The sequence below is a fragment of the Kitasatospora sp. NPDC050463 genome, assembly GCF_040655255.1.
Lineage (GTDB): Bacteria > Actinomycetota > Actinomycetes > Streptomycetales > Streptomycetaceae > Kitasatospora.
On sequence record NZ_JBFAJO010000068.1, the window covers coordinates 1 to 46,114 of the forward strand.

Annotated in this window: 49 protein-coding genes and 5 pseudogenes; 33 read left to right on the plus strand and 21 right to left on the minus strand. The window is 70.8% G+C overall.

Annotation, left to right across the window (positions count from 1 at the left end; translation table 11 throughout):
• Positions 1-121 precede the first annotated feature (121 nt).
• Entirely contained in the window at positions 122-1,027 is a 906-nt protein-coding gene (locus AB0J08_RS31770; protein ID WP_360641313.1) for an aminoglycoside phosphotransferase family protein, read from the minus strand.
• A gap of 258 nt (positions 1,028-1,285) precedes the next feature.
• Here AB0J08_RS31770 and AB0J08_RS31775 point away from each other — a divergent pair, with 258 nt between their 5' ends.
• From AB0J08_RS31775 to AB0J08_RS31795, 5 genes are all read left to right on the plus strand, one after another.
• On the plus strand, positions 1,286-1,492 hold the full coding sequence (locus AB0J08_RS31775) for a hypothetical protein (RefSeq protein WP_360641314.1): 207 nt from the start codon (positions 1,286-1,288) through the stop codon (positions 1,490-1,492).
• A 542-nt stretch (positions 1,493-2,034) separates the two neighbouring features.
• Entirely contained in the window at positions 2,035-3,009 is a 975-nt protein-coding gene (locus AB0J08_RS31780) for a hypothetical protein (RefSeq protein ID WP_360641315.1), read from the plus strand.
• Positions 2,931-3,425, plus strand: a complete 495-nt coding sequence (locus AB0J08_RS31785; RefSeq protein ID WP_360641316.1) for a hypothetical protein — start codon at positions 2,931-2,933, stop codon at positions 3,423-3,425. Before AB0J08_RS31780 ends, AB0J08_RS31785 begins: the two co-directional genes overlap by 79 nt.
• 24 nt (positions 3,426-3,449) lie before the next feature.
• On the plus strand, positions 3,450-3,977 hold the full coding sequence (locus tag AB0J08_RS31790; protein ID WP_360641317.1) for an NUDIX hydrolase: 528 nt from the start codon (positions 3,450-3,452) through the stop codon (positions 3,975-3,977).
• Between the two features lie 111 nt (positions 3,978-4,088).
• Positions 4,089-4,484, plus strand: coding sequence for an ASCH domain-containing protein (locus AB0J08_RS31795; protein ID WP_360641318.1), 396 nt, complete (start codon positions 4,089-4,091; stop codon positions 4,482-4,484).
• A 16-nt stretch (positions 4,485-4,500) separates the two neighbouring features.
• Here AB0J08_RS31795 and AB0J08_RS31800 read toward each other — a convergent pair whose 3' ends face one another.
• Both AB0J08_RS31800 and AB0J08_RS31805 read right to left on the minus strand, forming a co-directional pair.
• Positions 4,501-5,691 carry a cupin domain-containing protein gene (locus tag AB0J08_RS31800; RefSeq protein WP_360641319.1) on the minus strand — a complete coding sequence of 397 codons (1,191 nt, stop codon included), beginning with the start codon at positions 5,689-5,691 and terminating at the stop codon, positions 4,501-4,503.
• Positions 5,688-6,815 carry a ThiF family adenylyltransferase gene (locus tag AB0J08_RS31805; RefSeq protein ID WP_360641320.1) on the minus strand — a complete coding sequence of 376 codons (1,128 nt, stop codon included), beginning with the start codon at positions 6,813-6,815 and terminating at the stop codon, positions 5,688-5,690. The genes AB0J08_RS31800 and AB0J08_RS31805 overlap by 4 nt, the downstream gene beginning before the upstream one ends.
• Positions 6,816-7,203: 388 nt before the next feature.
• On the opposite strand from AB0J08_RS31805, the gene AB0J08_RS31810 reads away from it, so the two are divergent.
• A complete protein-coding gene (locus tag AB0J08_RS31810; protein ID WP_360641321.1) occupies positions 7,204-8,526 on the plus strand; it encodes a M14 family zinc carboxypeptidase in 1,323 nt (440 codons plus the stop codon).
• A 167-nt stretch (positions 8,527-8,693) separates the two neighbouring features.
• On the opposite strand, the gene AB0J08_RS31815 is transcribed toward AB0J08_RS31810, so the two are convergent.
• Positions 8,694-9,326, minus strand: coding sequence for an HAD-IA family hydrolase (locus tag AB0J08_RS31815; RefSeq protein ID WP_360641322.1), 633 nt, complete (start codon positions 9,324-9,326; stop codon positions 8,694-8,696).
• Between the two features lie 34 nt (positions 9,327-9,360).
• Positions 9,361-10,566 (minus strand): helix-turn-helix transcriptional regulator, encoded by a 1,206-nt coding sequence (locus AB0J08_RS31820; RefSeq protein ID WP_360641323.1) that lies wholly within the window; start codon positions 10,564-10,566, stop codon positions 9,361-9,363.
• Positions 10,567-10,938: 372 nt separating this feature from the next.
• Between AB0J08_RS31820 and AB0J08_RS31825 the strand changes: the two genes are divergently transcribed.
• Together AB0J08_RS31825 and AB0J08_RS31830 are read left to right on the plus strand one after the other, a co-directional pair.
• On the plus strand, positions 10,939-11,274 hold the full coding sequence (locus tag AB0J08_RS31825; protein WP_360641324.1) for a hypothetical protein: 336 nt from the start codon (positions 10,939-10,941) through the stop codon (positions 11,272-11,274).
• A gap of 86 nt (positions 11,275-11,360) precedes the next feature.
• A complete protein-coding gene (locus AB0J08_RS31830) occupies positions 11,361-11,900 on the plus strand; it encodes an ATP-binding protein (protein ID WP_360641325.1) in 540 nt (179 codons plus the stop codon).
• 493 nt (positions 11,901-12,393) lie between these two features.
• Here the strand turns inward: AB0J08_RS31830 and AB0J08_RS31835 are convergent, their stop codons facing one another.
• Both AB0J08_RS31835 and AB0J08_RS31840 read right to left on the minus strand, forming a co-directional pair.
• Positions 12,394-12,882: an SAM-dependent methyltransferase gene (locus tag AB0J08_RS31835; protein ID WP_360641326.1), complete on the minus strand. Its 489-nt coding sequence runs from the start codon at positions 12,880-12,882 to the stop codon at positions 12,394-12,396.
• Between the two features lie 78 nt (positions 12,883-12,960).
• Positions 12,961-14,016, minus strand: a complete 1,056-nt coding sequence (locus AB0J08_RS31840) for a Tat pathway signal protein (RefSeq protein ID WP_360641327.1) — start codon at positions 14,014-14,016, stop codon at positions 12,961-12,963.
• Between the two features lie 797 nt (positions 14,017-14,813).
• Between AB0J08_RS31840 and AB0J08_RS31845 the strand changes: the two genes are divergently transcribed.
• From AB0J08_RS31845 to AB0J08_RS31915, 15 genes and pseudogenes are all read left to right on the plus strand, one after another.
• Entirely contained in the window at positions 14,814-16,124 is a 1,311-nt protein-coding gene (locus AB0J08_RS31845; protein WP_360641328.1) for a hypothetical protein, read from the plus strand.
• Positions 16,121-16,546 (plus strand): roadblock/LC7 domain-containing protein, encoded by a 426-nt coding sequence (locus AB0J08_RS31850; RefSeq protein WP_360641329.1) that lies wholly within the window; start codon positions 16,121-16,123, stop codon positions 16,544-16,546. The genes AB0J08_RS31845 and AB0J08_RS31850 overlap by 4 nt, the downstream gene beginning before the upstream one ends.
• Positions 16,543-16,887 carry a DUF742 domain-containing protein gene (locus tag AB0J08_RS31855; RefSeq protein ID WP_360641330.1) on the plus strand — a complete coding sequence of 115 codons (345 nt, stop codon included), beginning with the start codon at positions 16,543-16,545 and terminating at the stop codon, positions 16,885-16,887. Before AB0J08_RS31850 ends, AB0J08_RS31855 begins: the two co-directional genes overlap by 4 nt.
• Entirely contained in the window at positions 16,862-17,461 is a 600-nt protein-coding gene (locus tag AB0J08_RS31860; RefSeq protein WP_360641331.1) for an ATP/GTP-binding protein, read from the plus strand. The genes AB0J08_RS31855 and AB0J08_RS31860 overlap by 26 nt, the downstream gene beginning before the upstream one ends.
• A 29-nt stretch (positions 17,462-17,490) precedes the next feature.
• A pseudogene (locus AB0J08_RS31865) lies at positions 17,491-17,862 on the plus strand (cytochrome P450); the annotation flags it as partial.
• Between the two features lie 515 nt (positions 17,863-18,377).
• A complete protein-coding gene (locus AB0J08_RS31870) occupies positions 18,378-19,808 on the plus strand; it encodes an NUDIX domain-containing protein (RefSeq protein WP_360641332.1) in 1,431 nt (476 codons plus the stop codon).
• 157 nt (positions 19,809-19,965) lie between these two features.
• A complete protein-coding gene (locus tag AB0J08_RS31875; RefSeq protein ID WP_360641333.1) occupies positions 19,966-21,939 on the plus strand; it encodes an ABC transporter ATP-binding protein in 1,974 nt (657 codons plus the stop codon).
• 272 nt (positions 21,940-22,211) lie between these two features.
• A pseudogene (locus AB0J08_RS31880) lies at positions 22,212-22,385 on the plus strand (NUDIX domain-containing protein); the annotation flags it as partial.
• 29 nt (positions 22,386-22,414) lie between these two features.
• Complete coding sequence (locus AB0J08_RS31885) at positions 22,415-22,648, plus strand: hypothetical protein (RefSeq protein WP_360641360.1); 234 nt, start codon at positions 22,415-22,417, stop codon at positions 22,646-22,648.
• A gap of 558 nt (positions 22,649-23,206) precedes the next feature.
• Positions 23,207-24,577, plus strand: a complete 1,371-nt coding sequence (locus tag AB0J08_RS31890) for an NUDIX domain-containing protein (RefSeq protein ID WP_360641334.1) — start codon at positions 23,207-23,209, stop codon at positions 24,575-24,577.
• A complete protein-coding gene (locus tag AB0J08_RS31895) occupies positions 24,574-25,155 on the plus strand; it encodes an NUDIX hydrolase (protein WP_360641335.1) in 582 nt (193 codons plus the stop codon). Before AB0J08_RS31890 ends, AB0J08_RS31895 begins: the two co-directional genes overlap by 4 nt.
• On the plus strand, positions 25,152-25,934 hold the full coding sequence (locus AB0J08_RS31900) for a cysteine hydrolase family protein (protein WP_360641336.1): 783 nt from the start codon (positions 25,152-25,154) through the stop codon (positions 25,932-25,934). The genes AB0J08_RS31895 and AB0J08_RS31900 overlap by 4 nt, the downstream gene beginning before the upstream one ends.
• Positions 25,912-26,400, plus strand: a complete 489-nt coding sequence (locus tag AB0J08_RS31905; protein ID WP_360641337.1) for a hypothetical protein — start codon at positions 25,912-25,914, stop codon at positions 26,398-26,400. Before AB0J08_RS31900 ends, AB0J08_RS31905 begins: the two co-directional genes overlap by 23 nt.
• A gap of 113 nt (positions 26,401-26,513) precedes the next feature.
• Positions 26,514-26,927: a hypothetical protein gene (locus AB0J08_RS31910; protein WP_360641338.1), complete on the plus strand. Its 414-nt coding sequence runs from the start codon at positions 26,514-26,516 to the stop codon at positions 26,925-26,927.
• Entirely contained in the window at positions 26,927-27,979 is a 1,053-nt protein-coding gene (locus AB0J08_RS31915) for a hypothetical protein (protein ID WP_360641339.1), read from the plus strand. The genes AB0J08_RS31910 and AB0J08_RS31915 overlap by 1 nt, the downstream gene beginning before the upstream one ends.
• Positions 27,980-28,078: 99 nt before the next feature.
• Here the strand turns inward: AB0J08_RS31915 and AB0J08_RS31920 are convergent, their stop codons facing one another.
• On the minus strand, positions 28,079-28,249 hold the full coding sequence (locus AB0J08_RS31920) for a hypothetical protein (protein WP_360641340.1): 171 nt from the start codon (positions 28,247-28,249) through the stop codon (positions 28,079-28,081).
• Positions 28,250-28,886: 637 nt separating this feature from the next.
• Between AB0J08_RS31920 and AB0J08_RS31925 the strand changes: the two genes are divergently transcribed.
• Positions 28,887-29,348: a hypothetical protein gene (locus AB0J08_RS31925; protein WP_360641341.1), complete on the plus strand. Its 462-nt coding sequence runs from the start codon at positions 28,887-28,889 to the stop codon at positions 29,346-29,348.
• Positions 29,349-29,776: 428 nt separating this feature from the next.
• Here AB0J08_RS31925 and AB0J08_RS31930 read toward each other — a convergent pair whose 3' ends face one another.
• Complete coding sequence (locus AB0J08_RS31930; RefSeq protein ID WP_360641342.1) at positions 29,777-30,586, minus strand: ATP-binding protein; 810 nt, start codon at positions 30,584-30,586, stop codon at positions 29,777-29,779.
• Between the two features lie 161 nt (positions 30,587-30,747).
• Here AB0J08_RS31930 and AB0J08_RS31935 point away from each other — a divergent pair, with 161 nt between their 5' ends.
• Positions 30,748-31,794 carry an IS630 family transposase gene (locus AB0J08_RS31935; RefSeq protein WP_360641343.1) on the plus strand — a complete coding sequence of 349 codons (1,047 nt, stop codon included), beginning with the start codon at positions 30,748-30,750 and terminating at the stop codon, positions 31,792-31,794.
• On the opposite strand, the gene AB0J08_RS31940 is transcribed toward AB0J08_RS31935, so the two are convergent.
• Positions 31,795-32,097 carry a hypothetical protein gene (locus AB0J08_RS31940; protein WP_360641344.1) on the minus strand — a complete coding sequence of 101 codons (303 nt, stop codon included), beginning with the start codon at positions 32,095-32,097 and terminating at the stop codon, positions 31,795-31,797.
• A 29-nt stretch (positions 32,098-32,126) separates the two neighbouring features.
• Between AB0J08_RS31940 and AB0J08_RS31945 the strand changes: the two genes are divergently transcribed.
• Positions 32,127-34,184: a hypothetical protein gene (locus tag AB0J08_RS31945; protein ID WP_360641345.1), complete on the plus strand. Its 2,058-nt coding sequence runs from the start codon at positions 32,127-32,129 to the stop codon at positions 34,182-34,184.
• A 272-nt stretch (positions 34,185-34,456) separates the two neighbouring features.
• Here the strand turns inward: AB0J08_RS31945 and AB0J08_RS31950 are convergent, their stop codons facing one another.
• Positions 34,457-35,446 carry an aldo/keto reductase gene (locus AB0J08_RS31950; protein ID WP_360641346.1) on the minus strand — a complete coding sequence of 330 codons (990 nt, stop codon included), beginning with the start codon at positions 35,444-35,446 and terminating at the stop codon, positions 34,457-34,459.
• A 593-nt stretch (positions 35,447-36,039) separates the two neighbouring features.
• On the opposite strand from AB0J08_RS31950, the gene AB0J08_RS31955 reads away from it, so the two are divergent.
• The 3 genes from AB0J08_RS31955 (at position 36,040) to AB0J08_RS31965 (ending at position 37,300) form a co-directional block, all read left to right on the plus strand.
• Entirely contained in the window at positions 36,040-36,399 is a 360-nt protein-coding gene (locus AB0J08_RS31955) for a helix-turn-helix transcriptional regulator (protein ID WP_360641347.1), read from the plus strand.
• A gap of 110 nt (positions 36,400-36,509) precedes the next feature.
• Positions 36,510-37,121 carry a hypothetical protein gene (locus AB0J08_RS31960; protein ID WP_360641348.1) on the plus strand — a complete coding sequence of 204 codons (612 nt, stop codon included), beginning with the start codon at positions 36,510-36,512 and terminating at the stop codon, positions 37,119-37,121.
• The gene (locus AB0J08_RS31965; RefSeq protein WP_360641349.1) at positions 37,118-37,300 is read left to right on the plus strand and encodes a hypothetical protein; all 183 of its coding nucleotides are present in this window, start codon (positions 37,118-37,120) and stop codon (positions 37,298-37,300) included. The genes AB0J08_RS31960 and AB0J08_RS31965 overlap by 4 nt, the downstream gene beginning before the upstream one ends.
• Positions 37,301-37,783: 483 nt before the next feature.
• Here AB0J08_RS31965 and AB0J08_RS31970 read toward each other — a convergent pair whose 3' ends face one another.
• From AB0J08_RS31970 to AB0J08_RS31980, 3 genes are all read right to left on the minus strand, one after another.
• A complete protein-coding gene (locus tag AB0J08_RS31970) occupies positions 37,784-38,014 on the minus strand; it encodes a hypothetical protein (protein WP_360641350.1) in 231 nt (76 codons plus the stop codon).
• A 70-nt stretch (positions 38,015-38,084) separates the two neighbouring features.
• Positions 38,085-38,864 (minus strand): GNAT family N-acetyltransferase, encoded by a 780-nt coding sequence (locus tag AB0J08_RS31975; RefSeq protein WP_360641351.1) that lies wholly within the window; start codon positions 38,862-38,864, stop codon positions 38,085-38,087.
• Positions 38,865-38,875: 11 nt separating this feature from the next.
• The gene (locus tag AB0J08_RS31980; RefSeq protein ID WP_360641352.1) at positions 38,876-39,268 is read right to left on the minus strand and encodes a hypothetical protein; all 393 of its coding nucleotides are present in this window, start codon (positions 39,266-39,268) and stop codon (positions 38,876-38,878) included.
• On the opposite strand from AB0J08_RS31980, the gene AB0J08_RS31985 reads away from it, so the two are divergent.
• A complete protein-coding gene (locus AB0J08_RS31985) occupies positions 39,234-39,536 on the plus strand; it encodes a hypothetical protein (protein WP_360641353.1) in 303 nt (100 codons plus the stop codon). The genes AB0J08_RS31980 and AB0J08_RS31985 overlap by 35 nt on opposite strands.
• Positions 39,537-39,665: 129 nt before the next feature.
• On the opposite strand, the gene AB0J08_RS31990 is transcribed toward AB0J08_RS31985, so the two are convergent.
• A complete protein-coding gene (locus tag AB0J08_RS31990; protein ID WP_360641354.1) occupies positions 39,666-40,439 on the minus strand; it encodes a glycosyltransferase family 2 protein in 774 nt (257 codons plus the stop codon).
• A gap of 31 nt (positions 40,440-40,470) precedes the next feature.
• Between AB0J08_RS31990 and AB0J08_RS31995 the strand changes: the two are divergent.
• Positions 40,471-40,713, plus strand: a pseudogene (locus AB0J08_RS31995) (nucleotide sugar dehydrogenase); the annotation flags it as partial.
• A 172-nt stretch (positions 40,714-40,885) separates the two neighbouring features.
• Here AB0J08_RS31995 and AB0J08_RS32000 read toward each other — a convergent pair.
• The 4 genes and pseudogenes from AB0J08_RS32000 to AB0J08_RS32015 all read right to left on the minus strand — a co-directional run bounded on the left by AB0J08_RS32000 (position 40,886) and on the right by AB0J08_RS32015 (position 43,130).
• Entirely contained in the window at positions 40,886-41,767 is an 882-nt protein-coding gene (locus tag AB0J08_RS32000) for an NADP-dependent oxidoreductase (RefSeq protein ID WP_360641355.1), read from the minus strand.
• A gap of 148 nt (positions 41,768-41,915) precedes the next feature.
• On the minus strand, positions 41,916-42,311 hold the full coding sequence (locus AB0J08_RS32005) for a MerR family transcriptional regulator (RefSeq protein WP_360641356.1): 396 nt from the start codon (positions 42,309-42,311) through the stop codon (positions 41,916-41,918).
• A gap of 145 nt (positions 42,312-42,456) precedes the next feature.
• Positions 42,457-42,632 (minus strand): annotated as a pseudogene (locus tag AB0J08_RS32010) (ISL3 family transposase); the annotation flags it as partial.
• A gap of 330 nt (positions 42,633-42,962) precedes the next feature.
• Positions 42,963-43,130, minus strand: a complete 168-nt coding sequence (locus tag AB0J08_RS32015) for a hypothetical protein (RefSeq protein WP_360641357.1) — start codon at positions 43,128-43,130, stop codon at positions 42,963-42,965.
• Positions 43,131-43,207: 77 nt separating this feature from the next.
• Between AB0J08_RS32015 and AB0J08_RS32020 the strand changes: the two are divergent.
• A pseudogene (locus AB0J08_RS32020) lies at positions 43,208-43,411 on the plus strand (transposase); the annotation flags it as partial.
• Between the two features lie 77 nt (positions 43,412-43,488).
• Here the strand turns inward: AB0J08_RS32020 and AB0J08_RS32025 are convergent.
• Both AB0J08_RS32025 and AB0J08_RS32030 read right to left on the minus strand, forming a co-directional pair.
• A complete protein-coding gene (locus tag AB0J08_RS32025) occupies positions 43,489-43,752 on the minus strand; it encodes a hypothetical protein (protein ID WP_360641361.1) in 264 nt (87 codons plus the stop codon).
• Positions 43,753-44,048: 296 nt separating this feature from the next.
• Positions 44,049-44,642 carry a TetR-like C-terminal domain-containing protein gene (locus AB0J08_RS32030; protein WP_360641358.1) on the minus strand — a complete coding sequence of 198 codons (594 nt, stop codon included), beginning with the start codon at positions 44,640-44,642 and terminating at the stop codon, positions 44,049-44,051.
• A 103-nt stretch (positions 44,643-44,745) separates the two neighbouring features.
• On the opposite strand from AB0J08_RS32030, the gene AB0J08_RS32035 reads away from it, so the two are divergent.
• Positions 44,746-45,969 (plus strand): alpha/beta fold hydrolase, encoded by a 1,224-nt coding sequence (locus tag AB0J08_RS32035; protein ID WP_360641359.1) that lies wholly within the window; start codon positions 44,746-44,748, stop codon positions 45,967-45,969.
• Positions 45,970-46,114: the final 145 nt, after the last annotated feature.

Genomic DNA, 46,114 nt, shown 5'->3' on the forward strand with positions numbered 1-46,114 from the left:
TGCGCGGGGGGGGGCGCCACAGTTCCTGGGACTACGAAAAAAACCTACTCGCGGGGGTCCCCAGCCCACCCCCCCGCGGAGTAACAGCGGGGGGGGGCGCGGCCCCCCCCACGGGCGTGGGCTATGGCTGATGGGCGGCCATCCGGTCGAGGACGAGGTGGCCGCGCTTGATGAGGTCCTCGCGCTGCTTGGTCAGGCCGGTGCGCAGGTAGGACGCGCCGAGGCGGACGGTCAGCAGCTGCAGCAGCCGGTCCTCGTCACCCGTCAGCAGGCGGCCATAGCCGGTGAAGTACGCGTCGCGCAGGTCCGGCCGGTTCGGCCAGACGGCGCCGAACAGCCACACAAACTCGGCAGCGGCGACGCCGTGCGCGGCCGTGGAGAAGTCGATCAGGCCATGCCGACCGGTGTCCTGGTCGTACAGCCAGTTCCGGGTCTCGTAGTCGCCGTGCCGGTAGACCAGCGGCAGCTGCTCGGCCAGGCCGGCCAGATCGGTCGACGCGGCCTCGACCAGGGCGAGGCGGTCGTCGGCCAGGCGCGGGGCGAGGGGCTCCAGGCAGTCGGCGGCTTCCTGGGCCTGGTCCTCCAGGTCGGAGCGCACCGCGGCCCGGTCAGCTTCGGTGCCGGGCGCGGAGGCGTCGTGCCAGCAGCGCAGCAGGCGTCCGGCGTCCTCGTAGAGGGACAGTTCGGTGCTGGTCGCCAGGGGCAGGTCGCGCACGACGCGGCCGGGCAGCGGCGAGATGAGGATCGCCAGCAGGTCCGGGGCGGCGGCCAGCAGGCGCGGCGCCTGGGTGTCGTCCAGGTGCGCGGCGGCGTAGGCATACCCGGCGACCTCGCGCTCGAACTCGCCGGTGCTGGGGCTGATCTTCACGTAGGCGTCGCGCTCCCCGTCCTTCGTGCGGACGTGCCACACGCGGGAGGTGCTGCGCGGCCAGGAGCGGTCCTCGCTCGAGCTCAGGCCGGGCAGGTGGCCGGCGACCCAGTCGCGCAGCTCGGGCGGGAACGGCTTGTCGGGCGTGGTGAGCGTCATGGTGGTGAGTCTCCGAGTGGTGGTGGGTGCGGGGGGCGGGCAGGGTTCTGGCCGCCGAGGGGTCAGAAGTAGTCGGCGAGCCAGGGCTCGCGTTCGGCGGTGGCGGCCAGCAGGCGTGTCAGTGCCGGGCGGTCCCCGTGCACGCCGGCGAGTGCGGCGGCGGGGCTGCGGTAGCCGCCCGCGTACCAGACGGCGAACTGCGCCGAGGTCAGGGTGATGTACGCGTCGCGGCCGACCCGGGGGCCGGGGACGAAGGCCGTGTTTCAGCTCTCCCAGGCCCGCGGACTGCTGGGCACCCGCGACGTCGAGCAGGCGCTGCACACCACGACTGCTGCGGTGGAGACGGCGACCCGGATCGGCGCTCAGCGCTGCGTCGCACAGGCCAAGGAACTCGCTCCGGCCTTCAAGCCGTACGCGCGGGTCCACGGTGTCCCCGCGCTGCTGTCGCGACTGGCAACCGCGTGAGCTCCGGCAGCCCACGAACGCACCGACGGCCTCCGCACGGAACCCGGCCGAGCCGGTGCGCCTGAGCCCGAGGAACGGAGCACACTTCCCCACACGCACAACCGCCTATGGTCGGAGTTCAACCGCGGGCCCCGGGCGGAGCCGTCGCCGCCCATGCGCCGAGAGGCGATCCCGTCCGCATCAGGCGCACCGTCTCCGTGCCCTTCACTACCCAGGCCCAAGGCATCCGCTGACACATGGCGTGCCCGCGTGCCCGGGCATCGGGTCGACCCCGGCATGTCCATCCCTCCCAATCCGTAGTGCGCAGCACGTCAACGAGTGTGGGACGTCGACCTGAACCGACTGCTGGTCCGTCCTGCCGGTCGGCGGGGCGGGCTTGCGCTACGAGTAGGGAACCGGGTCCCGGCGGGGGGAGGGATGCTCACACGGGGGGCTCACACATCACGCACCGGCTTCGTTCCGGCAGACAGGCCGGCGCCCTAGGATCGAACACCGCGTCAACGTTTCATCACTGAAGGTGATCACTCGAAGGAGGTGTGCGGGTGACGCAGGCCGGCCGGCGGCACAGGCTGCCCAACGATGCCCTGGCCCGGGTCTTCGAGGAGTCCAGGGCGTCCAAGAACTCGCTGGCGCCCAGCCTCAACCGGCTCTGTGAGCAGGCCGGACAGTCCCGCAGCTACACGAACACCAGTCTTTCCAACTGGATCGCACGCGGGATGGTCCCCGAGGCCCCCGCTCCCGCGCTGCTCGCCCGACTGTTCACCGAGCGGCTCGGGCGCCGCGTGAGTCTCGCCGACATCGGAATGACAGCCCCCGCAGCGGCGCATGCTGATACCGGGCTCACCTTCCCCCGGGACACCGGCGACGCGGTTCGCGCCGCCACCGAGTACTGGAGCACCTTGAACCGCCGCACCCTGGTGACCGGATCCGCCGGCTTCGCCGTCTCCGCGTTCACCACCCCCACCATCCGATGGCTCAGTGAGCCGGCCGACCGGCACCGGTCCGAGCACGGCGGCCGCAGGGTCGGCCAGGGCGACATCGACGAGCTCCGCGAGACGGCCGAGGAGGCCCGCCGCTGGGACGCCAAGTACGGCGGCGGGAACTGGAAGCTGTCCTCCACCAACGACTGCCTCGACCGGCGCGCGTCGCCGCTGCTGCACGGCTCCTACACCGAGGACGTCGGCCGCCAGCTGTTCGCGGTGACCGCCGAGCTCGCCCGCCTGGTCGGCTGGTCCGCCTTCGACATGGGCCGCCACGGCGTGGCGCAGCGCCAGTTCGTCCAGGCCCTGCGGATGGCGAAGGCCGGTGGGGACGTGGAGATCGGCTGCTACGTGCTCACCACGATGGCACTCGCCGCCCTGATCAAGGGTGCCGCCACCGAGGCGGTGGACATGGCCGAGGGGCCCACAACCGGGCGAAGGACATCGCGTCGCCGCGCGTGTTGTCGTTCGCCAAGCTGGCCGAGGCCAGGGCCCATGCGAAGGCCGGCAACGGCCCGGCTGCGGCCCGTGCCCTGAGCCGGGCCGAGGACCTGCTGGCAGCCGTACGCGACGACGGCCGTCATCCGCAGTGGTTGGACTACTACACCCGAGCCAGGCTCGCTTCGGACGCGACCGAGAGCCATCTGGACCTGGTGAACCCGCGCTCCGCGCTCGCCTGGAGCGCGGAGGCGGACGCGATGCCCTCCGGCCGGTACACGCGGGCCACCGGAATCCGGCTCGCGGTCACCGCGAGCGCGCACCTGCAGCACCGGGACCTCGACCAGGGGCTGGCGGTCGGCCGGCGGCCACTGGGGATCCTCGGCAGCGTCGAGTCGTCCCGCGCCCGGGACTACCTGCGCCAGTTCGCCCGGGGCCTGGAGCCCTGGGAGAAGGACCCCCGCGTACGCGCCTTCCTGAGGGAAGGCCGGCCGGCCCTCCACCGCGCCGCATAACCCCAGCCCAAGAGAGAAGGCACCATGACCGACCGCTGGACCGAGACCGGCCGCAGCACCGTGTTCCAGGTAATGGGCAGGACCCTCGACAAGGTCACTTACCGGCTGCCGGACGGCACCAGCAGGGACAAGCTCCTGCGCAACGAACCGTCGGCCGCCGCGGTGCTCGCCCTGACGCCCGACAACAAGGTGATCATCGCCCGGCAGTACCGGCCCGGCCCGGACGCGATCCTCCTCGAACTGCCCGGTGGTTTCATCGAACCGGGCGAGGACCCCGCCACCGCCGCCGGGCGTGAGCTCCTGGAGGAGACCGGCTACAAGGGCGACCTCGAGCTCGCGGGATCCTGCTGGGACGACGCCGGCTCGACAGCCCGGCGCTGGGCGTTCGTCGCCCGCAACTGCGTGCGCGTCGCCGACCAGGACCTCGACGAGATGGAGTTCGTCGACGTCGAACTGTTCACGCTCGAGGAGTTCCGGCAGGTCGTCCGCGACGGGTTGATGACCGATGTCGAGCTGGCCTACCGCGGGCTGGACCACCTCGGCCTGCTCTGAACGGACCACCGCGCCTACGCGCACCGCGCCGACCTCGGCACAACCAGCCCACAGCACAGCACAGCGCACCGACACAGGACCAGGGGAAGGCCCGTGCCCACCACACACCGGATGTCGCTGCTCCCCCACCTGATCCCACTGATGGTCTCCGGGGCCAAGACGCTCGAGATCCGGGTCGCCGACGCCAAACGCCGTGCCGTACAGGCCGGCGACCTGATCGAGTTCACTCCCGCCGACGGGACGGCCAGCAGCACGCTCGTGCAGGTCGTCCGGGCCAGCGTCTACACCGACTTCCCCGCCCTGCTCGCTGCCGAGAACCAAGATCGCATCCATCCCGAACTCGACGCGGCTCGGCAACTGGCACTGCTCAGGGAGATCTACCCGCCGGAACGGGAAGCCCTGGGCGTGATCGCCATTGAGGTCGCCCTCGTGCAGCTGGCTCGCCCGCCCGCCGACAGTCCGCGCGCCGGCAGACCGGAGGGTAGCCGGCGCGAGGGCGCGGGTTGACCCGCATCACCGGTGATCACCCCGAGGCGGAGACGAGGCCGTGCTGGACCAGGCCGGGGAGCATGGCGGCGGCCTTACCTACCGGGATCTCGCACTCGGCGGCGAGGTGGCCCAGGGTGGTCACCGGGTGGTGAAGCAGCGTGGCGATCAACGGTCGCAGGGAGGTGGATAGCTCCCAGGTGCGGCCGCCTCCGTGGAGGCGTAGTACTTGGTCGGCGGTCTCCAGGCGGGCGCGGGGCAGCAGCAGGCGGACCCGCAGCTCCGGCCGCGCCTGGGCGGGGTCGACGTGGGAGGGGAGTGCGGTGACGGGGCGGATGGGTGCGGTGCGATCCTGGGCGGCGTGGTAGCGGTCGAGGATGGCCGGGTCGCGCAGGGCGGAGGCGATCAAGCCCGCCAGGGCGGCGAGCGCGGTGGCGGTGGTGGCGCTGCTGTCGGTGGGCAGGTCCCCGCGGAGCATGCCGAGGTCGGGGGCGGAGGCGAGCCAGGTGAGGAGGTCGGTGGTGGTGTGGGGGGTGAGGGCGCAGGTGAGGTGGAGAGAGGGGCCGTTGGTGGCGGCGACTTCGTGCCACCAGCCGCGGGGGAGGTAGAGGACGTCGCCGGCCTGGAGGGTGAGCTCCGCGGCGGGCGGGCCTTCGGGGGGCGGGGCGTGGACTGCGCGGGTGGGCCAGGCGACGGTGGGCGCGTGGAGGGTCCAGTACTTGGTGCCGGCGGCCTGGATGACGAGGACCGCGTGGTCGTCGAAGTGCCGGTTGAAGGCCTGGGTGGGGGTTCGGGAGGCGTACGCGGTGATGAGCACACGGGTGCGCAGCCAGGCTTCGAGGGTGGCGGCGAGGTCGCGGGTGGGTGGGTGGAGGTGGTCGATGGAGTCCAGGAAGAGGGAGGCGCCTTCGGTGAGGTGGGTGTCGAGCTTGGTCGGCTGGATCTGGTGGCGGGTGGTGCCGGGGCGCAGCGTGACAGGGCTGCTGTAGTCGCTCTGGGGCAGGAGGGCGCCGTCGCGGGCGAGTTGGAGCTGGGGCGGGTCGAGGTGGTGGTGGGTGAGGATGGCGTCGAGGTCACCCCAGGAGAGCAGGTGCTCGGGTTGCTGGACGGCGCCGGGCAGGTGGTGCGGGACGGCGCGGTCGGCGTCGACCGACTCGAGGATGCGGTGCAGCCACTCGAACGGGGGCTCGGGGGTCGGCGGCTGAGTGGTGGTGGGCTGTGTGGTCACTGGCTTTCTCCGGCGAGGGTGGTCGGGGCGGGGGTGGCGCATCCGGGGCAGGCCGGGTCCCGGGGATAGGTGATGGTCCGGGTTCGGCCGGGGGTGACCAGGTTGTGGGTGTAGACGGTGCCCGGGGTGAGCGGGGTGGTGCCGGTGATGTGGCTGACGGCCGCGTGCGCGGCGTGGGTGCCGGACAGCGTGGCGGTGATCGCGGTGACGGGGTGTCCGATCGCCTTCGGCAGGGCCTTGAGGATGTCGCCGGGGCTGGTGACGCCGAGGTCGTGAGTGCGGGCTTCCTGGGTGCGCAGGCACTGCCAGCAGGGCCCGTGGCCGGGCCGGTAGAGGGCGGTGCTGGTGACCGGGCCGGTGTAGCCGCCGTCCACCCACGGCCGACCGGTGGCCAGGGCGGCGTGGTTGACCGTCTGGCGGAGCCCGAGCGGTGAGTCAGCGCACAGGACCAGGACGTCGCAGGCCTTGAAGAGGGCGGTGAACTGGCCGTGGGTGGTGACGTGGTCGGTGGCGGGCGTGACGGTGATGTGGGGGTTCTGGCCGCGCAGGTGCTCAGCGGCCACCTCGACCTTGAGCCGTCCGACGTCGCCGGCGCTGAACAGCGTCTGGCGGGAGAGGTTCGAGGTCTCGACCGAGTCGGGGTCGACCAGGTGCAGGCGCCCGACACCGGCGGCGGCCAGGACGAGTGCAGCGGTACTCCCGGCCCCGCCGACGCCGACGACCGTCACCGCGGCCCGGCTCAGGGCCAGTTGCACGGTCCAGGGGGCGCGGTCGGTCCGGTCGACCCAGGACCAGTACTCGACCGGCCTGCGGTAGCGCTCCACCTCGGCCGGGCTGATGCCTGCGGGTGGCGTAGCGGCCGCGTCCTCGAGCCGGCCGTCCGCGGCGAGCGCGGTGATCTCCCGGAACACCTCACCGGCCGTGCGCCCGGGATGGACGGCGCGGACTTCGGCGGCGACCTGCTTCGCAGTGCGGGTGCCGTCCAGTAGCGTGAGGAGCAGCCAGCGCCAGCCGGTCGGGTCGCTCAGCTCGGCGGCGATGCCGGTGATGCCCCCGCCCATGCGGACGGACCCGGATGCGGTCCGGTAGGGGGCGTGCTCGGCGCGGACGCGGGGTAGCTCCATGGGATGCCTTCGCTGGTCGGATCCGGACACGGGACGGGCCCGGCGTCAATAACGCCGGGCCCGCCGTAGTGCGTACCGCTGGGTCAGCCGGAGACGTTGGACAGACCGGGGGTCTCGTCCTCGTCGAGCAGGCGGATGTCGGCCTCGGCCTCCTCTTCCGGGTCGACGGCGGTGACGGCGATGTTCTGGGCGTCCATGGCGGACTCCTTTCGTATGTGAATTCCTGGGCCCTATCGAAGCAGTCATCCAGTCGAATTGGCAAGCACCTTCCTGTCGTTATCTTGATTGGCTTTACGGGCAGATTGATTGCACGCTAATGTGCGGTCCGGCCGGTTCCCGAAAGGTGATCGGGAAACGGCTTTACCGTCGATGAAAGGACTATTCAGGCGTGTCCGAAAACTACTCCGTTGCCGTGCAGCACCTCGTGAAGCAGGGTCTGGCGGCTCATCCGCCCGGCGGCCGCATCCCCTCGGTCGAGACCGTCGGTCGACACCTCGCGCATCTGGCCGCCCAGAACCCGGGCCTGTGCCACCTGCGCCGGGTCGGTAGTTCCCGGCAGGGTCGGGCCCTGGACCTGCTGTCGATCGGGCAGGGCGAGCGTTCGGTCCTGGTTGTCGGCGGACCCCACCCGAACGAGCCGGTCGGGTACGCCACAATCACGTTCCTCTCGACCCTCCTGGTGGAGCGGCCGGAGTTGAGGAGAGGCGCTTCCTGGCACTTTCTGCCGTGCGTCGACCCGGACGGGGCAGCACTGAATTCCGCCTGGACGAGCTCCGAGCTCGACCTGGCGCTGCAGCACCGCTATTTCTTCCGGCCCGCACTCGCCGAGCAGCCGGAATGGACCTTCCCGATCGCCTTCGGGGGCGAGGTGTTCCGCTTCTCCCTTCCTGAAACCGATGCACTGGCCGCCGTGGTGGACGAGCTACGGCCGGCGGTCACCGTGTCACTGCACAATTCGGACTTCGGGGCGGCGTTCTTCATCCTCAGCCGCGACGAGCCGGACCTGGCCGTGGAGCTGTCAGCTGCCGCGAGCCTGTACGGGCTGGCAGGTGGCGCCATGCCGACCGACACCCGGGGCTGGCACCGCTCCGGGCCGGCCGCCTTCGTGATGCCACCGGCCGACCAGCTGATAATCCGCGACCAGGACGGCGACCGGCCCAGCCACGGATCGCACTGCGGCCACTACGCCGAGCGCTACGGCACGCTCACCGTGATGCCCGAGGTGCCCCGATGGCGGGTCGGCACAACGGTCCCCGGCGGGCGCCCGGCTGTACTGCGCGCGGAGGCCGAGCAGCTGGGCTCCGCGCTGGACCAACTCGCCGCCTTGCACCAGCTCGCTGGCAGCCCGAAGAGGACGTCCTTCGGGCGGGGGCTGGCCGACACCTTCGCGGTGGCCGCCACGCTGGGCCAGTCGCTGCTCCAGCGCGCCGCAACGGGCCACCCTGTGAGCAATGAGGAAGCCGCCGATGTGGCCTTCACCCGGGTCCAACTTTCCCTGAGGGCCGCGGGGATGCTGGTACGCGAGTTCGAGCACCAGCCACCGGCCACCGCTGAGAGGGCGGTAACCACCCAACTGGCCGAAGCAAGAAGGCTGCTGTCGTCGTGGGCGGGTGAGGTGCAGCGCGAGCTGGAGTTGACGCCGTACCCTCTGGTGGACCTGGTCGGATTGCAGGCGCACACGGCCCTCGCGACTGCCGCGCGGCTCACCTGATTCATGCCGCTCAGGTGGTGTTCGCGATTGATTGACCATAGGTACAGCGTCGCGGATTCCACACGAGCACTGAACCGACGGTGCGTGCGCCTTCCTCGACTCGCACGACGCAAATGCCCACGCTGCGTAGGACTTTGGGCCCTCGGTGCAGGCCGCCTTGGTCGGTGCTACCTGGGCAGGGCAGCCGGAATCGTGAGAGAGAGCCGTTCCGCGATGGCCCGGGCGGTCTCATCGCTCCCGGTGGCGTGGAGGGTGGCGATCCCGAGCGACTGGGCCGGTGGCAGGTTCCTCGCGTGGTCGTCCACGAACAGGCACTCGTTCGCGCTCAGACCGAGGCGCTCAAGGGTAAGGGTGTAGATCGCGGGGTCGGGCTTGGCGATGCCCTCGTGGCCGCTGAGGACGTGGATGTCGAAGAGATCCCATACGCCGGTTGCCAGGTAGGGATCGTAGGGCTCGAAGCCATAGGAGTTGGACAGCAGCGCCACTGATATCCCGCTGAGCCGGGCGTGCCGGGCAACCTCCAGCATGGACGGCACGGCCTGGACCTGGGCGTGGACCCGGCCCATGAGATTTTCGGCGTCGACGCCGAGGATCGCCGCGGTCCCAGTGTTCCAGGCCTGCTGAGTCATGCGGCCGAGCTCAAGCTCGACATACAGGGCACGACCCACCGGGTCGTCCTCCAGCGTGCTGCGCCAGGCGTCGGCGGGGAGTCCCGCCCTGGTGCACCAGGCCTGTGATGACCTGCCGATCGGTGTGGTCATCACTCCCGCGAAGTCGAGTATCAAACCGCGGTAGGGCACCTGGACGCTCCTTGCTGATGTTCGAGGCTGACGGTCAGTGGGTGGCCGACGACATACCGAGAATCGCCGACAACTTACGAATCCGGCTGGTGCTGGCCTGCCCAGCCCTCTGGATGATGACACTAGGGATGGCTTGGTGGCGTGCCCAGTCCGGGTGGGCCTCACAGACCTCTTGAAGTGTGTCCAATGAGCTGTCCCACTGACGTGCGTCGCATTGGGCGAGGGCGACGTCGAGCATCATCCGATTGTGGGCGGCCTGCGTCAGGCCTGACGGATGGAAGCGGTGGACGAGGTCCAGGGCCCTGCCGGCGTTGCCGAGCGAGACGTTCACTCCCACGGCCTGCGCGCCGGCATACGAGGGCCCGAACTGCAGCCCGTTGATAAAGACATCAGTACCCAGCCGGGCGGCAACGGCGTGGGCCTGGGACAGGAGGTCCGTGGCTCGTGAGGTGTCGCCGAGCCTTGAGGCTGCGACTGCTGCGAACGTGATGTTCTTTCCGTAAGCCGCGAGCCGGCTCGACCCCTGCTCGGAATAGCTCGGCTCGGCTGCCGCTGCTGCGCCCTCCGCCTCAGCGAGAGCCTGCTTCACCCGGCCGTCGCGGAGAAGAACACGAGCGCGGGCTGAGCCGAGCATGGCCCGGCGGACCGGGTCGCCGGCGAGGTCCGCGTACCGGATCGCATGACCGACCGAGGCGTAGGCGAGGTCCCGGGATCCGAGGAAGTTCGCGATGAGCCCGGCGGCGCGGTACGCGTCGGACAGCAGCGCCGCGGCGGCAGCCTCCTGGCCGACCGGCGCCTCCCGGGAGTACAGGGCGGCAGAGCGCAGCAGCGGTCCGACCAGGACGCCGGCGTCGGCATAGGAGCCGCGCCAGTAGACGCGCCACATGCGTGAGGCGGCTTCCGCCAGATCGGCCGGCCCGGGCGCGATGTCCTCTGCCGGGTCCAGCAGAATCCCGGAGGCGATGTCGTGGACGCTGCGGGAGAGGTCGCGCAGCATCGCTCGCTCGTCGGTCGACATCCCCCGCCGAGGCGCCTGGTGACCCAGGACCACCGCGACCTCCGTGTGGAGCGCCTCGGAGATCCTTAGCAGTGTGGGCAGCGACACGTTGCCACCCTGCTCGGCTTTCTGGATTGTCGAGAAGGACAACCCGCTCCGCTCAGCCAGCTGGGCTTGGGTGACGGACTTACCGCGCAGCATCTTGATGCGCTCGCCCGTGCTGAACTCCAGCCACTGCGCCATGTCCGCACTCCCTTACTCGGTTATACAGGCCCCTGGCTGCCGCCGGCTTCCTGGCCTTGCGGTCTTCATAAGGATGCAAACCTCGTCCGTCCGGTCGAGATCACGACCGGATAGAGCGAGTCGGTTCCTGCGGGCAGTCCGGGCCAACCACATGACTGCACGTCATATCTTGGGCCTCGAAGTGGCCCTTGCGCATCCCGGCGGGCGAAATCAGGTCGCAAGAGGGCAAGCGCCGCGCAAAAGCTTACGCTCCATGCGCATTTGGTCTGCTCTGGACCCTGGAAGTCCCACGCCCCGTCCGTTCCACTGCTTCGGCGCGTCAGCAACAGTTGTTGCATGCTTCGGGAACCCCCGCACCTGCCTGCTTGCCGAGTGTCTGTCGCCCTCTACGTGGTCACCAACGACACCACCCTTGCCAGGACCCTGGCCGAACACTGCCGCCGATATGCCGAGGCGCGCGAGTGGGACGTCGTCGTATGCGAAGGCGACCGGTCGCCAGAACAGCCGCTCGACCAGCGGACGGGCTGGAACAGGATAACGGCAGCCCTGTCCAGCGGGTCTGCCAGCGGCATTGTGACCTGGACCCGGTCGATGGTGGCCGCCACAGGCGACTCCTGGGAGCAACTCGCCGCGCTCGTCGCGGACCGTGGCGCGTTCCTGGCGACCGCCGCACTGGACACGCCTGGCGGTCGCCTCCGTTCCGCCTAGGCGGAACGGAGGCGACCGCGCTGACATGCGGTGGACAAGCTCCAGGACCTACCAGCACCCAAGGCAATCATCACGTCGGGAGAGACATGAACGCGCTCGAACACGCAGCGGGAGTCAGACTTGCGGGCTCCCTGCCGACCGGCGCCCCAACCGTCGGTGGCCGCTCAGAACTGCGCTCTCCCAGACTCCGGCGTGAGCTCGTCCTGGCCGCGCTCGACGAGTCGGTGGCCGAAGCACGGAGATTCGCCAGGGACACCGTGGCGCTCTGGGCACTGGATGCCAGTGTCGTGCAGGACGTGCCGCTGGTGGTGAGCGAACTGGTCACCAACTCGATCCGCCACAACTCCGGGCCATCTGTCGATTTCTCGGTCCTTGTCCGAGTCGAACTCGCTCGCGAAGTCCTCGCGGTCGGAGTGTCCGACCCGCACCCCGGAAGGCCGGTGCCACGCGCGCCGGATAGCGAAGCGACTCACGGGCGCGGTCTGCTCCTGGTAGACGCCTTCTGCGACGAGTGGATCGTTGTGCCCACCCCTGACGGCGGGAAGCAGGTCTGTGCCTTCTGGACCCTGCCCGCAGTCTCCGACGCCGCGTTGTGCAGCGCCTTATTCGTCCCCATCGCGGACTGATCCCGCGGTACGCCCTCGATCACCCGACTTTCCTGGGAAGACGATGACCAGAGCGACCCCGACGGTCGGGACCGGCCCCGACCAGCTCCCCCGACTGCTCCCGTGGCTGCGCGGGGCCCTGCCGAGCTACAAACCGAATACCTCGGCCGTGGTGTGCGTGCCCAAACCCCCAGGCGCGCGAGTCATTGGGGCGCCCGATGCACCGCGGCGCACCGCGATCGAGCCGGCGCTTGCGGCGACAGTGGGCGGGTGGAGCGTGGCCACCCACGACAGCGAGGTGAGGGATAAGCTGGTCCGGCCCGCTTTGGAGGTCCAGCGCAAGGAGGACCTACTCACCCGGCACGGCCACGGGGCGGCCGAGACCTACCTCACCGTGCCGGTGGCACCGGCTGCGGTGTTCATCTGGTGGCACCACCGCGCTGCGGGAGTGCGCCTGTGCTGCGCGACGCGTCGACGCTCCGGCAGGTCGGCGGAGTGTCTCGGCGGATCGGTCTCACTTCGGGCGTTCGGTAGCGTCGGTCCAGTAGTTGGCGAGCATCTCACCGGGCCACGCTGGTTCGGTGACCTGTCCGCGCGGGCCCATGGCTTGGAAGTACGGCCCGAGGTCGATGATCGGCGTTCCGTCGACGGCGTCGAGGTCCGTGACGTGCAGGTCCAGGCCGTCGACGCCAAGCAGGCGCGGGTAGGACACCGCGAGGCGGTTTGGCCTCCTGTGGTTCCTGTGCGCGAACGTCCCCGTCGCCGGCCAGCGGGGGTTGCCGCGAGGGCTGCGAGCGTGGAGTTCGACGTCGTCGGGCGACCCGAGGTGGAAGTGCCAGGTGACGGTCAGGTGGCTGAACTCCTCGAGGCCCTGCACCGCGTCGAGAGGGTAGTCGGGGTTGAGGCGGATCACGGACTGGACGCCGCCCTGGTAGTCGTCGGCCGGCTCGCTGTGGCCACCGACGACGACTGCGACCGGCGTAACCAAGATCGGTTCTGGCATGGCGGATTCCTGTCTCCCCTGATCGGTATGGCGCCTACCGGCGGCACGGCACGAGAGGTGTGCGGCGGGCCGGCGCGGTCAGCCTACGGCCTGGAGGAATTCGCGGGCACGCTGGTCCAGGCCGGCGGCAGGGCCCTTACCGCGGGTCCGGATCGGGGCCAGGGCGCTGCGCATCCGGGTCACGGTGTCGTGGGTGCGGCCGGACTGGATGCCGGCCATTGCATCGAGCGCCCGGTGCCAGGTGTCGCAGGCCGCGTCGACGTGGCCACGGCGGGCCTGGACATCGCCCAGGTATCCGAGGGTGACGGCGTGGGTGCGGACGAGGTGCGCGGGTCGGGTGCGGACGCTGCGTTCGAACTCCGCTTCGGCGCCCGGCAGGTCGTCGAGGTCCCTCAGGGTGCAGGCGGCTTCGTGGGCGAGGCTGCCTTCGGTGAAGAACTGCACGCGGGTCGGCTCCTGGCCGCTGGCCGGGGTGCCGGCTCCGCGCAGGTCCTCCTCGGCGCGCAGCAGGGCGGCCAGCGCGTCGCGCGTGCGGCCGGCGGCGGCCAGGGCGCGGGCGTGCACGACACCGAAGAGGGCCTTCTCCCGGTGGCTCGCTGCGCCGTAACGGGATCCGATCATGGAGGCTTCGGCGTACTCCAAGGCCCGACCGGGGTGTCCGAGATCGACCGCCTGGTGGGCCGCGGCGCGCAGGACGTGGCCGGCCAGCGCGCCGTCGCCGGCCTCGGCGGCCAGCGTCAGGGCGAGACGGAAGTTGGCTTGGGCGCGACCGTGCGCGCCCGAGTCGAAGTCCATCCAGCCCGCCACGTAGACGGCCTCACCGGCTGCGGACACGAGGTCGCGGCGGGTCTGCTCGTCGGGGCAGCGTCCGGCCAGGTAGTCGGCGACGTCGGTGCGCAGGTAGGCGGCCAGCGCGGCGCGTCCGGCCCGACCGCCGAGGCGCTGGTCGCGGTTGGAGAACCAGGTCGTCGCCTCCCGCAGCGCATCGATGTGAACGCGGGAGACAGCGAGCGTGGACAGCGGTGGGCGCTCGCGGGCGAGCCGCAGCCGCTGGTCCCACCACTGCTCGGACGGGAGCGCGGCCCCGAGGGCCGAGTAGAGGGAGCTGCCCAGCAGGTCCCGACGGTTCATCATCTCGCTGCCCCCGTGATCCGCCAGAGCGGAGAGTGTGTCAAGATCCCATCCGAGCACCCTGTGATTCTCGTCGTCAGCCGGGCCGAGGCCGATCTGCGACAGGGTGACCGCGCGTCCCAGGCCCCGGGACAGCGTCTCGCACAAGATAGCCGGGGCGCGGCCCGAGGGCCGTACCCCGCGCAGCCACTGTGCGATGTGAGAGCGGGTGACCGCCAGGAGCTCGGTATCGCCCTGCTCCGCCGCCACTCGCCTCAGGTGGGAGGCCAAGCGGTCCTGGGGCCAGCCCAGTTCCCTGACCACAGCCTCGAGCCGGGTGTTGCGGGTCGGCGCCACGATGCGCTCCCTGCCCTCGAAACGATCTTTAACGGCGTTAACGGCATCCGTGTCCGCTTCGGGGTTCCCGCGAGCGGTGACAAGCGGTTCGCTCAACGTCATGACGATAGAGCCCAACGACGCAGCCCACGGGCGGTTTCGCCGAGAATCCGCGACGGGGTGAGCCACACATCAACGCCTGCCGCCATCGTCCAACAGCGAGAGCACCGTGGCGCCCCCGGCGATCTTCCGACCGGGCTCCCCGGAAGAGCCGGGTCAGCCGTCGGCGCCCCGGCGCTCATCCCGCCTGCGTCCACGCGTACCCGACCGAGACCCGCCGCCTACCGCCGTACGGCCCCGTTCCTGCGACCGCCCGCCTCCCGAGCCGACTGCCCCAGAAGGACCCGACACATGCGAGCGACCATCTCACCCCCACGGCGCGCCTTCTCGGCCCCCGTTTCCGCGCCGGGCATCGGACAGCGGTCATGACAGGTCTCCTGCTGCCTGTCGCCCTGAGCGGCGCTTCGACGGCCGGGTTCTGCCTGGCTGCCGTGCGGGGGCGCAGTTTGAGGCGTCGTGTGGCCGACCGGGACCGGACCATCGCCGACCGGGACCGGACCATCGCCGACCGGGACCGGACTATCGCCGACCTTGACCAGAGCGTCGCCGACCGGGACCGGACCGTCGAAGAGCTGGCCGTGGCACTGATGCCGTCCTTGCTGGCATCGGTCGAAGCCGCCGCAAGGCCTGGCCTGGCGATTCCTGCCGGGCTGGAGGGCACCGCCTTCCATGAAGGCCTTCGCGTGCTTCTCGAGGAATTCACCAAGGCGTTGCGCAGCGTCGAGTACGAGAGCGGCCTGGCCGCCGACGCGCATGGCCGGGAGGCTACGGCCGCGGCGGTCACCTCGGTGGCCACGAGCGTGGTCAGTCTCGTCTCCGACGTGAGCCTGCTGATCGGCGAGGCCATGCGGCGCCATTCCAGCGACGAGGTGTACGCGACGCTCAGTGGCATCGACCACGCCGTTCAGCAGGTCCTCCGTCAAGGGCAGGCGTTCCTGGTAGTGCACGGCGGGGTTCCGGGCAAACGCTGGCCGGCCCAGTCGCTGACCGACGTGGTACGCGGCGCCCTCGGTCGGGTCCGCGAATTCGACCGGGTACGTCACCAGGAACTGCCGTACGAATTGGCCGGGCGAGCCGTCGAGCCGGTCGTCCACTCGATCGCCACGCTGCTGGATAACGCGCTGCGATACTCGCCGCCCGGTTCCGTGGTGGAAATCGGCTTCCTGACCGGTCACCACGGAGTCGCCGTTGTCGTCGACGACGCCGGTCTGCGGATGAACCCCGAGCAGCTGGCGCAGGCCAACGCGGTGCTGTCCGGGCACCAGCGGGTGGATGTCCACCGCCTGGGCCCGACCCCGGCCATCGGGTTTCCCTCGATTGCCGTGCTCGCCGCCCGGTACGGCTTCAGCGTTGCCGTGGAGGCCCCGAACGCCTACGGCGGCACCCGAGGACTCCTGTTCATCCCCCATCACCTCCTCGCGGTGCCCGCAGTAGCGCCAGAAACCGGGGTCCAGCCCCTGCCGAAGCCGGAGCCTGCGGGTCAGAGCGGGCCCCGGCCCGTGCCCGCCGCCACAGCCGGCGGCCTGCCCCGGCGCGTACGCCACGACGCGGCCGCGGGGCCGGGGCCGGCCAGTGCATTGAGCACTTCGCCGCCGACCGCGGCCCCCATCACCGCCTGGGCATTCAGCGTCAGGCGCGACCCCAATTCGACAACCCCCAGGGAAGAGACGCGATGAACCCCGCTGCCCACAGCCCCGACCAGCCCCCCATCGACTGGATGCTGCGCGATGTCGCAGCCCTCACCGGGGTGCGGCACGCCGTCGTCGCCTCAGCCGACGGCCTGCTGACCGCCTACGCCGGAGACATCTCCAGGGACGACGCGGACAAGGTCGCCGCGGCCGTCTGCGGCATCCAGTCCACCGCTCGCACCCTGGCCCCCTTCTGCGGGGACGACACCAACGCGCTGCGCCAGTGCGCCCAGGAGTTCGACCAGGGATGGGTCTTCGTTGGCGCCGCAGGGCAGAACACCCTTCTCGCGGTGGCCACTGAGCGGCATGTCGACGTGGGCCTGGTCAGCCATCGGATGGCGGACCTGTCGGCACGCTTGGGAGGGCAACTGTCCACCCAGGTCCGCACCGAGGGCGGCGCCCGGCCATGACCGCGGGGCGGGACACGGGCCTGGTACGCGCGTACGTGAAGGCCGGCGGGCGCCTGAGCGCCTCCCGTTGGATCGACCTCGCGTCCCTCGTCGTCGCGGCCGGCGGCCACCATCCGAACCTCGGGCCCGAGCAGCGTCAGATCATGGCGCTGCTCGGTACTCGCGGAGCGCTGTCGGTCGCCGAGGTCGCCGCACACCTGGAGCTTCCGCCCTCCGTCGCCAAGATCCTCACCGCCGATCTCATGGACCTCGGCTGCCTCGCCGCTCCGGCCCCCCACAACGCTCCCGCCACCGACGTACTCGAGGAGGTGCTCCGTGGACTCCGCAACCTCATCGTCTGACCCTCATTCGCGCCTGCCCGCCACCGTCATCCGGTCCGTCAAGATCCTCGTGGCCGGGCACTTCGGCGCAGGGAAGACCACCCTGGTGGGCAGCGTCTCAGAGATCCCGCCGCTGCGCACCGAGGAACCGATCACCCGCGTGAGCATCGGCGTCGACGACCTCGCCGGCCTGCCCGCCAAGAAGGCCACCACTGTCGCCATGGACTTCGGGCGCCGCACCTTCGGCAGCACCGCGCTGTACCTGTTCGGCACACCCGGCCAGGAGCGATTCGCGCCCGTGTGGGACGACCTCTCCCGCGGCGCGCTCGGCGCCCTCGTCCTGGTCGACACCCGCCGCCTGGACGCCTCCTTCGGCATCCTGTCGGCGGTCGAGGCCCGAGGCCTGCCCTACGCGGTCGCCGTGAACGAGTTCGACGACGCCCCGCACCACCCGCCCCCGGAGATCCGGGAAGCCCTGGACCTGGCGCCCGCCACTCCGTTGATCCGCTGCGACGCCCGCGACATGCCGTCCTCGGTCCACGCCCTGATCACGCTCGTCGCCCACCTTTCCCAGCCGTCGGGAGCCCCGCAGTGACCACCGCCCCGTACCAGCCGTCCGGATACCTGGCCGACCAGGCACCCGTACCCCTCTACACGGAGGAGTTCGCCGCCGACCCGCACGCCGCCTACACCTGGATGCGGCAGCACTTCGGTGCCCTGGTCCCGGTCGAACTGCACCCGGGCGTCCCGGCGACCCTGGTGATCGGCTACTACACCGCTTTGCAGATCCTCCACGACCCGGTCCGCTTCCCGGCCGACCCGCGTGCCTGGCAGAGCACCGTCCCCGCCGACTGCCCGATCCTGCCGATGACCGGATGGCGCCCCAACGCGCTGCGCAACAGCGGAGCGACCCACGAGCGCTATCGCTCCGCGAACCGCGCCGCCCTGGACGCCGTCGATCTCCACCAGCTGCGCGCCACGGTCCAGCGGGCGGCCGCTGGCCTGACCACCGGCCTCGTGCGACACGGACAGGCCGACCCTGAGCTGACCCGCCCGATCCGCCTGCTGCCAGACCGCCTTGAGGGAGGCTCCCCGATGACATCGACCCCCGTCCGCCCGGCCACGCCCAAGGACGCCGGTTGCCCACTACCTGACGCTGCGCCACCCTCTGGCGGCGGCGGGCACCGCCCGGCCGGAGCCACGGGCGGGGTGGCCTGAAGCGACACCGGGGGAGGAGGCCGCGGGCGGGGCGTCCCCGAGCCAGCAGGCCGAGCGGAGCGGCCGGTATCCCCCCGGGCGGGGGAGCCGGACCGCGACCGAGCCGACTGTCAGTGCCCCCTGGCATCGTCACTCATTGAACTTGATTAGATACCAATCGTGATGAACGGGGGTGCGCGACACCGCCCGGCCGCGGCGAACCGCTGCGGCTGATCGGCCAGCCGCAGAGAACACGCAGCCGCCCCGAGCGGCCGGCCGCTCGCCGACGCCCCCGCACCGAGAGAGGTTTCGCCGTGCCCCCCGCCCGCACCCAGATCCACGACCTCGTCCAGACGTACCTCCAGCACCACCCCGGCGAACGCGCCGCCCTGACGCCGCTGCTGGACCTGCTGGACACCGGCCCGGCACCCACGAGCCGAGCCACGCTGTCCGCCCACGTCACCTGCAGCGCCGTCGTCATCCGCCCCGACCAGACCGTCCTGCACATCCATAACAAGGTCACCGGCCTGGTCACCTGCCCGGGCGGCCACGTCGAGGACGGCGATGAGACCCTGCTCGCGACGGCGCTGCGCGAGGTCCACGAGAAAGTCGGCATCCCGCCGGGCGCCCTGTGCCTGACCCCGCAGGCCCTCACCACCCCGGTCGACATCGACCCCAAACCGGCCAAGGGCGGCGCGCGCCAGCACTTCGACTTCCGCTTCGCCTTCTGCCACCTGCCCGACGCGGCCGACGTCGCGCTCCAGCCCAAGGCGTTCACCGGCGCCGAGTGGCGCCCCCTGGACCGCGTCGCCTCACCCTCGCTGCGCGCCAAGCTGGCCGCCGCCGCGTTCACCGGCCAGGCGGAGCCGGTGAACGCCTCCGTCCTCATCCACCACGACGGCCGCTATCTGCTCCACCTGCGCGACTACTACCCGGGCCGGATCTGGGCACCGGGCGAGTGGTCCCTGCTGGGCGGCGGCCGCGAGCCGCAGGACGCCACGCTGACGGACACCCTACTGCGCGAACTCGCCGAAGAGGCCCCCGGCCTGACCCTGACCGACCTTCAGCCCTTCGCGGTGGAGCGTGCCACCGGGGTGGACGCCCTGTGCGTACCGATCCAGATCTACACCGCCCGCTGGAGCGGCGACCCCGACACGGCGGACCTGCGCGAAGGCGTCCTGCTGCACTGGTTCACCCCGGACATGCTGCACCGGCTGCTGCTGCGCCCCTCCACGATCGAGCTGGTGCACCGTCACGCCGCCGAGCATCCGCCCGCAAGCCGGCCGGCGAAGGTGCCCGGCAGTCAGGCTGTGCTCAACGTCGTCGGAGTCCACCTCTACCTGGAGGACGACCAGGGCCGGATCCTGCTCGGGCTGCGCCACCCGGACGCGGCCTACGCCCCGGACACCTGGCACCTCCTGGCCGGCCACTGCGAGCAGGAGTCGGCCGTCGCGTGCCTGGTCCGCGAGGCGATGGAGGAAGCCGGCCTGGTCATCGACCCCGCCGACGTCGAGTTCGCGCACGCCGTCCACCTCGTCGACGCACCCGGTTCCCAGCCCAGGCTCGGCCTGTTCTTCCGGGTCCGCTCCTGGAAGGGCACGCCCGAGCTGCGCGAGCCCGACCGGTGCACGGCCTGGAAGTGGTGGCACCCGGACGACCTGCCCGAGCAGCTCGTCCCGTACACCCGGGCCGCGATCGCCGGCATCCAAGCCAGCCGCGCCTACACCGAGCTGGGCTGGGAGTGAGTACGCCCGCAGCCGGCAGCCCGGCCGAGGAGCGGCCGGAGCTCACCGGCGCCGCCCACCAGGTGGTCGGCGCCCCGGGGTCGAGCTGGGGGCTGCCGACGCCCTGAACCCTCGTGGACCACGACCGGCCGACTTCCTACCACGCATCGGAGTGCAGATGACCGACCGCACCACCGTCCCCGCCCCGCGCAGCGTGCTGCCGCCGCCGCCGGCCTCCGCTGGGTCCGCGCCCGAGAACGGGGACCTCACGGGGCACGTCAGCCAGGGGTACTGGGAGACCTTCGAAGGGCAGGCGTCCCGCACGGGGCTGCTGACCATCCTTCGAAGCCTGCCGGCGATCGTGCGCCAGGTGTGGGTCACGGCCTGGCGGGCCGACCCGCACGCGGCCGTGCTCGTCGCCGTGCTCCAGCTGGTCTCCGCAGCGCTCGCCTCGGCGGGCCTCCTCGCGTCCGTCAACGTCCTGCAACGGGTCTTCGCCGACGGGGCGAGCGGCACGCGGATCCGCGCGGCACTGCCGGCCCTGGCGGTGGTGGCCGGCCTGCTGCTGGTACGCGGGCTGATGGACACCGGCATCGCGCACTGGCAGGCCCGCCTCGGACCCCGGGTTCGCCAGGAACTCGAGGCGCAACTGCTGGCCCTGACCAGCCACGTGTGCCTGGACGTGGTGGACGACCCAGGCTGGGCCGACGACGTACGGCGCGCCTACGACCGGGGCCTGTACTTCGCCAAGGAGTCGGTCGGCAAGACGATCGAACTCGTCTCGGCGCTGCTCGCCCTGGCCGGCGCCGCCGGGGTGCTGGGGGTACTGCACCCGCTTCTGCTCGTCCTGCTGCTGGCCGCGGTGCTGCCCAAGGGAGCTGCGTCGGTCACCTCGGTGCGTAAGGGCTACCTCTCGGCGGTGCGTCAGAGCAGCCTGCGCCGCCGCATCCTGCACTTCTCGTGGGTGCTGTACGAGCGGGACACCGCAGCCGAGCTGCGAACCTCCACCGCTCAGGGTGCGCTGCTGGCCGAGCACGAGGTACTCGCGACCCGGATCAGCGACGAGGAAGTCGCCCTGGGCACCGAGCAGGCCCGCACCGCCCTGGTCGGGCGGACGCTCGGCGGGGTCGGCCTGTTCGCCACCTATGCGGTGCTGGCGTGGATGCTGGGCGCCGGCTGGCTGCCGCTCGCGGCCGGCGGCGGCGCGTACTTCGCCATCCAGGCCAGCCAGAGCGCCCTGCTGCGTGTCGTCATCGCGGCTCACCAGGTGTTCGAGAACAGCCTGTGGGTGCGGGACCTGGCGGACTTCCAGGAGGCCTGCCGCGGCCGGCTGCCGCGTAGGACCGGGCGTCCGGCCCCAACCGCGGTCAAGGAGATCACCGTCACCGACGTCGCGTTCTCCTACCCGCAGGGCAGGCAGGCCCTGCACGGTGTGAGCTTCACCCTGCGGGCCGGGCAGAAGGTCGCCTTCGTGGGGCGCAACGGGTCGGGAAAGTCGACGATGAGCCGCATCCTGGCCGGGCTGTACGAGCCCTCCTCCGGCAGCGTGCACTGGGACGGCACGCCCGTGGACGACTACGACAGCGAGAGCGTCCAGGGCCGGGTCGCCCTCGTGCTCCAGGACCCCGGCCACTGGCCTCTCACCGCCCTGGCCAACGTCACCATCGGAGCGGGCACCATCAACTCTGCCGAGCCGGAACGTGCGCTGCGCGCAGTACGCGCCTCCGGCGCCGACCGGGTGATCGAAGGACTCGATCACGGCTGGATGACCATCCTGAGCCCGCAGTTCGAGGGCGGCGCGGAGCTGTCCGACGGCAACTGGAGCAAGATCGCGTGCGCCCGCGGCCTCTACCAGAACGCCCCCGTGTTGATCATGGACGAGCCGACCGCCAGCATGGATCCCCTCGCCGAGCACCAGCTCTTCCAGGCCGTCCTGGACGACTACGCCGGCCCGGACACCATCACCGTCCTCGTCTCCCACCGCCTGGGCCCCGCCGTCGCCTGCGACCTCGTCCTCGTCTTCGACGAGGGCCGCATCGCGGAATCCGGCACCCACCACGAACTCATGGCCCTTGGCGGCATCTACGCGGCCATGTTCGAGACCCAGGCCGCCGCCTACCGCACCGGCGCCGAAACAGGGCACACCGCCTGACGTCGCCGACACGCCCCGATCAGCCCAGCCGCACACCGAATCGGGCTGCTGACCGAAGCCCCACCGAGCCCATGCCGCTCCAGGAGAGGAAGCGCCCCGTGCACCACCCGCCGCGCAGCCCGCGCCAAGCCCTTCCCTCGGACGCCGCCGGGCTGCCCGACCACCTCGCCGACCATGAGCGAGACCTGATCACCCGCCACGCCGCCCAAGCCAAGCCCTACCCCGGCTACCAGCCCCTGCCCAACTACCTCGCAGGCATCCTCGCCGCGCCGATGTGGGGCGCACTCTTCTTCACCACCACCATCGGCGAGGCCGTGCTCCTGCGCTCAACCAGCCCGGTGAAGGGACTCCAGTACCCGGGCGGGGACGTCGAGTTCACCGACCCCACCCCGCTTCACGCGGCGGTGCGCGAGACCTGGGAGGAGACCGGTATCCGCCTGGACCCCGCCCCGACCTGCTGCCGCTGCTGGCCACGGTGGTCGAGCAGCCCCGCGCCGGCTGGCCGACCAAAGTCGGATTCGTGTTCTCCGGCGGCGCCCTCACCCCGGCGCAGCTCGCCGAGATCCACCTCAACCCGCATGAGCACGACGAAGTCGTCACCGTCTCCGAGGCCGGGCTGAAGCAACTGGCCGACCCGCACGCCCGCGATCTGACACTCGCCGTCCTCGCCGTGCTCCGCACCGGCGCCCCCGCGTACGTCGTCTGCTGACCGCCCAACTCAACCGGGAGATCCGTGACCGACACCGCCGAGCCGTTCCCGACCCGGTGACCTACCTGGCCGCCCACGCCGCGCCGGCCGCGTGCGCGGACGCGCCGATCCGAGACGGCCAGGGGGCCGGATGCTGATCGTCGACCCCGTGTACAAGCCAGGCTGGGACCTGCCCGGCGGCATGCTCGAGAACGAGGAACCGGCCGACGGCCTCACCCGGGAGTGCACACCTGCCTGGCCAGCCTCGACGCCACCAGCCTCTTGCCCTTCCCGCCGCCCGACCGTCCCCCGGCCGGCGGGCCGTGACCGGCCGACGCCCGCCTCTCCGCCAAGTCCGGGGCGGAGGTCACGTGAAATCGAAAGGTCCATCTTCGACCCGGGCTCGCCGGGAACCTCCTGGCTTGCTCGGACAACTCGAACAGCGGCAGGATCTCCATCCCGGGCGCCTATCACGATGACGCACCAACTCCGCTGTAAGACACAGTCATTGCCCTTCCAGCACGTCGCGGCGCCTCCGGCTCGAGCTGTGCTCGCCTTCCAGGAAGAGGAGCTCTACAAATGATCGACTTCGAGGTGCTGATGGCTTCCGCCCGCCGCGAAGGAATCGAACACTTCGGAGTTGGCGTCGTGGTCCGCGACCGCTCGGGCCAGGTCCTGCTGCTCCGACGTGCGGCCCATCGCGTCCTGCCGGGCCTGTGGGAGTACCCCGGAGGCGGGCACGAGGACGGTGAGGCGGTGGACATCGGCGCCACCCGCGAACTCGCCAAGGAGACCGGCCTCACGACCCGGAACCTGGAGTTCGCGCGCCCCCTCGACTACACCAACCACAATGGCCACCTCGTGCGGCAGTTCGTGTTCACCACCGTGGTCCCGGACGGCACGACCGCAGTCCTGTCTGGCGACCACGACGGCCAACAGTGGGCGTTGCCCGACGCGCTACCACACACCGGCGATGGCCAGCGCGAGGTCATCGAGTGGCTCGCCGGCCGCCTCGGCACACCCGGCTGGCGGCCCGTCGGCGGCCGCCTCACCACCATTGCCCGGCCCGTCACCTACGCCAGCTTCCTCGTCACCGACCCCGCCGGCCGGATCCTCGGGATGCGCTCGGCCACCGACCCGGCCGTCTGGAACTTCCCCGGCGGAACGGTCGAGAACGGTGAGAGCCCCTTCGATGCCGCGACGCGCGAGGCCTGCGAAGAACTCGGCCTGGACCTGGCCGCCGAGAACCCGCAGCTGCTCCGTCGCCGCCTGGTCGCCGTGATCCACACCCAGGCCGACGCCGACTACCCGGTGCCCGTCGTAGGTCACGTGTTCGACGGCGGCACCCTGACTGCCGCGCAGCAGGCTCGCTTCCGCCTCGACCCCACCGAGCACACCGAGCACCGCTTCGAGACAGCCCACGACTGGCGCCACCACATGGACCTGGGCCACTACCAGCGGCTTCGGCAGGTCCTGCGCGCCCACCGGTGCGGACGCGCGCTCTACCTGGAGCGCCCCGCCTGTCCGGGCGACGACTTCGAGGGCGTGCTGGTCCTCGTCACCGACCCGCTCGGCCGGCTGCTGATGCACCTGCGCGACACCGGCCCTGGCCCCTGGCCCGGGTACTGGACTCCGCCCGGCGGCTGGCGCGAGGGCGACGAGAGCGCCGCGGAGAGCGCGGTGCGCGAGGTCCGCGAGGAGGCCGGCATCGAGATGAGCATCACCGGGCTGCGGACCCTCCCCGACCCCCACCCTGACCTCGGCCTCCCGCTCACCCGCGTCCTGCACGCCGTCTGGAACGGCTTCGAGAACGACCTCCAGCTCGGCGACGAGGGCCAGGCCCTGCGCGTGGTGCCCCTGACCGAAGTCCTCGACCTCCGCGTCCCGCCCTACCTGCAGCACTACCTCCCGCTGCTCACCAGCAGCCCGTCCGAAGGAGCCCGCCCGTGAGCGCACCGACCGTCACCCGTCAGCCGGCCGTGCCGAAGCCGTGGCAGCGTCACGACCGCGAGACCCTGCTGGACACCGGCTCCTACCTGATCCAGCGCGACACGGTGACCCAGCCCGACGGTAACGAAGACTTCTTCGAGTTCCATCAGGCCCGCGTCGACGGGGCGTTGACGGTCGCGGTGGACGACCAGGGCCGGATCGCCATGGTCCGCTACCGCTCCTACGTCCACGGCGAGGTCCTCACCCCGCCCGGCGGAAAGCTGGACCCGGGCGAGGACCCGTTCGAGGGCGCCCGCCGCGAGCTGAGGGAGGAGTCCGGCATCACCGCCCTCAGGTGGAGCCCGCTCGGCCGGATCGCACTGATGACCAAGAGCACCGCTCACCTGCACATGTTCCTCGCCCGGGACCTGACGGTCGGTGAGCAAGAGCTAACCGGAACCGAGACGGGCATGACCCTGGAGTGGTGGCCGCTCAAGGAGGCGGTGGCCGCCGCGATGGACGGCCGGCTCCTGCTGTCCGGAGCGGTGGTGTCGGTCCTGATGGCCGCCCAGGCCGTCGGTGCGGAGGGGCGCGCGTGAGCGCCCAACCGACGGCAAGTCAGGCGCCGGCTCAGGTGCACGACTGGGTGATCCCGCAGCGCGAGTACGCCCGCCAGGAGCGGCGCCGGGGCCGTCGGCACGCCGACACCCGGCTCGACCCGGCCCGCACCGCGCTGGTGGTGGTCGACATGGTGCCGTTCTTCGACGGGCCGTACGAGCGCGGCATCATCCCGCAGATCGAGGCGCTGGCCGTTGCCCTGCGCCGGGCCGGCGGTCTGGTGGCCTGGGTACTGCCGGGCGACGGTGAGCCGACCTCTGCCCGCCAGGAGTTCTATGGGCCCGAGGTCGCGGAGATGTTCCGTACCTCCGGCGGCAGCGGCCCGCTCGCCGAGCGTCTGTGGCCGCAGTTCACCGTCGACGGGGACCGCGACCTGCTCGTGGAGAAGGAGGCGGCCAGCGCCTTCTTCCCCGGCCTGTGCCCGCTGCCCGACCTGCTGGCCGAGCGCGGCATCGACACCTGTTGGCCGCAGAGATCCTCGACCTGGTCCGGGCCGGCCGGTGACCGCGTCTGCGGTCTGCGGCCCGTACCCCCACGGCCGGCCGGATCGACCGGGCCCGCTGAGGCGGCAGCCGGACTCCCGCAACTACGCCCTGGGGCTGAGGATCCCGGTCGCGGGCAGCGCAGCGACGCTCGAAATCGGTACGTCATTCGGCCCGGTACCGCCGTACATGGAGCACGACCCGCGTCTGATCGGAGGCTGTCCGGTGGAACTCAGCGAGATCGCCCGTCGGGCGATGAGCATCCACGACCTGTATGACCGGCTGAACGCGGCGCAGCGCGGCCGCACATGGACCCGGCAGGACTTCGTCCTCGGCTTCACGGGAGATGTCGGAGACCTGGCGAAGCTTGCCCAGGCCGCCGACGGGATCCGCCCGACGCCTGCGGGGCGCGACCTCGGGCACGAGCTCGCGGACTGCCTGGGGTCCGTCGTCGTGATCGCCGAGCTGTACGGCGTCGACCTCGAGGCCGCGTTCGTCACCACCATGGCGCAGCTGGAGGAGTCCATCACCGGTGAACTGAAGTTCCCGCCCCCGCATCGTCGGCGCATCTACCCACGCGACCGACCGATCATGAGGAGCCGATCGTGGACACCCCGTGCGGTACGCGATCACGCGCGCGAGCGGTCCGCCAGCGGCACGACCGCACGCACGGAGGCCGGCCTCAGGGCCTCGCCCTTCCACCTGGATCAGCCGCCTGCGCGTATACCGCCAGGTCTGCTCTGAGCTTCCGCTCCTCCGTGGTCTGACTATGCATTATCTTGTTTGCCTTAGCGGGCCGGACGTGCCCGCACATCCCTCAACGGAGTGGGAGATCAGCGGTGTTGACGGACGCACTGATGGAGCTGGCAGCGGCGGGCGGAACCGCGGTCGTCAGCGCGGCGGCAACGGACATCTGGCAGGGCACCAAGGGCAGGGTCGCCCGGCTGTTCAGCCGAGGCGATGACCGGGACGAGCAGCGCGTTTCGGTGCAGCTCGATCGCATCCCGCTGGAGCTCGACCGGGCGGCCGAACCGCAGCAAGAGCGCGTCCGGGCATCGCTCCAGAACCGCTGGACAGAGAAGCTGGCCGAGCTTCTGGAGGAGAACCCGGAGCTGGAAGACGACCTCCGGTCTCTGGTCGAGGAGGTCCGCGCCGCCGTCCCCGCGGCGCAGCAGTCCTTCGTCCAGACGAACAACGCCTACGGCAACGCCACGCAGAACATCACCCAGGCCGGTGACATCGTGTTCGGCAACAAGTCCCGGACCCAGTAATGGGCAGCCCCGACAAGCCGGGCTCCCAGGCCAACAACGCCTACGGCAACGCCACACAGAACATCACCCAGAGCGGCGACATTGTTCTGGATTCACCCGAGGAAGCCGAACGCCGGGCGAAGCACAACCGGTTCGTCAGGACCGGCATCGCCCTGGGCCTGGCTGTCGCGGTGACGGTGGGCTTCGTCGTCTTCCAGATCGAGCGGGAGTCGAAGACCTCGAACGACCTGGCCCGGAGCGGTCCGGAGCTCAAGTCCAATCTCGCAGCGTCGCAGGTCTCGGCCTACATCGAGGGAGGCATCGACGGCGAGGAATACGACGGCACCGTCAAGAACGCGGCGCGAACGAAGGTAACCGACCTCCACGGCCCCCACATCGACATCACGCTGGGGAACATCGCCAACGGCACCTCGTTGGTGACGAAGGCCAGCGTCACATTCAACCGCTTCCAGTCCCTGGAATCGTGCGCTGCTGTCGGCGGGGAGCTGATCGTCTCGGCGAACTACCAGTTCAAGATCCCCGATGATCAGCAACCCGTACCGCCGGCGAAGCCCTTCACACTCACGAAGTCGATCAGCTACGAGGTGACCGCCAACAAGCACGACCGCCTCATGCTCACGGTAGGACTGCCGACTGTCCCCGATGGCAACTCGCCGTGGCTCGGCGTGGTGGACGTCGTCCTTGAGCACGACGGCGGCCAACAGCTCAAGATCGGCCCCATCGCGCTTGTGGACAGCGGCGCCAACTCTGAGTTCTACCCGGCCGGCGACAAGTGGAAGATCCCCGACAAGCCCGCCGATGGGTGCATCGACGGGAACATCAAGCTGGTCTCCGAGGTCTTGAAAACACCAAACCTTGTCGTTTCGAGGGAGGTTGCGGGCTTGGACCGCGCTCTCCGGAATTTCAAGGCGTCACCTACCGGGCAGCCTAGGGCCGACGTGCCATCACCGTTCGCCCCGAACCCCACCAAGAACCCGCCCACCGGACAGAGCTTGGATGACGAGCCGTCAGCTCCAGCTCCTGTCGACCCCAACGTCTACACCCTCCTCTGACGGCTCGCGACGAGCGTGCGAGCGCCAGGGCGCCGTCCTCGACCACCTCAGCCTGCGGGCGGGCCACCCGGATCCTCGGGGTGGCCCGCCCGCTCGTCGTCACTGGGTGGTCTTTGCTGTGCCTTCCTCCGGCCGGACGATGCTGCCGGGGTACCGGGTGGCGACCGTGTCGGCGGTCGGCTTCGACGACGTCTTGAAGAGCACCGCGCCGTCACCGTCGTTGGCGACGACCTCCCACTGCTCCCGGCCCTTGTCGCAGGCGCATCCCATGGTCAGGCTCGCTTCGTGTGGTGCCGGTGAGACCGGCGGTGGTCGGGCTGGCGGGGCCGACCGCTGCGGCCAGCTCCTCGACTTCGGCCCGGGTTCGGCCGCGGCTCTCGATCGCCTCGGCGACGTGGTCGAGGACGGCGCCGTCGGTGAGCAGCGTGGCGACGGCGGACAGCACGTCCGGGGCGTGGCCGGCGCCGTGTCCGGACGGTGTCCGCCCAGGTCAACGCCTCGGCGCCTAGACGCGACACACAGCCGCTCCCGGGCGGTGTCGAGTACTGGCTTGTGCGACTCGCACCCGCGCCGCCGCGACCACCGTGCCGCCCATCGCCGGCCTTCGCCCGCCTCAAGCGGGTGCGGACGCCCGGCAGAGGCCGGTAGTTGTGGCGCCGATGACAGGCCTGGCGCCAGGGGGCCGGCCGACTGACGTTCTGCGATTTCCCTGCACAGGCTCCGGCAGTGACGACAGAATGCGACGCAGAGTAGCCGATCGGGTACGAGGTGGGAATCATGGGGCTGGCCGCGGACCAGTGGCGCATGCCAAGGCGCGCCGCGCCGATGGATGAGCCGGCGAGGACACTGCCGCCCCGGACCGGCGCCGGCGTGCGACCGTGATCCGCGGGCTCGCGGAGGACGGGCTGTGCGAGCTCGCGCCCGAGGCCGTCCCGCAGACCATGCCTGTTCAGGGCGGGGACGGAGCGGCCTGGGCCGCGCGGATCACCCCGCGGGCCTGGACGCTCTGCGGTACCGGCGCGACCGGGCGGCGGTCACGGAGGATCCGGCACCCGAACCTGTCGAGCCGCCGGACGAGAGCCGCCGCCACATCGAACTCCACAGTGTCGACATCGACGCCCTGAACAGCTTCCTCACCGCCGCGAGCGACCTCCAGGGCGCTGATATCCGCACCATCCGGGAAGTCCTCGAGCAGGCCCGGGCCGTACCCGGCACCCGGCGGCGGGCGGTCGCCCTCACCGACACCGAGGAGAAGGCGCTCGGATACGCCTTCTGGCTGGACTCCCTGACCGGCGTCAGTCGCAGCCACTACCACTTCCGGCGCGAATGCGAGCACACCATCCCCGCTTCCGACACCCGCACCTCCTGACCAGCCAGAACCTGTCGCCGCATCGCGAAGACCACGGTCCCGGAAGCGGAAGCGGAAGCGGAGGCGCAGGCCGCGGCCAGTCAGGAGCGGGCGCCGCCGGTGCCGGTGATGACGCCGGACCTCTCCGGGCTCATGGCCGCGACGGCGATCCCGTCCCGTCGGCCCGGGACATCCCCTCAGGCAAACGGCAGCTGATCAGCGGCATCAGCCGGGGCGCGAAGACGCGGTGAGGGAGCCGGACCAGTTGGCACCGGGCGGCGGGCGAGCCCATCGAGGCGCAGCGCCTACGGTGCCGCCGCCGAACTGGCCACCCTGGTCGGATGGAAGCACCACGCCCCGGGCCGGGAGAGCGCGGCCCAGCAGTACTACTGCTGCCCCGCGCAAGTTCGTGGAGGGGGCCGGAGGCGAGCCTGGACGCGTCGGTTGTGTCAGGCGAATGAGAAGTGCGCGGCGGCTTCGGCGGGCGTGGTTGCTTGGCGGCGTCCGGGGACGTCGTGGACGGCGGTTGCGCCCTCGGAGCACAGTTGGTCGGCGGCGGCGTGTCGGGCCATGATCGCGGCGTAGGTGCGGATGTCTGCGGCGGTGATGTCGGTGCGGCCTCGCTCCGCGTGCTGCTGGAGGAGGTCGGCGAGGTCCGGGTCGAATCGCAGCATGGTCACCGGGGCGTTGAAGCGCCTGGCGATGGCGATGAGCCGTGCGCGCGCCTGTGGGGTGACATTCGTGGACTCGGCGACTGCGCTGCGTCCGGTCGCGAGCCTGGCGACGATTCTGCGGTCGCGTTCCTCGAAGATCCGAGCGTCCGCCGTGTCGGAGCCCGCTTCAGCGGGTGAGGTGCCGAAAAGGTCCGCGCGGATCTCGTCACTGGATACGACGGCATCCTCGTCGATCTGCCGACGCGCGATCAGTGCCCGAACGAAGCTGGTCTTGCCCGAGGCTGGAGGACCGACGAGGACGACGAGTCCCGCTGGCACTCGGATCAGTTCGGAGCCGCCCGGTGCGAGAGCGCTGAGGTAGAGGTCGCCTGCGCAGTCGAGGGCCTCTTCGGCGGAGCCGGCAGGCAGGCCGCTGGGCAGGACGTTGTCCTTGTAGGTGTTGCTGCTGGTTAGGTAGAGGGCGAAGCCCCAGGTGTGCAGCGCGCCGGTGAAGCGCAGACGGCATAGCGGGATGATCTGCTCGCCGGGCAACTCGGCTGCTACGTAGGCGAATCCGGAGCGGAAGCGGATCGTGATGGTGTTCACGTGCGGCCAGCGCTCACGGGCGTGGTGGTTCAGGCACTGGCGGAGGTGGTGCTGCATCGACTCCGGGGGGTTCTTCGGCACGGGTCCATCCTGCCGTGCGCCGCGTTGGCCCGCCATGATGGTTGGCCGTGCGTGGTGAGCGACGGGCGGGGATGGCGGTTGTGGTGCTGCTTGAGGCGGAGGTCCGCCAGCGGCTGGTGCGGACGCTGGCCTCGGCGAAGTCCCAGGTGCGGGAGGTGTTACGGGCCCGGACCGTGCTTGCGGCGGCGGACGGGCTCGCCAACGGTGCGATCGCCCGGGAGCTTGGGGTCAGCGTGAACACGGTGCGCAAGTGGCGGGGCCGCTTCGCCGCCCTGGGCCCGGACGGTCTGCGGGCCGCCGCGCGGTCGGGACGGCCGAGAGCCTACGGGCACGAGGTGCGCGTGGCGATCGTGCCCACTGCTACGAGCGTGCCGCCGCATCCGGAGGCGACCTGGTGCCACCGGTCCATCGCCCAGAAGGTGACCGGCACGTGCTTCGCACCGATCTCCCCAACCCAGGTCGGCCGGATCCTGGCGGATCTGGACCTGAAGCCGCACAAGGTCCGCGGCTGGCTCACCCGCCGGGACACCCCCGACTTCTGGCAGCGTGCCGCCGTCGTGTGCGCCCTCTACCTCGACCCGCCCGAGGGGGCGGTGGTGCTCTCGATCGACGAGAAGACCGCGATCGCCGCACGCTCGCGTCGCTATCCCGGGCGACCAGTACGTCCCGGTGAGCCCGCCCGGCAGGAGTTCGAGTACCGGCGCCACGGTACCGCTTCCCCTGTCGCAGCCCTCGACGTCCGCTGCGGTGAGGTGCTCACCGAGGTGATCACCCGCAATGACGCAGTGACCTTCACCGCCTTCCTGAACCGGATCGATCGGGTGATCGCCCCTGGCAAGGAGATCCACGTCGTGCTCGACAACGGTTCCTCCCACACCGCCAAGCACACCAAGGCCTGGCTGGCCGCACACCCACGCTGGCACGTCCGCTGGACCCCGCCACACGCCTCCTGGCTTAACCAAGTCGAGCTCTTCTTCTCCGCCCTGACCCGAAAGGTCATACGTCACGGCGACTTCGCCAGCCGCGACGTACTAATGGACAAGCTCGAGACCTACGTGATCGGGCACAACAAGACCGCGAACCCCTACCGCTGGACCTATGAAGGCACGCCACTCAAGGCCGCTTGATCAACAGCACCTCGACGAACTTCTGCGGAGCAGCACTACCTCCTCGGCTTCCAACTCACCGAGGAGTCCGACCCGGCCGGCCACGGCACCTGGATGATGCGCACCCTCGTGCATGAGGCGATCGACCTGAACCAGCCTCTGCGCACCGCGGAACTGCCGAAGCCGGGACGCCGCGTGTCCGGTCCCATTGACCGTGGTGGGCCGCAGCCCCGGATACCGGCCCTCCAACGCCCAGCACGCCACCCGCTCGAACACGCGGCCGATGTCCGGCTGTTCCAGCGCCACGCTCACCGTGTCGTACAACGTTCACCTCCAGATGCGAGGTGGGGCGAATGTCGGACGACAGGACGGCGGGTTTCCTGGACGATGACGGCTGCTGGTACGCAGGACGGGTGATGGTGGACGGGATGACGATGACGGGTATGTCGCTGGAAGCGCTGGACGCCGTGGTGTGGGAAGGGCTTGCGACGGGGAACCCGGGGGACTCGGTCGGCGATGTGTCGCGGGCGTTGCGCCGGCTCGCTCTCGCGGGTGCGGAGGCGACGAAGGAGGACTGCTACCCGTTGTACTCCCTCGTCACGAGGGAGGGGTGTGAGACGCCGTCCGTGACGGCGGTGGCCCTGCCGTTCGTCGTCGCGCTGGCCGCCGACCCGGCCATGGCCACGAACGTACGGGGGGAGCTCGTCGAGCTGTTGGTGGCCTTGCAGGAACCGCCGTTGGTGGGCTTCGACTGGACGGGAGCGCGTGTGCTGCTCGCGGATCCGGAGCCGGCGGTGCGGCGGGAGGCCCTGCCCCTGGCAGGGGGGATCGTGCGGCTGCTGGAACGGTGGCGGGCGGAGACGGACCCGACGGTACGCGTCGCGCTGCTGCTCGCCTTCGGCGAGGCGATAGCCGCGGCATCCGACGAGGATGGGAGCGGTGGTGCGGTCGACGAGGCGCGGGCGGTACTGGCGGTGCTGGCGGACGGCGACGACCCGGTGTTCCGGGTCGCGGCCGTGCATGCCTGGTCCGAATTCGACCAGGATCTCCCGGTCCGGCACTTGGACCGGCTGATCGAGGTGTACTCCGAAGCCGCGTCGCGGACGCGGTTCGAAGAGGTCTGGTACACCCCGGGTGCCGAGGGCTCCTGGACCCGAGAGGACCTGATCCGGTCAACCGCGTGGAAGCTCAAGCACGATCCCGACGCCGAACTCAGCTTCGCCGTCCGGCTGGCCGAGACGGCGGACCGCACCCAGGACGCCGAGCTGTGCCGGGCGGCGCTGGACGTGGCGTGGCGGCTCCTGACCGAGCGACGTTCGGTGGAGGCGACACTGCTGCCGCTGGCAGGCCGACTGTTGACCAGCCCGGACGGAGCCGTCCGGCTGCGCGCCGCGAACATCCTCGCGGTGCTCGGCCCGGCGGCGGCCCGCTACGCCGATCAACTCGCCGCACTGCTCGGCGACAACGCGTCCGACGAGTACCTGGACGGAACGGTCGGGGAGATCGCCCGCTGGGCGCTGACCCGGATCGGTGACCCCCGCGCCCTGCCCGGCCTGATCGGGCAGCTCCTCGCGCAGGAGGAGGAGCAGGGCCGCGGCTACTGCACCGCCGATCCCCGGCGGCCGGACGTCACGGACGTCCTGGTTCCGCTGCGGGCCCACGCGGACGTCCTGCTGCCCGCGATGCGCGAGGCGATCCGGCAGGGCGGGGCCCGCGGCGGTGCGACCCGCGAGTTCCTCGCCGTACTGGAAGCCTGGTGCGAGGACGCACTCCCGGCCCTGCCCGACCTCCTGCCCCTGCTCACCGACACCTGGACGTCCGTCAACGTGCTCCGCATCCTGCGAGGCCTGGGGCCGGCCGCCGCCTCGGCCGCACCGGCCCTGCGTACCTGCCAGGTCCTGGACTTCCCGGGCAACCACGCGCTGGTGGCGGGGACCGCCGAGTACATCGTCGGGGACCGGGCGACACGATTGCGGCTCGTCGGCGACGCCGTCATGACGGCATCGGAACCCTGGTACGGGCCGATCGACTCCCTGGGCGACTTCGGCACCGACGCGGCACCCTACGCGGCCCGGGTCCGGTTCGCCATGGAGAACAGCAGGCACTGGACACGGCTCACCGCCGCGGTCACCATCTGGTCGATCACGGGCCGGGCCGAACCGAGCATGCGGGTCCTCGAAAAGTTCGTCCTGCCGATCGCCGAGGGCGGCGACGGCTTCCACTTCTTCCGGGACGCAGTCCAGGCACTGATCCGCATGGGCGAGATCAGCCCCGCGATCCGGGCCGCACTGCTGACGGTCCGGCAGTCGGACCGCCGGCTCTGCGCGGATGGGGGCTACCCGATGATCGTCCGCGACAAGGAGCTGCGCGCTTTGGTCGATCAGGCCCTGGCGGGTAGGACGTCCTCCTGAACCCGACCCGCGCCGATGGCCGGGCGGAGGAAGTCGCGGGTGCTGTCGCGGCACCTGCCGAGGTCATGGCGGCGTTGCGAACGCCAGGAGGGCGTCGGCCTGCGCGGTCGGACCTCGCCCGGGCGCCTTAGGGGGCGGCCGCTGGTCAGAATGGGGGTGTCGGGCGGGGCCTCGTGCAGACGTGCATGACCCGGTCACCGTCGTGTAGGGTCCGCGTTTCCGTGGGTCGGCCGCTGTACAGCGACAGGCGCAGCCAGTCGGTGACGGGTTGCTCAGCGGTTCACCGTCCGCATCCCGTTCTCGTCGTAGCGCTCGCCCGCCGCCCCGGGCAGCTCGGCGTCGATGCGGGCCAGGTCGTCGTCGGTCAGCTCGACGTCGACCGCGCCCGCGTTCTGCTCCAGGTAGGTGCGGCGCTTGGTGCCCGGAATCGGGACGAGGTCCTCGCCGCGGGCCAGGATCCAGGCGATGGCCAGCTGGGCGGGGGTGATGTCCTTCTCCGCGGCGATCTCCTTCACCTTCTCGGCGAGTCGGAGGTTGGCTGCCAGGTTGGCCTCGGTGAAGCGCGGGTTGCTGCGGCGGAAGTCGTCCCGGTCGAGTTCGTCGGGGGAGCTGAAGCGGCCCGCGAGGAAGCCGCGGCCGAGCGGGGAGTACGGCACGAAGCCGATTCCGAGTTCCCGGCAGGTGGGGAGCACTTCGGCTTCCACATCCCGGGTCCAGAGCGAGTACTCGGTCTGGACGGCGGTGACGGGGTGGACGGCGTGGGCGCGGCGGATGGTCTCCGCGCTCGCTTCGCTCAGCCCGATGTGGCGTACCTTGCCTTCGGTGACCAGTTCGCCGAGCGCGCCGACGGTCTCCTCGATGGGCACGGCCGGGTCGACGCGGTGCTGGTAGTACAGGTCGATGCGGTCGGTTCCGAGCCGTGCGAGCGAGCCGTGGACGGAACTGCGGACGTGCTCGGCGGAGCCGTCCTGGCGGCCCACCGTCGACATGTCGCCCGCAACGGCGTCGTCCATCCGGTAGTTGAACTTCGTGGCGATCACGTACTCGTCACGGTGTCCCCGGACGGCCTCGCCGACCAGGGACTCGTTGGTGAGCGGTCCGTAGACCTGCGCCGTGTCGAGGAAGGTGATGCCGAGATCCAGGGCGCGTCGGATGGTCGCGGTGGCCTCGCCCTGGTCGGCCGTGCCGTAAAAGGCGGACATCCCCATGCAGCCGAGGCCGATGGCCGACACCTGGAGGTCCCGCAGACTGCGCTGTTGCATGTGTGACGTACCAGTCCTTCGTCTCGTCCGTCCCGCGGGCTGGCGCTCCGCCGGCGCCCTGATCCGGGTGACCGGGCGGGCCTGGTGTCCTCGGAGAGACCTTACGGTGCCGGTGGCGCACCGGCACGTCGGGTGCCCACCGCTGGTCGGCTGTTGGTCTGCTCCTGGTCGCTCTCGCCCGGCCGGTCCGGTGGGGTCTGCCTGCTTGCCTGCTTGCTCTGGTGGTGGGGTCGGCCAGTGCGCGGCCTGGTGTCACTCTGGTGGAAGTCTCCTCGCTGCCGTGACCGTGCTGGCTTGCCGTACCCGCTGGCCGGGTCCGCGGTCCGGTCTCCCGCCGGCCGGTGGCATCCCGCGTGCGTTCTGTCCCGCTTGGCTCAATGGCCGAACACGGCCCCGTCGTTGGTCCGTTCGGCCCGTGGTCTGTCGCCCGCTGCCTGCCCTCGGTTCGGGTCGTCCTGTCGTTCCGGTGGGGTCCGTCCTGTGGCGGCTGGCCGGTCGGGTCCTGGGCGTCGTCGAAGTCGACCTAGGTAGAAAGTTTGACGCCGCGCAATCGATCTAGGTAGATTCATGAGGTGACGATTCATCAGCCACGCATGACTGTGAACACCCAGAAGGTGCTCAAGGTGCTGCTCGGCCGTATGCCGGACGGTGAACGAATCCCGGATGCTCTGACCTGCGGCGTGTACGGCGGGAGGGTCACCAGCCTCACCGGCCTGCCGAGTGGCACGCTCTTCCCTCTGCTGGAGCGCCTGCTGAACGCCGGCTGGGTCGAGCGGCACTGGGAGGCGGACGAGAGTGCCGAGGCCGCGCGTCGTCCGCGGCGCCGCTTCTACAAGCTCACCGCCCGCGGTGCCGAACTCGCGCCCCAGGCCCTGGCCGAGGCCTCCGCAGGGCGGCCCCTCTACGGGCGCCGCCCCGCTGGTGCCCCCGGGCTCGCGGGCGGTGGCCGCTGATGGACACCGCGAACGCGGGCCGACGCCGCAGGCCGGCGGTCGCACCCGCCGGAACTTCGCAGGATCACGCCGGATCCGCGGATCAGACCGCTCGTGGGAGGAGGCGCCCGGTGATTCGCCTGGTCGGTGAGGGCACGTCCACGGCCGCCCCGGTGGCACAGTTGGGCGGTTCCCGGGAGACCGCCGGGGTGCTGAGGGGATTCCTGGTGGAGGGTCCGTCCGCGGCGGAGCCCGAAGTCCAGGAAGCGTGGATGCTGGAGACGGCGTCCGAGATCCGGGGAGGATGGGGGCCGGCAGCGGATCTACCCGCAGCGCGGGAGGCGGGGACATTCGACTGGGACGAAGCCGAGCCGGGGGAGGACCTGTCCGGGACCGAGCCGGAGGTTGACTTTCCCGCCTCCGGGCCCCAGGAGATTCTCACGGTGCGCCGCAACGTGGCGCGATTCTTCTCGGGGCGGGGTGTCGACGCGACAGACCTGTTTGACCCGGGCGACCGGGAGTGCGCCGCGGCGCCTCGGCGGGCACGGATCGGGGGACCGCTCCTTGGGCTGGCGTCACGTACGCTGCCGGCCGATGTTCGGGAGGAGTGGCTGGAGGAGCACCACGGCTACCTGCTGGAGACCGAGGGTTGGTGGCGCCGCCTCGGGATGGTGCTCAGTGAACTGCGTGGGATACCGGCGATGGTCCACACGGTGCGACGAGGACGCAGGGAGAGCGCGTGACGGCCGACCCGGACCTCCGGCCGCCCGGCCCGTCCGAAGCGACCTTCAAGGCGCTCGTGCGCAAGTGGTTCGAGCCGGCGTCCCCAGTCGGCGCCATTCTGATCATCGTTGTTGCGTCCGTACTCGTCTGGCTCATCACCGTGGTTCTTCCCAAGCATCTCGTCATCGGTTGGAAGTAGACCAGGGACCATGCAGCTGATGGTTCGGCCGTCGGCCTGCTCCCGGCCGCTCCCGCCCGGCCCGCCCGCTGAGTGGAGGTTCGTTGGTGGGCAGGAGCCCGGCAGTACCAGGTCGACCCGAAGACGATCCGTCGTGTCCTGGGCGCGCTGTGCCAGCCGAAGCCGCACATGACTGCGCCCGCCCCCGTCGGGGCGGGCGCAGTCGCAGTTGCGTCTCCGACGTTCAGAGCAGGTAGCGGTCGGCTGCACGTAGCAGTCGCGCAGGACGGCCGCTGCGGGGGAGGGGCCAGCGGCCGGGTCTCGGCGCCGTCTGAGCGCGCGCCATCGGCGAACGGTGTTCACGATGCCGCCGCAGCCCACCGTCCGTCCCACGGCCGTCGGCCCCGAAAAGGTTGGAAGACGGGTAAAATCCCAGGTCAAAGCATTGGTGACGGCGGGCCAGGGATAGCTTGATGCCTCGCCCGGGAGTTCCTGGACGGGGTATCAAGGTACGGACCGCCGGTCAGGCCTGCAACAGGTCGGGTCCGTGGCGGCTGAATCCGCGGCGCGCGGACCGGTGCGCAGGCACACTCTCCAGCTGTCCAGTTTCGGCTCAAACCAGCGCTGAGGCGCTTCCGGCGGCACTTCGATGACCGCGCGGGCCAGCGCGAGCTCCACCGGCAGTTCGAACGGCGTCACCTTGGAGGGGGTCGCCGCCTTCGGGGTCTTCGACACGGACACCTCCTCCAGCTGCTCACTTCCAGGATGCTCCCGCACCGCCCGCTGGGGCGGGCACCCGTGGCCATCACCCAGCGGGAGGCGGCGGCGCTCGGCGTGGACGGATGCTCCACTCTGGCAGCGTCACCGCGGGGAACCGGCTTCGGGGGCGCCCGCGCTGTGAGGGCGTTGCGGGTCCGGCCGGACCTTGCAGCGGACGCTGTTTGTCCCGGGGGTGAAACGGCGGTGGTCGTGGGCATGGTGCTCCCGGCTCTGTGCGGAGACGGGCTGCGCTGTTGGCCGCGGCGGTCAGCTGCCGGAGCCGGTGCGCAGCAGGAGGAGGTCGAGTACCGGTCCGGCGGGGTCGGCCCGGTACGGTCCGGCGTACGAGTTGGCGGTAGAGACGCTGCTCGGGCCGCTCGTCGCCGGGCATGGCGAGGAGGGAGACCCACTCGGTGCCCAGCGCCTCCAGCAGAGCAGCGTGGATGCGGGTGCCGACGCCGCGTCCCTGCCACTCGATCCGTACGGCAAGTTCGCAGATTCCGGCGAGCGAGTCGGTGGTCCGGGCTTCGGGCGGGGTGATGTGCGGCAGTAGCTGCTCGCCGTACCAGTACGCCGGCGTGGCCCTGAAGCCGTAGCCGAAGCCGACGATCTCGCCCATGTCGTATCCGGCGATCAGGGTGAAGTCGTCGCGGCGGGCGTGGCCGGTGATCTGGCGACGCAGGGTGGTTGGGGTGAAGCCCGCGAGGGCGACGTCGTCGTGCCCCGCGTGCGCATCGGCCCAGATGTCGGCGAGGGTGTCAAGGAGGAGGCCGGTGTCGCCGGCGCCGTAGCGGCGCAGGCTCAGCGGGGTGGGGGAAGCACTCAACGCGGTGTCCTTCATGCGGCGGGGACGGCGGCTTGGCAGGCGTCGAAGCAGTCGGCCACGCACGGTACCTGACGATGGGCCTGGAGAGCGCCTGCGACATCGCGCAGGGACCGGACCAGCCGCTCGGAGCGGACGTCGGGCAGGTGGGCGAGGGTGCGATGGGCGGCGTCGGTCGCTGCGTCCAGGTCCGGCGCGGGCCTGCGGGCGTAGTGCAGGGCGATGTCGGGGGTGTAGGGCGAGCGGTTGCGGAGATGAGCGTCGGCGAGCAGCATCACGGCCTGCTCGGCTCCCGCCGCGGCCCGCTCGTACTGTCCCAGGCCCGCGCGGCACAAAGACTCCAGGCCGGCCAGTTCGCCAGGAACCGGGGGTGTGAAGCCCAGCTCCTCGGCGGTTCGGCCGGTCACCTGGTGCGGGAGGCGCCGGTACCGGCTGGAGCGGTCACAGCTCGGCCAGGCGCACGCCGCCGCGGCCAGGGAGCTCGCCGAGGAGCTCGTCCGGGGGCGGGTCTCGTTCCTGCTCCAGCCCGGGGACTACCTCATCGTGAACCAGCGCCGCTTCCTGCACGGGCGGGAGGCGCTCCAGAGCGGCCAGGAGGGCGTGCCGCTCGACGAGCGGCGGCTTCTCCTCCAGCTGTTCCTGCGAGACCGGGCCAGCGCCCGCCCGGGCGCGTAGCTGGCCCGCAGCACTGCTGACTCACGGGCCCCCCGTGAACCGCCCCGATCACGCAGTGCGGCCGTAGGCGGGGCCTGGTTCGGGCAGCACCGGAGGCGGACGACCCCGGCTCCCCGGGGTCGCGCACACCTAGATGCGCGACTTCCGCACCGAATGCACGGTCGCCCCGGCCAGAGCCAACGTTGACCGCAGAAGCGGCAGCCGTTCGTGCTGGCGGTACAAGGCCCAGTTGTGCTGCACCAGCGCCAACTTGTTCGACGACAGCGACCCCGCCCGGCCGGACCTGTAGACCGCCAGCGGTTCCTGCAGGCCCCGGGCGGGGTGGCCCTCCCTCATGATCGCCAGCCAGAGCGCGTAGTCCTGCCGCTTCGGCATGTCCGGCATCAGCCTCGTGCCCAGCACCGTCCGGGAGTACATGGCGGTCAGGGCCCCGATGTGGTCCTGCACCAGCATGTCCCGGTACGTCACGCGCTCCCGCGCGGCGACCACCCGCCCGTTCGGTACGAAGTCGCAGGCCTCGCCCGTGTAGTCGCCGTCGACCTTGTAGTACGAGGTGAAGGTCAGCGGGGCATCACCCCCGGCGGCGAAGGCGAGCTGCCGCTCCAGCTTCTCCGGAAGCCACATGTCGTCGCTGTCCAGAAACGCCACGTACTCCCCGCGTGCCCGCGCCAGGGCGAGGTTGCGGGCCTTGGCCGCGCCGCCCTGCTGGGGCGCCGCCTCGGCGCGCACCCGCTCGTCCTGGCGGGCCAGGTCCCGCAGCAAATCCATGGAGCCGTCGGCGGACGCGTCGTCGGTGACCAGCAGCTCCACGTCGCCGTGGGTCTGCGCGAGCACGGAGCGCACCGACGCGCCGAGCGTGGCCGCCGAGTTGTGGACCGGCATCACCACAGAAACCAGGGGCACGGTCGTGCTCCTCACCCGGGTTGGAGTCGTCATGGATGTTGTTGTCGCTGGTCAGGGCTACGTTGGACTGCCCCTCGCCGTACGCGCCGCCGAGGTAGGCCACCGCGTCGTGGGCTACGACGTGGACCTGAACCGTACCAAGCAGCTGACCGCCGGTGAGTCGTACGTGGAGGACGTCGCCTCCTCCCGGCTGTGCAAGGTGCTGGACTCCGGGGCCTCCTCCGCGACCGCCGACGCCACCGCACTGGCCGGCTTCGACATCGCGGTGATCACCGCCGCTACGTCACCGCCGCCGACCCCCGCACCGTCACCGCCGACCAGGTCGCCGCCGCCCACCCCGCCGTCCGCACCGTCCTCACCACCGCCATCGACGAACACGAGACCCACCTCACCCCCGAAGCTCGCTGCGCCCACGACGCCGATGGCGTCGGGCGGCCGGGCACTTCTCAAGCCACCTTGATGACAACCTTGCCCGAGGTGTGACCGTTCTCGACGGTGGCAAGGGCGGCCGGGGCGTCGGACAGCGGATGGACCGCGGTGACGACGGGTGCGAGGACTCCGTCGAGGGCCAGCCGGGCCGACCGCTCCAGGTTCTCGCGATCGATGCGACGCTCGACGAAACGCCCACCGAGATCGGGCACAGAGTTGTCACCCACAGCGATGACGTTGCGGGGATCCCGGGCCAGCGGAGCGACCGTCCGCAGCGAGACGCCTCCGACCAGGTCGACGATCCCGTCGAAGCCGCCCGGAACCAGCCGGCAAGCCGCGGCGGCGACGTCCTCGAGGGTGTAGTCGATGAACCGCACCCCGATGGCCTCGGCGTGTTCGCGTTTGGCGGTACTCCCGGTACCGACCACACGCAACTCGCGCCCGACGGCCAGCCGGGCGACGGCGAGGCCGACGCCGCCCCCGACCCCGTTGACCAGGACTGTGGCACCGGCCGGGAGGCCGAGCTGGTCGAGCGCATCCACCGCGGTCGTCCCGGCCACTGGCAGCGTTGCCGCCACAGTCGCGGACAGACCAGCCGGGATGCGCGCGGTGTTCGGAGCGGACAGCACCGTCGTCTCGGCGTAGGTGCCGCCGCCGGTGAGTGCGAAGCCGAAGACCGCGTCACCCACCTCGAGCCCGTCGACCTCCTCGCCCCGGGCAAGAACGGTTCCCGCTGCCTCCATGCCCAGCACGCGGGGAAACGCACGCCCGCCGTCGAGCCCGTCGACCAGACCTGTGCGCAGAAGGTGGTCGAGGGGATTCACGCCAGCGACGTTGACCCGGATCAGCACCTCACCTCGACCGGGGGCGGGATCGGGACGATCGAAAAGCTCCTGCACCTCGGGCCCGCCATGCCTGCCGAAACCCCACGCCTGCCCCATCTTCTGCCGCCTCTCGTACGACCGCCCCGGTGACTCCGGGTGCTGTCGCCATCCTCACCTCTGACATTGATGTCAGGGGCAACCGACTGAGACGCAGATCACAGCATCAGGCCGACCGTGCCGCCGGCTCCGGAGCCGTGGACAGCTCCGCCCGGTGCCGGCTGTTGGCCTTGATCAGCACGTCGAGTGCATCCCGGGTCTCGATCAGGTGCGCGATGTCGCCGTCGATCCGGTCGCGCTCGCGCATCATCGCCGTGAACGTCTCCTCGGCGACGCCCAGGTCACCCGGGATGTCCACGCACGGCAGCAGAGTCGCGATCACCCGGCTGGACATCCCCGCGTCGAACAGCTGCCGTATGAGCGACACGCGCTGGACCGCCGCATCGGAGTAGTGACGCTGGCCCGCGCCGGAGCGTGAGCTGGTCAGCAGGCCCTGCTCTTCGTAGTACCGCAGTGAGCGCGGACTCACGCCCGTGCGCTTGGACAGCTCGCCTATCCGCATCCCTGAGAGCCTACGCCCGCGGCCTCCAGGTTCAGACCGTCGGCGAGTCATGGACGCTCGCGGCCACCCCCACCGCCACAGGGCTATCGCCCCAGGCCCACGACCAGCGGGTCTGGCCCATCGGTGGTAGCGCCGTGCGGTGATCGCTGGAGGCACTGCGGTGGCGGGAGAGTGGGAACGCGGCTCGGCCGTGCATCTGTCTCGTGATCCGTTTGGTCCGTGTGTTGACGTCCTCGGTGCGGCCGTTGTGGAAAGGGGAGGCTGGGTGGCATTGACGGCGACCCGGTCGACTTCCAGGCCGTTGCTGAACGAGTGCGGGTGGTCGCCGGCGAGAACGCTGAGATCCTCGAACTCCGTCAGCAGATCACCGGCTCACCTGGGCCAGCGCCGTACTCACCGAGCGCCTGAACGACATCGGGGACCGGTCCGGTACCCGCGACAATGTCGTGCGTCTCCCGGTCCCCTGATTGGGGGCCAATGCCTACTGGGTCGGGCCGCGCCTGTCGTCGCTGTTTTGCTGGGCTTTCATGGGTAGCGAAGTGACCGAGCCGATTCGCTTGAACTCGTGCCCACCATGCTGGGGACGATAATGGCTGGCCAGGTCACCAAGCCGGAGCCGCTCGGAGGCGGCCGTTGACCGTGTCCGCGGGCTCATTCCCGAAGGTTCTTCGACCAGTCACCCCGAGGGTGATAGGTACAGCTGCCACCAACCTGCTTCATCCCGCCGGGAACAACGTCCCCGTGGTACGGGTACTGTTCCGTCACCGCCGCCAGCAGGAACTCAAGGAAGCCGCCCTCGAACAGGTCCCACTGCAGCATTGGGCTTGATTCGTTTTGACGGACACCCCTGATCAGGGGCTTCGGCCCCGATAAGGATGATGTCCATCATGGAGAGCATGGGGGAGAAGCCGCGCCCTTGCCGCTCGTTCACGCCGGAGTTCAAGGTCGAGATCGTCGAGCTGTGCCGACGTGGTGACCGCTCGGTCGGTCAGGTCGCCAAGGACTTCGACCTGACCGAGACTGCGGTGCGCGACTGGGTGAAGCAGGCCCAGGTCGACGCCGGTGAGCGCGACGGCCTGGCCAGCGACGAGCGCGAGGAACTGGCGAGGCTGGGGGCCGGGATGTCCGCCAGTTCGGGGAACGCGCCGGCGATCCGGGCGCCGTGGTCGGTCAGGAATCAGCCCTTCGCGCGCCCGGACTGGGGCAGGACCAGCTCCTCGGCCGGGCCCCGCTCGCGCAGCTCCCGCAGCCGGCCCCGCATCTTCTCGATCCCCGCGTCCGGGGCGTGGAGGCGGCGCAGTTGTTCGGCGGTGGCGATGCGGAACTGGAACAGGGAGGCGAGCACGGCCCAGGTGATCTCGACCTCCCGGGTCTCGCTGTCCGGCTCCGCGCCCGTCCTCGCCCGGCGGGTCTTCTTCGTGGTGCTGTCGTCGGTCGTCATCGCAGGGTGCCCCGTTCGGCTCGGCGCGGAGCCTGGTGCTCCGCGCGGTCGCCGAACTGAACCCCGCACACCTTGGCGTATCCCTTGGTGAACAGCCCCCTCGGTCGCGACGATCACGTAACGGTCACCATCAAGGGTGAGGCCCTGCGCGGCCTCACCTTGGCAAATTCCTTGATGACCAGCGCCCGGAAACCTTGGTGGAAGGGCTGGCCTTGATGCCGCCCGCCCCACACCGCTTTGGCTGCGCGCGGGTGTCGCCTTGGCGCCTGGGCGTAGGAGGTTCAGGTGCGCGGCGGTTAAGCCGTGCCCGGCGCGCCCGTGGTGCCGAGCAGTCTGTCCACGAGGAGTTCGGGGTAGCCGGTGGCGGGCGGGTCGATGCCGAAGATCGCCCGCAGGTAGAACGGAGCGACGAGCTGGTCGAGGATCTGCTCCAGGGGAGGCGGGTTCTCGCCGCGGGCCGTGGCCCGCAGACGGATCTGCTCGATGGAGTGCATCCGGCGCCGGAAGTGCTGCGCACGCTCGTCCTGGGCCTGGGGGCTGTTCGGCATGGACAGGATGACGGCGCGTACGAGGGCGCGTCCTTCGGCCGTGCGGATGCTCGCCGCGCTGGCCTTGGCCCAGGCGAGGAGGTCGCCGCGCAGGCTGCCGGTGTCGTTCAGCGGTGAGTCCCGTTCGAGGCGGGTGGTGACCATGTCGGCCAGGAGCGCGTCGAGGCTGCCCCAGCGCCGGTAGACGCTGGTGTGGTTGACGCCGGCGCGGTGCGCGATCGCGGGGATGTTGAGGTCCTCGCCCGCCGGGTCGGAGAGCAGGTCGACGACTGCCTGGTGGACGGCCGCGCGGACCTCTTCGGGGCTCCGGCGGATGCGTGCGGTCGGTTGTTTCGAAGTCACCCCCCATCGTAAGCACAGATGTTTGCTTAGCGCGCCAGGAGGGGCTACTGTTCCCGTCGTAAGCACAGATCCGTGCTTAGTGCATCCGAGGAGAGTGTGGGCGATGAAGCAGCTGCTGTTCCCGAACAACATCCAGTTCTGGTACGAGACCCTGCGGTCGATGAGTCACATCGCCTACGGCGGTGCGGACTTCGGCGAGGTCGTCGCCACCGGTGAGCGCATCGTCGAGGGCGACTACGGCAGCTGGTACACCGAGTGGACGGCCACCGCCGACCTGGTGTCGCGGGAGGCCGAGAAGGCGCTGGCGGCCGGTCACCGGGTGAGCGCCCGGGACGGGTTCCTGCGGGCGTCGAACTACTACCGGTCGGCCGAGTTCTTCCTGCACGGCCACCCCTGCGACCCGCGTCACGACCACGCCTACGACCGCAGCGTGGCCTGCTTCCGGGCGGCGGCCGCGCTGTTCACCCCGATCATCGAGCCGGTCGAGATCCCGTACGAGGACACCACCCTGCCGGGCTACCTCTACCGCGTCGACGACTCCGGGACCCCGCGGCCGACGCTCATCATGCACAACGGCTTCGACGGCACCGCGGAGGAACTGCACTTCTTCGGGGCGATGGCCGGTGTCGAACGCGGCTACACCGTGCTGGTCTTCGACGGCCCCGGTATGCCCGGGCCTCGCCACCACCAGGGCCTGGTCTTCCGTCCCGACTGGGAGAACGTCATCACCCCGGTCGTGGACTTCGCCGAGACGCTCCCCGAGGTCGACAACAGCCGCATCGCGCTCCTCGGCATCAGCATGGGCGGCATCCTCGCCCCCAGGGCCGCCGCGTTCGAGCACCGCCTGGCCGCGCTGATCGCCGTGGACGGCCTCTACGACCTCGGGCAGACCTCCGTCCGCAACATCCCCGGCAGCCGCGAGGAGGCCGAGCGGCTCCTGCGCGCGCCGTCCGCTCCCGAACTCGACGCCGCGTTCGAGCAGATCATGTCCAAGGACCCAATCGCCCGATGGGCGATCAACCACGGCATGTACGTCATGGGCGTCGACACCCCGAGGGCCTTCAACGCCACCTACCTCGACTACACCCTCGCCGACGGCATCGCCGAGCGGATCCAGTGCCCCACCCTCGTCTGCGACGCCGAGGACGACATGTTCTTCAAGGGCCAGCCCGAACAGCTCCACGACCACCTCACCTGCCCCAAGACCCTGATGGTCTTCTCCGCCGAGGAAGGCGCCGGCGCCCACTGCCACCCCGGCGCCATGCGCCTGACCCAGGCCCGCATCTACGACTGGCTCGACGACACCCTCACTACCACCAGCGCCTGAGGCCTCGGCCCACCAGACACCGCCGCGAACCCCGCCCATCCGAATCTGCCGAAGGAATCTCAATGACCGTGTCAAGCCGTCTGCGTGACCGGCGGGGCGGAGGTGAACAGCCTCTTGTCACGCAGCATCGCCCACAGCACGTCGA

Excerpts from the sequence above, each read along its gene's own strand:
- AB0J08_RS31905 (WP_360641337.1), top strand. The coding sequence starts at position 25,912 with ATGAGCATCCACGACCTGTATGACCGGCTGAACGCGGCGCAGCGCGGC.
- AB0J08_RS32005 (WP_360641356.1), bottom strand. The coding sequence starts at position 42,311 with ATGCGGATAGGCGAGCTGTCCAAGCGCACGGGCGTGAGTCCGCGCTCA.
- AB0J08_RS31820 (WP_360641323.1), bottom strand. The coding sequence starts at position 10,566 with ATGGCGCAGTGGCTGGAGTTCAGCACGGGCGAGCGCATCAAGATGCTG.
- AB0J08_RS31955 (WP_360641347.1), top strand. The coding sequence starts at position 36,040 with ATGACTGTGAACACCCAGAAGGTGCTCAAGGTGCTGCTCGGCCGTATG.
- AB0J08_RS31835 (WP_360641326.1), bottom strand. The coding sequence starts at position 12,882 with ATGCCAGAACCGATCTTGGTTACGCCGGTCGCAGTCGTCGTCGGTGGC.
- AB0J08_RS31840 (WP_360641327.1), bottom strand. The coding sequence starts at position 14,016 with ATGATGAACCGTCGGGACCTGCTGGGCAGCTCCCTCTACTCGGCCCTC.
- AB0J08_RS31795 (WP_360641318.1), top strand. The coding sequence starts at position 4,089 with ATGTCGCTGCTCCCCCACCTGATCCCACTGATGGTCTCCGGGGCCAAG.
- AB0J08_RS31915 (WP_360641339.1), top strand. The coding sequence starts at position 26,927 with ATGGGCAGCCCCGACAAGCCGGGCTCCCAGGCCAACAACGCCTACGGC.
- AB0J08_RS31850 (WP_360641329.1), top strand. The coding sequence starts at position 16,121 with ATGAACCCCGCTGCCCACAGCCCCGACCAGCCCCCCATCGACTGGATG.
- AB0J08_RS31920 (WP_360641340.1), bottom strand. The coding sequence starts at position 28,249 with ATGGGATGCGCCTGCGACAAGGGCCGGGAGCAGTGGGAGGTCGTCGCC.
- AB0J08_RS32015 (WP_360641357.1), bottom strand. The coding sequence starts at position 43,130 with ATGCTGCAGTGGGACCTGTTCGAGGGCGGCTTCCTTGAGTTCCTGCTG.
- AB0J08_RS31770 (WP_360641313.1), bottom strand. The coding sequence starts at position 1,027 with ATGACGCTCACCACGCCCGACAAGCCGTTCCCGCCCGAGCTGCGCGAC.
- AB0J08_RS32035 (WP_360641359.1), top strand. The coding sequence starts at position 44,746 with ATGAAGCAGCTGCTGTTCCCGAACAACATCCAGTTCTGGTACGAGACC.
- AB0J08_RS32025 (WP_360641361.1), bottom strand. The coding sequence starts at position 43,752 with ATGACGACCGACGACAGCACCACGAAGAAGACCCGCCGGGCGAGGACG.
- AB0J08_RS31830 (WP_360641325.1), top strand. The coding sequence starts at position 11,361 with ATGAACGCGCTCGAACACGCAGCGGGAGTCAGACTTGCGGGCTCCCTG.
- AB0J08_RS31950 (WP_360641346.1), bottom strand. The coding sequence starts at position 35,446 with ATGCAACAGCGCAGTCTGCGGGACCTCCAGGTGTCGGCCATCGGCCTC.
- AB0J08_RS31805 (WP_360641320.1), bottom strand. The coding sequence starts at position 6,815 with ATGGAGCTACCCCGCGTCCGCGCCGAGCACGCCCCCTACCGGACCGCA.
- AB0J08_RS31845 (WP_360641328.1), top strand. The coding sequence starts at position 14,814 with ATGACAGGTCTCCTGCTGCCTGTCGCCCTGAGCGGCGCTTCGACGGCC.
- AB0J08_RS31790 (WP_360641317.1), top strand. The coding sequence starts at position 3,450 with ATGACCGACCGCTGGACCGAGACCGGCCGCAGCACCGTGTTCCAGGTA.
- AB0J08_RS31945 (WP_360641345.1), top strand. The coding sequence starts at position 32,127 with ATGTCGGACGACAGGACGGCGGGTTTCCTGGACGATGACGGCTGCTGG.
- AB0J08_RS31890 (WP_360641334.1), top strand. The coding sequence starts at position 23,207 with ATGATCGACTTCGAGGTGCTGATGGCTTCCGCCCGCCGCGAAGGAATC.
- AB0J08_RS31910 (WP_360641338.1), top strand. The coding sequence starts at position 26,514 with ATGGAGCTGGCAGCGGCGGGCGGAACCGCGGTCGTCAGCGCGGCGGCA.
- AB0J08_RS31855 (WP_360641330.1), top strand. The coding sequence starts at position 16,543 with ATGACCGCGGGGCGGGACACGGGCCTGGTACGCGCGTACGTGAAGGCC.
- AB0J08_RS31875 (WP_360641333.1), top strand. The coding sequence starts at position 19,966 with ATGACCGACCGCACCACCGTCCCCGCCCCGCGCAGCGTGCTGCCGCCG.